Origin of the sequence: Pedobacter sp., from assembly GCF_035317785.1 — a bacterium.
Taxonomy (GTDB): Bacteria; Bacteroidota; Bacteroidia; order Sphingobacteriales; family Sphingobacteriaceae; genus Pedobacter.
Genome location: NZ_DATHGC010000152.1, coordinates 1 through 46,040, shown reverse-complemented (window position 1 = coordinate 46,040; position 46,040 = coordinate 1). Strand labels below are relative to the sequence as shown.

Below are 46,040 nucleotides of genomic sequence, written 5' to 3'. Positions count from 1 at the left end.
GAGACGCTTGATGTCCCACTTGTGGTTCATAAAATCTACCGCCAGCCAGTCGAGCAGCTCAGGATGCGTGGGCAGTTCGCCCTGCATACCAAAATCACCCGAGGTTTTCACGATACCCCGGCCAAAGACTTCCTGCCAGATCTGGTTTACAAAAACACGGGATGTCAGCGGGTTTTGTTTATCAAACAGCCACTGGGTCAGGCCCAGTCTGTTTTTGGGGTATTTATCACTAAAACTTAAAAGAGACTTAGGTGTTCCGGCGCTAACCTCATCACCATGTGCATCATAGCCGCCTCTTTTGAGGATGTAGGTTTTTCTTACGGTATCCTGATCACCCATCACAGAAACGATCAGCCTGTTGGTATCCTGTTTATTGACAAAGGTCAGGATGTTCTTTACATCCTCATTGCTGATCTCCATGAGCGGCTTCTTCGCGTAAGTTTCCGGTCCGCCCACTACACCTTCGATCCCTACTTCCTTAACATTGTTAAAAAAAGCAAATACCTGGTAATACTCCTTCTGAGAAAAAGGATCGTATTTATGGTCGTGGCAATGCGCACATTCCAGGGTCACCCCGATAATGGCCTTACCAAAAGTATTGGTGCGGTCGGTCACGTACTCTACCCGGTATTCTTCATCCACCACCCCACCTTCCTCAGTGATTTTATGATTTCTGTTGAAACCGGTGGCCAGTAATTGTTCCTTGCTGAAATTCGGCATCAAATCGCCGGCCAGCTGCCATGTAATAAACTGATCATAAGACATATTTTTATTAAAGGCATGGATCACCCAATCCCTCCATGGCCATTGCGAACGATAATTATCGTCCTGATATCCGTGAGAATCGGCAAATCTTGCAATATCCAGCCAGTGCAAAGCCATCTTCTCCCCGTAAGCAGGATTTTGAAGCAGCTGGTCCACCATTTTCTCATAGGCATTGCTGCTGTTATCGGCCATAAACTGGTCCATCATGGCTAAAGTTGGCGGCAGGCCGGTCAAATCAAGACTGAGCCGCTTGAGCAACCGTTCCTTATCCGCCTCCTTATTTGGCTCCAGGTGCTTTTGCTCCAATTTTTTCAGGATGAAATGATCAATCTCATTTTTTGGCCAGGTTTTATTGGCTACAGCAGGAACTGCAGGAAGTTTCGGCGGAGTAAAGGCCCAGTGCTTCTCATACTTAGCGCCCTGTTTTATCCATTTCTCCAGGACAGAAATTTCGTATGCGGTCAATTTAAGATTAGAGGATTTTGGCGGCATCATATACGCAGAATCCTTGGAAGAGATCCTCAGGAAAACCTCCGAAGCATTTGGTTTAAAAGCAACGAGTGCGTGCGCAGAAGGGTTGTCCTTTAGTGCTTTAAAGGCTTCTTCAGCGATATCAAGTCTCAGCCCCGCCTCCCTTTTATTCGCATCCGGCCCATGACAGATAAAGCATTTATCTGATAAGATGGGTCTTACATTAAAATTATAGCTGATGCTGTCAGGCAGCTCCTCTTCGGCAACCTGGGTTGTAGTTGAATTGTTGTTACATGCCTGTATGGCATATACAATAGTCAAAAACGTCAGCATTAAATAAACAAGCCTCCGGTTCATACAGTAATTATTGGTTTCATGTGTGGGCCGACCTGCGTCTGCCGTTATAAATTTAGGATAAACTATCCGGAATCGCAACGAATTTTTAAGATAATTGTCAATTTGTATGAACATATGAACATAACACCTTTCAAATCCCTGTCTGGCCATTATGATAGGATCATATTTTTTTAATTATTACTTTGCCTTATCTCAAAAATTACAGTTTAAAAGACAAAAAATATGAATGAGGAATACCTGGACGTGCCCCTGATTAAAAATGCCGATAAAAATCGTTTCGAATTGATCACCGGTACTTACACCACCTTTATTGAATTTAAAGAACGTGGTAAAAAAATCTGGCTGATACATACAGAGGCCCCTGAAGAGTTAAAAGGCAGGGGCTCAGCTACAGCAATAGTCGAAAAAACATTTGTCTATTTAGAAGAAAACGGCTACAAAATGGTTCCGCTTTGTCCCTTTATTGCCGCCTATTTAAAGCGTCATCCTGAATGGTTAAGACTTGTAGACAAAGAATAAGTTATTCTATAGTTACCCAGCCGTAACTTTCAGGCTGGAGCGTACAGGTATAACTGACTGCGTACTCCCTGTCAAGCTGATAAACCCTGGCAGCACCACCTTTTTCACGTAAACTGGCAGTGGTTGTTAAACCTGCGTAATATAAAGGGATCTTTACAGTACGTGTGATCTTTTGCTTCAAAGGATTATACAGCATCAGCAGTCCCTTGGTTTTCAGACGCGGGTTTACATGCAGCAGTCCGTCCCAGTCCCTTCCGTCTGCCCTGCGCAAATGAATGATCTCTGAATTCAGGATGTTTCTGTATTTCTTATACCAGTCAATCACTTTGATGACCGTCCGTTTGGTAGAATCCGTATCATAGAGCCGCGGACCCCGGTAGCAGGCCTGTACCCCTGCCCCATAATATTGCACCATCAGCTGTTCATAATCTTTGAGGTGGTCCTTTAAAGGCTCGAGAACTGCTTCCTTCCCGCCCCCCTGGTACCTGGTCAGCGGGACAAAACCCCAACCCATAGAAGCGTTCTTCTCCCATGTGCCGTCGTAGATATTCTGACGGTTCAGGATCATCTGATTTTCCCTGGGCAGCGAAAAATTTACTTCGCGGTATCCGATTGCAATCTTATGCGTACCGTCCAGAAAATACCAGTCCGGCGCATTGATATAAACACCCTGTTCATTCATAGAACGGTACAGCTCTTTCTGGATCTCCATTTGCCGCCATTGAGAATCATCCAGCCCCAAGTGTCCCGGATGTGTAGTCGATGCACAGACATCACCCGGGTAAGGCCCGTCGTTTTCCCAAATGTCAAACCCTGTCTCTTTGTAAAAGTTTTTGATCCTGTCCCTGTATTCAAGTCCCCATTTACTGCCAAAGCAAGGTGCATTTCCAAAAAAAGCACCACCAGGTTTACCTGTTTTTGGATCAATCACATCATCCTGATCACTGATCTTCCTGGAACTGAACAGGGAATAGCTGCCGATGAAGATCTTTTTACTATGTGCGTAAGCGGCAATCTCTTTCCACTTCTTAATATTTGCCGCAGCCGTATCTTCTACATTGCAGTGACTGCCAAAACTCAGGATCAGGGCTTCATAGCCAGTTATGGCACACTGGTCTATCGCCGTGCGGACCTCTTCCTCGGTTTTGCTCACCAGGTGCATAAATATCGGGTTGGCCGTGGTCCAGGGTGCGATGGTCTGGTACATTTTACGTACCGCCAGTCCCCTTCTTTCCCTGTCGTAACTATCCATCAGCAACTCATATGTCCGTACCGAATTAAATACTTCTCCTTTTTTAAGCATTATACCAGGGGCCTTATCCGGATAGATCTCCAGCAGACATGGCGTCTGGTAATCATAGTTGACCTGCGAGGTATACGCAGAATCAACCTTCCAATGCGTAGTCTGATCACTCATGTCATACCGCATCGCGTTGTTAAAAGCATAATTTGTTTCAAAATAAATGCCTTGTTGTTTGCCCATCTTTTCCGCAGAACCAACGACGGCGCTTTGTTCCTCAACAAGCCCCAGTATTTCGTTGACCACACGGTCAATCTTAAAAGACCGCTCACTTTTGTTTTCAATGGTCAGGGATTTTGAGATCAACGGGATTCCGTCATAAATTTCGTAATTCACAGTGACCATTAATCCTTCAAGTTCAGCAGCACCGGGGCGGAAATGAAAGGAAAGCCGCTGACCGGTAGCCTGCTTGTGGTTGGTAGCCCAAAACTTGCTTTTCCAATTGATGTACGGGATTATAGCCGTGATTTCGAAATTGGTCAATTGAAAATCGGTCTTGCCCGCGGTAAACTGGTTCAGCCATTCCCGTCTCAGATAAGCATTTTCCTTCTGGCCATGCAGCCCGCCTATAGGATAGTTCCTGCCATTTATAGTCAGTCTGGCTTCGGGCTTGAGGGCGCGAAGCAGTTGCTGACCGCTGCCCAAATTGAGATAGTCTATGCAAACCAGGTTAGGACTTAGTTTAAATGTCCTCCTGACCAGGCCGTTTTCCAGCATTACCTCATCCTGATTACCGGATTTCGTTACCCGGGCGTCGTAACCCGCAGGATTGATCAGCCAGTCTGACTTTACAACGTTTTTCTTTTGAGCCTGTATACCAATGGCAGCCAGCAGCAGGAGTCCTGTAAAAAGGCTTTTCATCTGGTACCAAAAACTTTATCCCATATACCCGAAGTAACACCATATTTTTTGGTGGAATCATCATAATGATGCAACATGTGCTGCTGCTTCAGTTTCTTCCAGAATGCGTTCTTAAACTGAGCATGGTGCAGCATATAATGGGTCATATCATAGAAAACGTAGCCCACAATAAATCCGGCAAAAAAGCCATCCAGCAAGGCCGGTGCCAGCGTACATTTAAACAGCAGGTAGAATGCCAGGGCCAGGGGAATGCTCGCAGAAGGCGGCATTACCAAACGTTTTGCATCATTTGGATAATCGTGATGGACTCCATGAAATATAAAATGAATTCTTTTCCCCCATTCAGACTTAGGATAGAAGTGAAACACAAACCGATGCATGATGTATTCCGTCAATGTCCAGACAAACAACCCCAGCAGCAAATAACCCGTAAACAACACCGGTCCGTTCATCGCTGCAGATTCCCAGCAGAAATAACCAATTACCGGGACAAAAACGATCAGCGGAATAAAATAAGGCACCTTAGACAAACCCTCTAAAAGCGGGTTCTTAAACATCCTGATAGATTCGCTGGAATTAGATATAAAATTCTTCTTCATCACTTAAACATTTGGTGCATCTTAAACGGGAATCTAAAGTACGGGTTTTCCCTTTTTTCTTTGTTATTGAGGATTTGTTTTTTGCGCTTATGAAAATTCCATGACCGTATTTAATACCTCAGTTTCATTGCAACATAGGGATACCAGCCTTCATTGGAATATCCCGCTACCGCACGGATCACCACCAGCGATGCAGGCGCAAAATATATGCCAGCGCCGTATCCCTGGTGCCAAACGTCCGAACGCTCTCTTTTTTTCCAGACCCTGCCTACATCATGAAAACCTACAAGACCAAACTCACCGGGTAATATATAGTTGACAAAATTTGCTACTTTAAGCCGCATTTCCAAGTTATTATACAAACTATGCTGTCCGCCAAACCTGAATTCACGATAACCCAGCAGATTGCCCTGCCCGCCCAGAAACTGCGACTGGTAAAAGGCCTGCTTGCCAATAGTGATGCCGCCACCAACTCTGTCACTGATCACCAAATGATCTTTCTTGTCCAGACTTTTATAAAAAGCAACACTCCCGGTAAATTGTGCGATAGAATTCGAAAAAGTATTGAGTCCCTTATAGGTCGAGATTTTCGCGTCAATATAGGTCCCTGATGAAGGCAAAATACTGCTTTTCCTGTTGTCATGGATAAAGTTGAGCACAGCACCAGCATAAACCTTGTCCCTGTTGATCACCGCACTGTCCGGTGAATGGAGCTCTGCGGTATTATTGATGAACCTTCCGTCGTTGTCATCCCGGCTGTACCTGTAATACTGAACAGACGGGCCCGCGCTGAGTGTCGATTTCCCAAAATGCCAGCGCAGCGCGGCGTCTGTCTGATATAAACTAAACCTTGCCCGGTAATACCTGATAAAATCACCGGTTTTATTGAAGGTGGTTTCATTGCCCAGACCATAAAAATTCTGGGAGTTCTCCGGTGCAAAGGCATTTGCCTGCAAAATGAGGTCGGCTTTTCCTAAAACTTTAAAGAGTTCGCCGGTATAACCAAACCGGAATCCTGAAGTAGCAAAAGAATGTAAAAAAGAGAAAGCATGTGTGCTGCCGAAAGGCAGCTTCCTGAACCCCGGCTGAGTGATTTTGTAAGATAAACCAAGGAGTACCCTGTCGTCGATATTATACCCTGCGTTTAGCAGCAGCATCCGGCGTGTGTAAAGATCCGTAGCTACAAAATGGGTATTGGAGGTGTCATTGTCCAGACTTTTGCTGACCAGACTCGTTTTTCCGCTAAATGAGACATTGTCATCCCTCCCAAATATTTTAACCTTACGATATGCATTTTCAATGTGATAAGCTTTTTCCCCCTCCGCGCCCACGATTTTTAACGCAATAGCCGAAGAGTTGTTGTTGAGCACCAGACTGTCATTCCCATCTTTCACATACAACCTGATCTCCTGTGTCACCTTTGGATCGAAGGTCCGGTTAAAGATCACCTCCCTCGTCTCCCCTTCTTTGGTCAGCTTGTTGATGGTGATGCTGAGCCCACCGCCCGGAGCATCTTTTACATTCAGCAGCTCGTTTTTATTGGTGGCCTGCACATCCACTATCCGGTTTACAAAACGATAGTATTGCGCCATCAGATCGGGGAGGTTTTTTCTCCGTTCCCTTAGCTGTTTCAGCAATCGGTCATGGCGCTGGGAATAACCCGGTTCCGGTAATTTTCTGAGCGCCTTTTCAAATACCTCATCAGTCATTGCCGCACAAAATTCATTGACCACCCTTGTCCATTCCTTTTCTTCTATCTGTGCAAACCATCTGGCATAAATAGCCCTGCCCTCCCAAAAAAACCAGTTGATGTCTGGAAGATTTCTTTCGTAGCCCTGTATCATAGGCAGCAGCCATGAAGACTGCGCATATCTCGGTATCACCCCTTCTGACAAATAAAAAACCTGGTCCCTGTCACGCGGTATGGCGAGGTATTTGGTATTTCCATCTGCATTCTTCTCCGGTTTCCAGCGCCACTGGTCCTCATGCCGGTCCCAGTCGCCCAGCAGTGCATCAAGCGCTTTAGCCTTTAGCAATTGCGTTCCGTCATAACCATTGTCGCTGTTGTCGTCCAGCTTTTTCATCATCTTCAATGAATTGTCTGTATCACCAACCGGTTCCCTTTCTTCCAGCAGACAAAGTGTATTGGCAAAAACATCAGAAAATTCCCCGAGTTGAGCATCAGGTAAAACCCAGCCGATCATAGGATCGGTATGCGGAACCCCTGCGGCATCGGCTATTTCAGGAACAACCAATGCTGAAAATGGATTTTGCGCCGACATGTTGTCTTTTATAGCAGTTCCGGCAAATGTTTTTCGGAATACCTCAGGCAAGAGTATCTCCGGAAACTTCTCCACACTCCGCAATACCCACTCTTTACCCTTATTGTCCACCAATCTCAGGGAATGTGACTGATTCCCGCCCCCGCGCTGGGTTGGTGTCAGTCCGCCATTGAATTCGGATATCCTGATCACAGGGACTTTGGTTTCGCTGGCATATTCCTTGCGATAATTCTCTCCGAAAAGGAAGCGGTGAAATTTACCCACACTATCGTACTTCGGATAGATCTTAACGCTAATGGAATCCTGGGCTTTTATCAGGAAATTGAACAGCAGCAGCGCAGAAGTGAGGACATATTTTAGCATAGTTTAAATATCCGAATATATTGCGGATCATTTCTTAATCTATGGTAAGATTTTTTCGGAATCACAGCTGTAATTTTGTGGTGTTAATTTAAAACAGAAAGAAAATGGCACAGACAGTATTACATCAGGCAGCAACAAGAGACAAATCTGACCATGGATGGCTGAAAAGCTTCCATACCTTTAGCTTTGGTATGCATTACAACCCGGAACGCATCAATTTTGGAGCATTAAGGGTATTGAATGATGACTGGGTAAGTGGCGGAAAAGGTTTTGGTGAACACCCCCATGACAACATGGAGATCATCTCTATACCTTTGGAAGGTTCCTTGCAGCATGAAGACAGCATGGAAAATGTTGCCGTCATCGAATCCGGAGAGATCCAGGTCATGAGCGCAGGCACCGGAATCTATCATAAAGAGTTCAACAAAGACAAAGATCAGCCCGTTCAGTTCCTGCAGATCTGGCTGTTCCCCAATCAGCGCAATGTAACACCAAGATATCAGCAGCTAAGGTACGACAGCTCAATGAAAACCAATCAGTTCAGCCAGATCTTATCTCCAAACAAAGATGATGATGGAGTGTGGATCTATCAGGACGCGTGGTTCAACATCGGCAAGTTTGACAAAACAACTCAAACAGACTATCAGTTTAAAAACAAAGGCGATGGCCTGTACGTATTTGTACTCAAAGGAGAGGTTAAAGTTGAAGGGCAGACGCTGACTGAGCGAGATGGTTTTGGAATATGGGAAACTGAAAATGTACGCATAGAAGCCGCAGCAGGCAGCCAGATACTTTTGATGGAAGTTCCTATGAACTTTTAAAATGCTTATATTACCCTATGAAACAAACTGAGATCCTAATTATTTGCACCCATCAGGAAATCCTGAATACCATTGTACGGCTCATTAATGCCAATGAGACCATGAACGGTACGGGTGCAAGTACTTTAGAGCAGGCCATCACAGTATTTAAATCTGCTTCATTTGATCTGGTGCTGATGGGCGCAGGCTTAACCAAAGAAGAAGAAACAGAGTTTGAAAATATAGTCGCCAGATCAAGATCTAAAGTACCGGTAGTACACCATTACGGAGGCGGCAGCGGTTTGCTTTTCGCAGAGATCTATGAGTGTTTGGGGAGGCAATAGCTATTTGTTCCCCATTGATGTTGCCTTGACCAGATCATAATAAAAACGTTGCAACAAACGCATATTTTTCGTAATTATAATAGCATTTGCCTTTAACCCATTTTTATAGGGAATTCGATTATTATTATTTGTGATCAAACCATTATTTAACTTGATATTCGCAAGAAAACCGCTATCTGAAGGCACATTTGAGATATATTGTAACTTACCTTCTATAAAACCGAGTTCCTGATAAGGATACGCGTCAAATCGCAATTGAACACTCAATCCCGTATCAATTTTTCCAAAGTTTTTTTGGGACAAATGCGTTTCCACATAAAAACGATTCTCAACTGGATTTACATAACCCAATATTCTTCCAGACTGCAGGTGCTTATTCTCTTGCATTGAAACAATAAAAGAAATTTTTCCTTCAATTGGGGCCTTTATTACATATTTTCTTAACCACTCACTAACTTCGCTTTTTAAAGACTGTATAGCCTGTTGAAAAATTACTTTCTGTTGAATCATATCATGATTTAGCTGTTCAATTTCCTTGGATTTATCGCGCAGCAGCGTTTCATTACCGAGAATTGAGGCTTCGAGTTGTGGAACGACCATTTCCTTATTTACATACCTGCTTTCAGCATTGCGGAATTCTTCGTTAGAAAGCACTTGTTTTTCGAATAAAGATTTATTCGCGTTAAAAGTTTCTTTAGCCAAAGATAAGTCCTTTTCTGTAAGCGATTTCTGGCTCTCTATTGTTTTTCTCATGCCATTTAAGGTGAGAATGTCCTCTTCAAGCTTTTGTTTTTTTCTTAGATAAAACCCATTAATTAAATAATCATTATAAAGTTGCCAGGATACAATAAACTGTTGATAGCGAGGCTGTATTTCACCAAGATCATTATAACTTTTATTAAATAATTTAAATACCTTTTCCGGCTTGTCGGAATTCAACCACAAGGTACTGCTGTCCAATTGTTTCGAGAGATCAATGATTTCCTCATGACTTGCAGTATTTTCAATCCAGGCTATGATTTGATTTTTTGCAACTTCTTTGTTATTATGGATAAACAGCTTAACCAATCGTCCATCCTGTATTGAAATAATTTCTTTAGGTGCATTTTCAGCAGTCAGTATAGCACGTGTCTCTATAATATCGGGATATTGTATAAACCAGGTCGAAGCCAGCAGCAACAACAATACAACCAAAAAAATAAATAATGACCATTGCTCTAACACTCCCGATTTCCTTGATATAAATTCCTGTGCTAACTCTGAACGCTGACTAACTTTGGAGGAAAGTATTCGACTTGTTAAAAATTCTTTTTCGTCAGCATTTTCTAAATGTTCGTTCATAATATTAGTCAATGTTATGTACCAAGTTCCAATTGATTTCGTACTAATTCATAATAATGACCCTTGATAGAAACTAAATGATTGTGAGAACCTTCTTCCACAATCTTTCCTTCCCTCAAAACCACTATCTTATCTGCGTCTCTGACGGTACTTAATCTGTGCGCAACAACTACAACTGTCCTGCCTTTAAAAAATTCATTTAAATTCTCTACTATTAATCTCTCATTATTGGCATCAAGTGAATTTGTTGCTTCATCAAAAAATAGATATTGGGGATCTTTATATATAGCTCTTGCAATTAACAATCTTTGTTTTTGTCCTTGACTAATCCCAGCACCATCAGCACCAAGTCTCGTATTAAATCCGTTTGGGAGGGTTTCGATAAAAGACAGAATATTAGCTATTTGACAACTTCGAATTAATTTTTCCTGATCTATATATTCATCTCCTACAACAATATTACGGGCAAAAGTATCATTAAAGATATAACCATCCTGCAAAACAGCACCACATTGTCTGCGCCAGAAGGAAGGACTTATATATTTAAAATTGCTCTCTCCCACTTTTATTTCACCTAAATATTGTTCGTAGATCTTTAATAATAATTTTAAAATTGTAGTTTTTCCACTTCCACTGACACCGACAATTGCAGTTACTTTCCCTTCCGGAATATCTAATGAAATTTCCTGAAGGACAGGATCATTGCCTGCTCCCGGATATGTAAATGATAAATTTTTTAAACTTAAGTCTTTCTGTTCGGGTAAACTCATAGAGAAATCCTTCTCATTTGGCTCCTCATCTTCTAACTCATGTATTTCGTTTAACCTTTCCATACTTATTTTGGCATCCTGTATACTTTGAGAAAGCCCTATGAACTGACTAACAGGTCCGCTTAATGATCCTATGATATACTGAACAGCTAACATAGTCCCAAATGTAAGCTGCCCTCGAACCACCATTTGAGCTACCATAAAACTAATCACTATATCTTTACCCTGATTAATAAATAATCCTCCGGCAGATTGCAGCTGACCAAAATTTAAACTCTTAAAATTAAGCTTAAAGACATTAACCTGTATATTTTCCCATTCCCATCGCTTTAGCTGTTCAGCCCCATTCAGTTTTATCTCTTGCATCCCCTGAACCAATTGTAACGTTGAATTGCTTGCTTTAGAGGAAATATCAAAACCATCATAATTAAGCTTACGTCTACCTGCCATAAATAACTGTATCCATCCAAAATATATAATGTTACCTATAGTAAATACTAAGAACAACTGTATGTTAAAAAGTATCAGGACAATAGAATAAACTAAAAAATTAAACACAGAGAATAATGTTGTCATCGTCTGTCCTGTAATAAATGCTTGTATCTGTCTATTGTCGTTAATACGCTGCAGGGTATCTCCAGTATGGTGATTGTCAAAATAAGAAATAGGCAATCTTGTCAGCTTTATTAAAAAATCCGAAAGAATAGATATGTTAATAGTATTCGAAATTGCCAGTTGCAATCGGTTTCTTATAAATCCTATAAACGTACTGCTAAAACTTAACATCAACTGAGCAATAAGAATTATAGTTATGAATTGCAGATTACGGGTGTTTATACCTGTATCTACCATGCTTTTAGTAAGAAAAGGCAGGATTAATTGAAATAGCGAAGTAATCAGCAAGGAGATAAACACAAGGAAGAGCTGACGTTTACTCGTTTTAAGATATTGGAACATTATACCCCAATTCAATTTATGCTCTTTTTCTCCTTTATCTTCATAAAAAGTAGCTGAGGGTTCCATTAATAAAACTGTACCTACACTACCACTATCCTTCAAATCATTTGAAATCCAGTATTTTAGAAATTCCTCTTTAGGATAGGAAATTATTCCGTTTGCCGGGTCAGCTATTTTAACACCTTTTTTATTTATCGAAATTAACACGACAAAATGATTTTGATTCCAATGAAGGATGGACGGAGCTGGCGCTATTAATAATTTTTCGTAACCAATTTGAGCACTTCTTGTCCTAAATCCTACTTTCTCAGCTGTTTCACTTATACCTAATAAAGAAACCCCCAGCTTGCTAAACCCTGATTTCTGCCTTAACGTATCCGCGTTATAGTGCTTTCCATAGTATTTTAAAACCATACGTAAACATGTAGGGCCGCAATCCATAGCATTCAATTGACGATAAAACGAAAAAGACATGGTTAAATATATTAGCTAATAAAAAGAAGAATATGCAATTAAATTTCCGCACAACATATTAAAAATATTTGAATTAAATTTTGTTTTAAGAATTAAATATTATATTTACAGTAATCAGCCAAATATGTTAACGCTCCTCAGTACCAAATACATAAGTTATCTTTTGGCATTTGCTACTCAGGAATATTTAAAATATAAATATTTCTTTGTATGAAACAGTTTTTATCGAGAATCTTTGAACCCAAAGAGCATGCTCCTGAAGCTGCATTCCATCTCATTAATTTACTCAACGCTAAAATTTCCTGGAGTACTATTAAACAAGAAATGCTGCAGCATCCAGATTACCCGAGTTTTCTAAGCATTAGTGATATTCTCAATAATCACAACATTGAAAATGTCGTCGCCAGATTTGATGATGAAAAACTCGTTGACCTCCCAACTCCATTTATTGCGCAAATCAAAGGAACTAAGGATATATTGCAATATACTGTTGTCAAAGAAATAAACCAAAATCAAACGCATTATTTTGACCCGGAAAAACAAAAATGGAGTAAAAACGATACCAAGTATTTTTTGAAAAACACAAATGGAATTGCGTTACTGGCGGAAGCAGATGATAACATTGTCGAAAAAAACTACAAAGAAAAAATACATGAGGAAAAAAGGGTTAAAATATCACAATATTTAATCGCTTTTAGCATACCCTTAATCTTGCTTATTTCTAGTTTGCTTGTGCTCACTGAATTTGGCATGATTAGTCTTCTCCCAATACTTTTCTCTATTGTAACGCTCGGTGGGGTTCTGGTTACGACATTATTGTTGTGGTATGAAATTGATCAAAACAATCTTCTTCTACAGCACATCTGTTCTTCTGGAAAAAAAACAAATTGCGGAGCAATCCTGAAATCGAAAGAGGCAAAGATTTTCGGTATCAGTTGGAGTGTGATTGGATTTGTTTATTTCACGGGAAGTTTAATCGCCTTATTAACATTAGGTATTACCAATACCGGGATCTTAAAAATTCTTTCATATTTAAACTTAGCAGCTGTACCCTATATTATCTACTCCATCTACTATCAATGGAAAATAGCTAAACAATGGTGTATACTTTGCCTCACAGTTCAAGTCATTCTTGCATTACAATGTACTATTGCAGTAATTGCGGGTTGGCATGGCTTTCCAATAGCCAATGATTTTTTATTAAAAATAGGTGTGCAAATTTTAACATCATTCGCAATTCCTTTTATTATTTCCAGTTTACTTCTCCCTGCATTACGAGGCGCTAAGGAGAGTAATCGTGTAACTATGGAATTACAGCGTTTGAAACATAATCCTGAAATATTTAACGCGATACTTGAGAAACAGCGTTTCATTTCAGATTACCCGGATGGACTAGGTATAATCATGGGCAACCCGAATGCAACACATAAAATTATCAAAGTATGTAATCCCTACTGCGGCCCTTGTGCTGATGCTCACAGACCAATGGACGAGCTGCTATCTATCAATCCTGATTTACAATTGCAAATTATCTTTACTGCAACAAACGACCCGACTGATAAAAGATCTCAGCCCGTTAAACACTTGCTGGCAATTGATGATAAGTTTGATAAAGAAATAATACACCAGGCTCTGGGAGACTGGTATTTAGCCGATGTTAAAGATTACGCAACCTTCTCCAATAAGTATCCAATGAATGGCGAACTAAAAAACCAGGAACACAAAATTGAGGCGATGACGGAATGGTGCAAAAAGACAGAAATTAAATTTACACCTACATTTTTTATTAATGGACATGAACTTCCAGCAAATTACAATGTGAACGATCTAAAATATTTCTTATCAATGTAATTATCCTAAGTACATACATTAGGCAACATCCGAGATACAATACGTTTAAAAATTGAAATATGAATTAACCTAAATATTAACCTTTAAACAATTTAAAATGAAAAAACTCAAATTAAAGGCGCTTAAATTTGGCGCGTCAGAAGTGCTCACAAGGTCGCAGCTGAAAAACATTATTGGCGGCGGTTATTGTTCTGAGCTTTTCTTTTGTCATCCTTGGGAGACTTGTGTCGACCACAGTTGTACAAGTGGTTCCGGATCAGGGTCTGGGTCCGGATCTGGATCTGGATCTGGATCTGGAACAGGTGGATCAGGATCCGGCGGGTGCTCAAATGGAGATGTGAGATGCGTATGTACAGCCAATGGGTTCAATGTTGACTACGGATGCCAGACACCGTATTCATGTTCAGAGACATGCACAGGCACTATGATACATGGTTAAAAGGCAATTTAGTTAAGGGCAATGTCCTTAACTAAATTTTATTGTGCACTTGATAAGTACAGAAATGAATTACAATCAAATACCAACTTATATTATAAATTTAAAAAAAAGACCAGACCGTAAGGAAAGCATTTTAAATGAATTTAAAGACAAAGAGGAGTTTGCATTAAATATCGTTGAGGCTTTCGAAGATAAATTCGGAGCGTTGGGATTATGGAATACAATTATACATATTTTGAGGAATCTGATAAATAAAGACGAGGAATTTATCATAATCGGTGAAGACGATTTAGAATTCACCAATTTTTATTCAAAAAAAATTCTCGTTGAAACGATAGATTGCGCTAAGGAAAAAAAAGCAGATATTGTTTTAGGTGGGGTGAGCTGGTTTTCCAACAGCATCAGACTATCTTCAAATTTATACTGGGTGGAAAACTTTTCCGGACTGCAGTTCACCATTATCTTTAGGAAATTCTTTGATGTTATATTAAAAGCCAGTTTGATCAATTATGAGGCTGCCGACTATAAAATAGCATCTATGACTAGTTCTGCAATGTTCGTTTATCCTTTTATAACCATTCAAAAGGAATTTGGATATTCCGATGCTACTTCTAACAATAATGAGAATGGTCGTGTCTCAGCATTATTCAACGCATCCACAAAACTTGTAGAACAGACGACAAAAATTTCTACACTCTACCTTGACAATAAACTTTCATCACTACATGGTTCAAAACCGGACCTTGAAAACATAACGATTCCGACCTATATAATTAATTTATCCCATAATAATACAAAATTCGATCTCAGGGCTGAGTTTTCAGGAAAAAATGAATTTGACTTAAAAGTCATACATAGATATAAACGAAACACAAACCTTTCCTTATGGCTAAACATAAGAAAAATTATTAAATCAGCTATCAAAAATGATGACGATGTAATAGTCATTAGTAGTGACAAGCATAAATTTACAAATGATTATTCAAAAGAATATTTACTTACAAATATAATTGAGGGGCACTATAGCGGTGCAGACTTTCTGTCTGGATATGCAAATGATTTTAACAAGATAATACCCATTGCAAAAAACAGATTCTGGATAGATCAATACCATTCCTTACAATTTCTCATCATTTACAGAAATGCGTTCCATGACATTCTTTCATTACCATACAACAAGGACATAGTCCCCAATAAAGCGATTTCCAATATGTCTCTTAGCAAAATGATATTATATCCTTTTATTTCTGAAGATAGTCCTAAAGATTCTTGTACAGAGAAATCCAACGATGTTAAATTGAGATTCAATAAAATACATCGGGCTTTTCTTAGAATTGATAAAGACAAGCTGGTTATAGCCAACGATCAAAATTCATTTGGGACTGCCGAAGTCCTGGCTGACAATTAAATGACAAAGTAACTATCAGGCAATCGACAATACAATTTTCAAAGTTACCCGTTCCGTATAAAGCTAGTTTTATGAAAATAAAAGATATTATTGGTGGATCTGACATTATGAAAATTTAGATTTAGCAACTCCAAGTAAAGAATCATCTAATGCGAAATCTAAGGGCTTAATATTGTTCCATTTCCACATCTGATTCCACAGATGTACAGCATAAGTTCTTTCATCAAATTTGAAATTGCCGCTTAAGGACAATTGCTTATAATTATCATAGTCGCTTGGACAAAATACTTCTGGAATTACAATGTAATCATCTAACTTTGCTTTAAAAATTTCATCCGCTAAAAACCCAGCTCCAATTTCCGTCCATGGAATATTAGTTACCAAACCATAATTAATTCTTTCTTTTATTCTCAATAAAATCTTCTCCCCCAAAATACTTTTCATAGGCATTTTTAGTACGGCATTGCAAATCCTGAATTGCCTTACCCCATTAAACATATAACTCTCGGTTGCAAACACATATTTGGCCTTAAAAGTAAATTTTTTAACAAAAAGCACATCACAATCGACCCACCACCCTCCCGCTTCATATAAAAGTTTTATTCTGAACCAGTCAGAAAATGTCGCGTACGAATCTCTGTTATCTTTGAATATCAATGACCTGTCTAAGATTTCATTAGCGTCCATTATTTTCACTCCTTCAGGGACATTAGTAATCTCACAGTAAGTATATAAATGAAACTCCAGGCCGTTTGCAATGAAAGAATTAATACACAGAATCTGTAAATCCCCAATGACTGGTTTGATCCACATACTTTTTACAATATTATTTACACTCATTTTATTATAATTAATATTATTATTTGAAATTTCCAGAAGAAATGTTCCGACATATTAAATATAATTTTTTTTGTGAGATTTCAAAAATGTATTGCCAATACCATCGTCGGAATACTGTTAATATATTTAATGATTTTTTATAACTTCATGATGCATTCCTGCAGTTGTCAAAATAACCCGGATTTTCATGAAAAAAAGAAAACTTCAGAACCGAAATCAATCACTATATAACTCAACAATATTTAATACTATTTATAAGAAAAACCATTGGGGTGGCAGTAAAGGAGAATTTTATTCAGGTCCAGGTTCACACAATCAATATGTCGAGGGGTATTCCAAAGCAGTTTCAGGATTCATTCTAAAAAATAATGTTCGGAATATAATAGAGATTGGATGTGGAGACTTCAACGTCAGCCAGACATTGGTAAATTTACTTAGTCAATCAAACTACAGCTATTCATATACCGGATACGATGTTGTAAAGTCTTTAATTGCGAGAAACAAGGAGATTTATAGTTCTTTTAATGTTAGTTTTAGATGTAAAGACTGCTGTACCGGTAATATAAAAGAAGGAGATCTATTGATAATTAGACAAGTTCTTCAACACTTAAACAATAAATCCATTTGGCAAGTTGTAAATAAGTTCAAAAATTACAAATACATCATTGTCACCGAACATCAGGCATCAGAGAGTTACGGAAATCTAATAACTCCAAATAAAGATATAATAACTGGCGCTTCAACAAGACTAGAGTTCAAATCCGGAGTTTATTTGGATAAAGAACCATTTAATTGCGGAATAGATTCGTTACTTTATTCTATACCTGAATACAGTTGTAGATTAGGAGCTTCAATCAATACATATTTGATAAAAGGATCAGGCATTTATTAACCACACCTTAACTTCTCCCAATGTTTAAACTGTGGTTATTATACTTGGTTAAGCCAAGTATAATAATCATTAAATGAAAACTTCTATTTCTTCTTCCAGGTAGACTCCAGCATCTTGATAAAATACCCGCCTACCACGCTCCTGGCCTGAAAACCCACCATCTTGCCCGTAGTCGTCTCATGCCAGTCGCTCAATGGAACCCTGGATGAAGTCTCCGTAGCATACTTATAAACAGGATTGATCAATGCCTGAAAATCGCTGTCATTATTTGCCAGGACCGAAGTCCAGATGATCCAGTCAGACTTCGTATAAGTCTTGCGGCTGTCCAAAGGCAATCCAAACTCATTTTGTTTAGTCAGATAATATTTAACCTCCGTATCGTAAACCTCCTGAGGAAACAAGCCCAAACCTAACAGCTTGTCCCAAACCAGATTATATTTCTGACTCCAGGTACCCTTCTTATCAAAGGTCAACGCATAATGGTCGCCATCTCTGGCCATCTCCATCCACTTCAAAGCCATGGCCTTCGCCATTTCTGTATATTTCTTAGCATCAGCCGTTTCACCCAGCTGAGCCGCCAGCTGGCCGTAACCCCCAAGCGCCACAATAGCCTTAACAGATAAATTGGAGTTTCTCGCCAGGTGACCGGCAAAATCGTCAGTACACAACTGGTTTCCCGGATCAAAGCCTTCCTTGCTCAGGTAATCAGCCCATACGCCCAGCGTTTTCCAGTGCTTTCTGGCATAATCCGCATTACCCTCAGCCCTGGCGATCGCAGCAGTCAGGATCAGCATATTGCCCGATTCCTCCACAGGCATGTCCTCACCGTAAGTTTGCCCATTGGCCAGCGGATAAGTCCCCAAATCATGTGCAGCAAAAGGCTTTTTCCATTTCCCGCTTTCGCTGTAATAAAATATGCCGTTCAGCAAACCTTTTACCAGCTCAGGATTGTAAGCCAGGAACAAGGGAGCAGAAGGATAAGTTACATCCACAGTGTATATAGAGCCATTGCTGAAGTTTTCTTTAGACATGAACAGCAAATCACCCTGCGGACTTTTCACCAGCTTATGTGCCGCTATGGCCTGCCTGTAAGCAAGCACACAAAGTTTGGCGTATTTTTCACCTCCGGCATCCAATGCAGTTTTATACATCGCCGCATCAAAAGTATTCGTGCGGGCCATCAGCTGGGCGTAATCCCCATTTGCTTTGACCAGTTCGCTGTTGAAGGATTTGGTGCCGTCACTATTCCAGTAAGCTTTCAGGTTCTGCCCAAAAAGCTGAACCGATTCCAGGTCATCGTAGCCAAGCATCACATATTGCTGCTTAGGGTTCACACCAATCTTTCCAAATCGCAGAACAGTACTTAAAGACAGTTTTGTTCCTGTCAGTGAGGTGGGCCTTTTTATTTTAGCACTGCTGTTGAAATCTGCAACCGCATTGTGCAAAGGCACCACATATTGAGTAGCGCCATTTACCATTGGCGTAGCCACATACATATAACCCCAGTCAATCCGCAGGTTATCACCTTTCTTTTGTAGTACCGGCTGTTCGGTAGTTCCCGCTTTCAATATCGATAGCGGGCCAAAATTATTGCTCTCCGCCCTCACCTCCTGAACTGGTGTATTTACCGCAACATTCGTTGATGCGTTAAAAAGCACTTCCACATGGTGTACTTTTTTATCATTTGAATTTACCTTGTAAGTGATGTAAGAAACCGGACGTGATATCAGGTTCAGATCATCCAGCAACAGCGGCGACGTGAACGTCAGCGAAAGATCGATCCCGCCCGCTTTAAACTCATACCTGGTTTGGGTCGCCGTTACATTCACACTTTTTTGCTGCGCAGCAAGAATTGGATTTACCAGAGGTGCTTTCGTTACCAATCCCGCATCCAGACCCTGGCCGCCAGCCGTATTTATGATGTGAATCGCCAAAACATTCTTTGTCTTCTTCAAGCTTTTAATCACTTCCTGCTTAACAGGAACATAAATGAATTTATTGTCAGTCCAGCCCCTGTGTTCATAGATCAGCGTGCCATTGAGGTAAACATGGATATTGTCATCATGATTAATTTTCAGGCTCAGATCCTTTAAATTCAGGCTTGCCAGGTCAAAAGAACGCCTCACCCACAGATCCTTGCTTTTCCACTCTGTTTTTGCGTGGTGCTCAGCGTCTCCAAACGGGGCAGCGCCGGATTTCCAGTCGGCATCACTATAATCAGCAGATTGCCATTCTCCCGCAGGAGCCGATTCCGTATACTTAAAATTATACGACTGATCATCCGATGACGCAAGCACATTTTTAAAGACCTGTTCCATGGCACCTAAAAAGCCATAAGACCTGCCGTCTACCTTAATCACGCCCAGCAAAGACTGGTCAGCACCGGTCCAGTGCTTAGTAACCGACTGGTTGACCTCGCCGGTATTGGACCAAATGCTAAAATAAGGATCATGTGTAATCAAGGGATAAGACGGCGCTTTTTTTTCCTGGGCGATGGCTCCGGCTCCGATCACGGAAGCAAAAAATAAAACTAAAAGTTGTTTTCTAATCATTTGTGTGGTTATAGGTTGAAAATTCATGCCCATTAAAAACCCAACTGTTTTTTGGCAGCTGGGTTCTTTTAATGCTATAAAAATACAAAATTTTACTCTTGTTTATATATTTTCATATAAGTAAGTTTCATCGTTTGATCAGGCTGTATCATCGTAGAAACGAAACCAAAAGTTACCGGCTGCGTTACCTCAACTTTGAATGGCATATACAGCAAAGGACCGGTCCCGCCGTCTTGATTGCCGAATATCTTCAGATAACCCAATACATTTGGATCTGTAGTGACTTTGTCGATATCAGGTAAAGCATCCCCTTTAGCAGCTACTAAATACGTATTGTCCTTTATCTGGTAGTCCCAATATTTCAGTTCGTAATAATATTGGCCCGCCTCAACAGGAATCAATGAAGTCTGTTCTATTTTACCGTTGTTGATATCCGGCTCACCACCCCATGATTCCAGTGACATGGAATTTCCCTGCCATTCATCCCAGCTCCCCATCCCGCCTTCTCTTTGTTTAACAGCGGCATTTACTCTCCAGTCGGCTACTATTCCCCAACGGCCGCCAAATCTTTGAGCTGTTCTGAATTTCGGTCCCACATTCAACAGATAGTTATTTATCACCTCGACAAGAGTTCCGTTACTTGATACCAGTTTGCTCACAGTTACAGTGGACCCCTTTCTTGTTTTTACAGACGCTTTAGCCGTATACAGCTTGCCTTCCTGATACTTCTTAATCGGAGACTTGTCAGTAGAGCCGGGACTGCCATCACCAAAATCCCAGGTAACACCAACAATCTCGGCTAACGAAGTGACCGTAAATTGGACCTCGTCATTGCTTTCATCTCCAAATCTTGACGCAGATACCTTCACTGCCCTGTCAGCATCAATATTAATAACTATTAATTTTCTTGCCGTAGCGCCACTTTCCGATGTAGCCTTTAGGTTGACCTCAAATCTGCCGTTAGACAAAAAGACGTGCGACGGAGAATCGTCAACCGATAGGCTGTCATCACCAAAGCGCCATTCCAGGTCTTTAAAATTGGTTGACTTGTTTTTGAAAGAAAATGTGAAAGGATCATCGCCAGGGACTACTTCATAGTCTACCAGAGGCCTCTTTTGATCGAGTACTTGTTCTTCAACGACATCATTATTATTTGAGCACGCTAAAATCCCGCAAGCACAAAACAAAACCAGAAATGGTTTGAATGCTATTTTCATAAGGGTAATTTTATATTTGGTTTAATTAATTTAGAGCAATCGCGCAAATTATTTAAACCATCTCACAACCCTTATCTCGCCGTTTAAACAAACTGTGCTTATGATTAAACGATGGCAATTCCCATGCCATCGTTTAATACTATACAAGATAAGCAATAGTCCTATATTGTTTTGCAACAATTATATTACTTATACAATCTAAATTCCGAAATCTGAAAATCCCCGCTTCCAAAATTAGAACTTACATTATATCTGTAATGAGTAAAAGCCTGCGGATTTGCTACAGCAAAATAAAACATTTTTTTATACCTTCCATCATCATTTGTCGCACCGCGGTCAGACATCTGATCATAAAAGTTTTTAGCCTGAGCGCGGGTATCGACTACTGTCCAGTTAATCCCGTCATTTGAGCCTTCCAGCGTCCAGTTTTTTGGATCCCTGTCAGGAGAATCATTGCCATTGCCTATGCCATAATATTTGATAATCGTTTCTGAAGGGAACTGAAACTGCATCCACCAGGAGCCACCCCAGCCCGGCAGGTAAAGCTTGGTTTCGACATTATTGTCAATGATTTTTAAAGATCCTTCATTTGCATTCGGACCGCCCCCATTATCCTTCGACACCTGAGCAGTAACCAAATTGGTTACGTTGGTAACTATCCCCTCTGTGGTCCCAAATTTCTCCAGTTCTACGACAGATCCTTTTTTAGTGGTCATTTTTAACTTAAATGGATTCAAGGTACCTACGCCATAGGTCATGACCGGCGATGGATCAACAGAAACTTCCTCCGGGCCAAACGTCCATTCAACAGCGTCTATTTCTGCCAGGGATGCCAGGCTAAATTTAACCTCATTTTCTACACCAGTTTTCACTGCGTTAATTTTCAGCACATCGTCAGGTTTAATATCAATGACCAGAAGCTTTCTTGCGGTAGCACCGTTTTCTGAAATAGCCGTAAGATCTACTTCATACCTTCCCGTAGCCAGAAAAATATGCTCAGGTGATACATCCGTACTCAAACTGTCGTCCCCGAATCTCCATTCCAGTTTCTTATAGTTCTCAGAGTTGTTCTCAAACTTGAAAGTAAAGGGATCATCTCCCGGTACGATTTCATATTTTACCAATGGCCTTTTGCCATCCACGATCTGCTCCTCAATTACATCCTTGGAATTGGAACAGGAAACCATTGCGGCTGCAAAAAAAAGATACAGTAGTGGTCTAAATAATTTTTTCATTAATTTGTTGATTTATATTTGCGTTGTAAAAAAAGTTCTCCCTTGAAACAACAAATACTGAAATTTAACCATCGACAGGCTATCCCTATATCCATACCTATTTGCTGAGTCCTTAAAGCCGCTCTGCAAAACGCAGACCAAATCAGTAAAAACCAGTACAAATAACGGGTTTAAACCGTTTTAGCTAAAGTTTGTAGGACGAATGTTACATTATTTTCATTTTGTATCTCTTATGTTACACAAATGATTAGGACCATGGCTTTAAACACACGAAAAGGCTGTTTATTGTCCTAAAACAAAAAAAAGATGGCTCCTTTTCAGGAACCATCGTCTTAATCAAAGATATGTGTTATAACTAACTTATCTGAAAAGTCTAAACTCTGATATCTGGAAACTTGTACTGGTCGTACTAAATACTGTGTTAACTGTCCATTTGTAGATTAAAAAGGGCTTCGGATTGGCCACAGCAAAGTAAAACATTTTCTTATACCGTTCACCATCAGTTTTCGCACCAAGGTCCGTCCTCTGATCATAAAAGTTTTTAGCCTGGGTCCGGCTATCCACAACTTCCCATGTCAGGTCATCATTAGAACCTTCCAGTACCCATGATTTCGGATCTCTGGATGGAGAATCATTACCATTACCAATGCCATAAATTTTAACCGTTTGCGGAGTGGTGTACGTGAATTTGAATATCACAGGAAGCTTAGCGCCTCCGATATAGGTCTTGGTTTCCAGGTTACCATCCACAACTTTTTGAGCTACCTCGTTGACATTTGTCGGGTTCGTCTGATTGGGAAAGAAAGCGGCGCCGGAAGTGATGTTCTCCGCAACTCCTTCAGGTGTTACAAACTTGGAAAAGTTAATCACAGACCCCTTGCTCGAGGTAATTTTAACAGAAAAACTATTAAAAGATCCTGGAGCATACGTTCTGGTTGGTGACAGCTCAGTAGATTTAACAGCCGGGCTAACCTCGGTAAAACTCCACTCAATCGATTGAATGACCAGGCCTTTTTTAGGTTCGGCCACAAATCTGATCTCGTTAGCGGTTCCTGTCTTTACCGCGCTGATCGCCACCACATCATCAGGACGGATATTGATCTTAACCAGCTTTTTAGCAGTAGTACCCGTCTCCCCGACAGCCGTTAGATTCACTTCAAATATACCTGTACTCAAATAAACATGTTTAGGTGAATCCTCGGTTGCAACGCTGTCATCTCCAAACCTCCATTGCAGTGACTTAAAACTTGTTGATTTGTTCTTAAAGTCGAAAGTGAAAGGGTCATCCCCATCAGTAATCTGGTAATCAACAAAAGGTCTCGCCCCCTCTTCATCAATCACCTCTACCCCGCTTTTATTTTTTGAACAGGATGCTATTGTGAGCGCAACAATTAGGAATGATATTGGCTTAATTAATCTGTTCATAGCCTTATTTTTTAGTTGTTTGTATTAGGTTGGTTAGTTTTTTTACTTTCTGGTAAAGATCAGACCTCTGAAGTCGTATTCCGCATTATCAAAATAGACCTTCAGTACCTGAATACCCTTCTTAAGTGTTACATCTGAACGGTTCGGCTGCTGATCTGAGTAACCGTTTCCGCTTGTTTTCTTAACCGTTATTGTTCCCCCCGTTATGTTGTTTATCCAGGAGAATACAGAAAATGACCTGATATCACTTGGAGAGCCAAATATGGCATTCATTTCATAGACACCGTCTTCCTCCACATCAACAGTATAGGTTAGCCACTCATTTGAGCCGACCCAGCCTACAGCAATATTATCAGGGGCAATGTCTACCTGATCAGGCCTTCTCATGTCACCGCCATCTCTTCCTCCATTGTCATGATACGCCACCCCCTCACCGCCAAGATCATAATGTGAAGCCGGTATAAGATCAGAAACTGCACCTACTGTTCCTTTAATAATAAAAGGTGAAGCCTTAAACGTAGCTCTTTTGTAGTAGTTAGGATCAATTGTCACAATCATTGTAGTTTGTGATTTACCCAGCTGAAATTTCGTCGGGTTATTCAATACCAGTCCCATTGCAAATTTCTTATTTGTTGCTCCGAATAATACCGCACTCGTTTTGATCGCAAGGTTAATCACCGATGAATTTTTTCCTGCTTCAAAAACTCCCTTTCCGTCTGTAATCTCGTACTGGTCTAAACGCAATGGAACGACATTGGTCAATGTTCCGGCAAGTATTGCCGCGTTCACAAGTTCGGTGCTTTTGGCGACATCAACAGTAAAAAGATTACCGGCCACTCCCGAAAGGGCCAGATCAAACTTGACGTTCAGATCCTGAGACCCCACTACAAAACCCGGGTTTTCACCTGGAGTCGGTAAATTTAAGACACTGTTTGGCGACTTGAAAGTGATATAGTGTACATCCTCCGGCTTCATAATTGTTCCGGTTTTAACTACCACAATAGTAGTAGTTTTACCTGTAACAACAGTATTTCCTTTTGCTGCACCCGACATTTTCACAACAAAAGCCAGGTTAGACCCATAACTTTTCTCTAAAAATGTACGGTTGACGAATAAATTAAAAGAAACACTTTTAACACCGTAGGCAATATTTATTGTCGGCGGAATAGAAAACGTTCCAGCCTCAAATGGCAGCGTACCAATAGGCAAAGTCTTATTGGCCACCAATGTAGCAACTGTATCGACATTACCTGCCAGCTGTACGGTAAATGCTTTGGTACTTGGACCATCAAAAGCAATCGTCACCGGAATCACCATTTCACTATTGTCAAGTGTATAGTTAGTTCCGCCGCCCTCAACCTCTATCTTGTTCACCAGGGAAAGCGCAATCTTATCGCCATCCTGAAGGGTGATCACATCAGCCAGGTCTTCCCTCTTACATGATGTGGTCAGTATAGTCATAATTGCCAGAAGGCACAACGACGAGTAAGTAAATATTTTTTTCATTTTGCAGTAGTTTTAAATAACTATTTATAAAAATATGCAAGTACCCGTTATCGTTACAGGTACTTACATATTAATTCTAATTTGAGATCCAAACCCTTCCGTCAAGGCCCCAGATTTCCTGGCGCGCAATATTGAACCAGCTAAGCATCTGAGTTGGAATGTCTGAATTCTTAGGAACCAATGTTCCTAAATCGGTATTGCTTGGTGAACAGATCAGGTCGCTGAACTGCTCCCAATTCCGGGTTCCCTGCAGGGTAAAATCAGCAGCTACAACACTTTGATCTTTCATAATGTCACCGGTTCCTTCATTCATAGGCCAGTAACCTACCACCCATTTCCACTCCGGATGACTTGAGTCTATAGACGTTTCACATGCATATTGCTTAATGAGAGCTTCTGGAAGTGCTATCGCCCATATTCTCAGTTCCGCAAGCTGAACGTTAATATAGCCTTTACCTCCGTCGATCTCTCCTGTTTGAAATCCTACCCGCATTGGCGCGTTATTGTCAAAGTTAGGGACACCATCCATCGCAAAATCATCCATATTCGGATTTGAAGTCGAACCACCGTTCTGGTTAGTTACTCCTTTTATTCCGTCAGTATATAATCTTAAATACCTTCTTCCATCTGTTTTCTTTTCAACTGTAAAAGTCAGGTCATGCCAGGTGTCACCGCTGAATTCACGGCCGGCAACTTCATCTCCGTTGATATTATCAGTACCACCTTGTTCCAGAACTCTCCATCCATTGTAGAATAAGCAGATATCCCAACCAGGATTTCCCGGAGCCGTACTGCCACCCCAGCCAACATTATTTCTTTTACCTAATATAGATGGCCACTGGTACCAGTATTTACCGCCGCCGGTATCCTTTGGTGATCCCTTTTTTATTTTCACTGAAACTGTAAAGTCGCCCTGACCGAAATTATAAATGGACGATTGTGCCGGGCTTACCAAACCCTGGGTTTTTTCCGGATCACCTAAAAATCTGACCGCTTTCCCTGTAAAAGTATTCCCTAAAAATGGCTTGCCGACAAATGTTGGTTTAAAGCTCGCGCTGTGAAATATGGTAAAAGTATTTGCATTGGTATTACTGAAAAGTGTCTTGTCATCCTCAGCCGGAGGAAGTGCAAAAGCACCACCCCTGTTGGAAGTCACAATAATTAACCAGTTCTCTTTATTATAAGTCGCTCTTCCTTTTATCGCATCAACCAGCTCACCCACCCTCTTATCAAAATCAACAATCGCAGCCTTGTATTCCGGAAATTTATTGTCAAAACCAACAGCTGTTCCCGCCTTCTGTATTGCGGAAAATTCTCCGACAACAACAGCTGCCGTATCAGTCTTTAGGAACTGCACCATTCTGTTTTTCAGCAACTCATCATCAGCTGCAAGTTCAGACACATCCAATCCATCAGTCAGCTTATCTTTAAAACCAGCTGAAGTTGCAAAAGACGCAACACGAAGCTTAGGATTGATCACCTTCATGCGCTTAAAGATCACAGGGTAATCAGCAAGCTTATTGCCGGCGAAGTCCTCCGTTAACACATTGTGCTTCTCCTTTTTTACACCCGTCATCATATCGGCCCAGTTCGTCGCATTGTTCTGTGTAATGTCACCCAGAGAGTTCCAGGAGTAAATCGCATTACTCAGCAGTCCCTTTATACGATCTGTAGCAGCATCCCTCACAGACGCACCACGGGCACCATCGGCAATAATATAAAGTACCTTTGGTACTCTATAATCCACATCGGCACTATTCTCAGGCGCATCCGGAATCACCTTGTCAAATTCTTTGTTACAGGATGAAGCCAGAACAAGTAAGAAAAGTGCGGCTGCTCCAATGCAGGATTGAACTTTAAAATTTTTCATGTTCCTTAATTTATTTTTCATTTGGTTTTTTCTAAAACTATATATCGTCATCACACACATTTTATTCTAAGGTTACCCTTACCATATTATTGGTGATCTGGTTGTCAAATAAAAAGAAGCGGCCAACCAGTAATAACGCCCGCTTATCATCAGTAGATTTTGTTTCATATACATCATAAAGCTGACCCTGCAAATTACCAATGGTATTGTATCCCACAGCAAGGTCACCTTTCAGGTCTGTGATCAGGAAGCCGTTTCTGGCCGCACCATCATACGTCTTAAACTGACCTGAAATGACACCAAGACCATCATTTAAAAGTTTACAAAAGACAGGAATGTCACCTTCAAATGTTTTGGCGGTAAATGTTTTATCTACCGAACCATCATAATTTAGCAAAACCATATAAGGAGCAGTTTCTCCGTTGAACTTTTTAAACCTGCCTACAGCTAAATATCTATTTAAAACTGCATTATAACTTACAGTAGCGATACCATCATCAGCACCTTGCTTACCAGGATTAAACGACTGATCTATCGAACCGTCAGCATTCAACCTGACAATGTTTCCAAAAGTGGCATCATCAAATTTGGTAAATAATCCATAAACCAGGATCTTCCCGTCGCTGTGCATTATTGTTTTTATAGGGCCATTGGCAGCAGGCAAGCTTCTGCCAAGTTCACCCGGTCTATAACCTGGTGCATTTGCATCAAATCTCCAGGTCCTGTCCAGCGATCCGTCAACGTTCAATTTAGCCAGCTGCCTTACATCAACAGTATCTATCACCACACTATCCTTGTATTGATAAGTAGGCTGATCATATCTGCGGGACAGGTAATAGCTAAAATCACCGCTAATGATCAGTTGCCCGTTTGAAGGATACACATTGGTAATAGTTCCGTTGGTACCCCCGTTAAACCTTGACACATACTTTGTCTTGTGTTCATAGGTATCAACAGCTACCGTATCTATCTGTCCCTGAGAGCTCAGCTTTGTAATGTTACTGAGCCCGTCACGCTGCGCATACCCGCCGAAGCTACCGACAATATACCAGTTGCTGTTTACGATAGCCATGTCGAACAATGGTCCGTTAGCACCGGTTCCCGAACCCAATGAACGGTCATAGGTCCCATCAGGAAATGTTCTTGCTATCTTGTTGATGCGTTTCACCAGGCCTTTGTTGTCAAAATTTGTGAAATCACCCAAAAACAGCACGTTTCCGCTTGCTACGCCTATAGCCCTGTATATAGCACCGTCGGTACCATTCACTACTTTATAGGTAAAGTCCTTTTTAACTTTTCCCAATACGGTAAAATCAGGACCAAATACCACCTGCCCGCCGACAACAAACGAAGTCACGCCCGAACTTGCCCTGTTAGGCACTACCGCTGTGATTCCTTCAGCGTCGACTGTCTTAATTACAGCGTTTTCACCGTTAAACAAAAACTTCAGCGTGGCTTTATGCTGTTCAAGTCCCGAAGCTTTAATCCTTACTTCGACGCCCGCCTCTCCCTCGGCCGGTGCAGGCACTTGCTGCTGGTTCACTATAATTCCCAATCCCGCTTTGCCACCTTCATAAGGATCGTTAAAAACCTCATCTTCTGTACCCTTACAACCGCCGATCAGCGCTGCAAGCAGAATGACTAATAATCCGGTATATCTAAATTTCATAATCTTTTATTAAATTATTTCCAAAAACATTTATCCTTATCTGTTAAAAGCTACATCTATCCAAAAATCATCGCCGAAACCATACATATCTCCCAGCGGGCTGACGAACACTTCACCAATAGTTGTCAGGTTGCCGGCAATTGCCAGTACATGCACCACACCGTTGGTAGGCTGAACATCTGACGTTGCCACGGCTGCTGTATAGAAAAGACTTTGGTCAGGATTTGATACATCCCGTACATATGAAATGCAGAGCTGACGATATCCGGTGTATTTAACACCATTAACAGGATTAAATACCACACCGATATTACAAAGGTCACTATTCCATGTAGTATAAAATCCACCAGGGTGCAATTGTTTCAATGTGAAGTCAATCTGAGGGTAATCCTTTAGCACATTCTTTCCTTTAAACACATACCGCAGCATGTATTTTCTCCAGATCGTTCCCGGAACATCGGTAAACGTCTTTATTGTATCCTTGCCCTGATTAAACAAAAACTGGTTCAATCCATTTATATAAGGATCATTGGGGAAATTTGGCCTTCCGCCTACACGGCCTATCGTACGTCTGATCACTTCATCTGTCGGACAAAAGAAAGTGATTTCCTCATTTGAAAACATATCCTCTAGTCCCGCCAGTTTTACGATCTGTGCGATGGTATCAAATTTTGGATTGGACTGCAGGTATTGCAATACTGTCCCATTAAATTTTGGATCAGCCTTTCCACCGTCCTGATAGTAATCGTCTTGCTTGCAGGATGCCACCATCATCGTCAGCAGGACTGAACAAATTGCGACCGGCTTAATATATCTTTTTATTGTACTTTTCATGTTCGTTATATCAAATTAATTAAAGACCAGTTCCAATCCAATAGTTGTTCAATGTCATATACGGATTATTTGTCAGGGCAGATTCATTAATCGGCCAGGTCCAGCCCCCCCTGTTGAATTTATCTGAAGTTAGCGGATTGTCAGTAAACTGTTTGCTCAATACCCGTCTGGTACGTACCAGGTCAAAATAACGGCTTCCTTCGCCCATCAGTTCTTTAGCGCGTTCCCAGAAGATCGCTTCTTTAAGCCCGCTATATGGATTAGCCGGATATGCCGCTGCCCCCCTCATTACCCTCAGTTCATTCAAAACAGTTGTCGCATCTGCGTCATTACTCAAATTGGCAAGTGCTTCCGCACGCAGCAGGATGGCATCAGAATAGCGCATGATGAGGTAAGTGTTATCCGGGTTCAAATCCAGGTCAGGACGGTTGGCATCAATAAATGTATTCAAAGCGAACTTTCTAAGCTGAAAAGTCTCTGGATTTTGATCAAAAGGAGCAACAAACCATACGACCAAACGCTGATCGCCGGAATCACCGCCATAAAGCTTCATCATATAGTCTTCAGTGAAAACATTAAAGCTGTACCTGTGCGTATACTCCGGTTGTTTATAAGGAAAGTGAATAAACGCATCACCAAAAGGAGAATATGCGTACGACTGCTCAAAAGGATTGTTCAAATCATTATTGTAGTTCAGCGTTCTGAACAATTCAAACAAACTCTCTTCCGAACGGCCCTTAGCAACAGTAGCCCATTCTGTCAGCGGCAGCAAACGGAAAGCACCGCTCTTCATGATCTCCTCACCCAAAATTGCCGTCTCTGTCCAGTATGCATTTCTGTTTGGCAGATCAAAACCTGCGTTCCACATGTTCATGTTCATTAAAAGGCCAATAGCAGCACCCTGAGTTGCCCTGACACCCCGCAAAGAAGGATCAGTCATAGTAAGCGGCAGGTCCTTATAATTTGGTTTTAAATCAGCAATGCATTTAGTAATTACTGAAACCATGTTTTCTCTAGGAAGCGGATCTTTTTGGAAAGCCTTGGTATAATAGATCACATCACCGTAAAGACGAACCATAGTTAAGTAACAGAAGCAGCGTATAAACTTAGCCTCAGCGATATAACGTTTAGTCTGCTGTTCGTTCAGCGCAGGAATTCCTTCCTCTAACTTGCTAACTAAAATGTTAGCCGACTGAATCACTCTATAGTACTCGTTCCAAATGGTAAGGTCCCAGAATCTGTAGCCAGCCCATGGTGTTTGGTTTGGCGGAGGAGTATTTCTAACCGCCTCCAGCAACGTACGGTCGTTGACTGTAGTAATCGGTATACTCTGTTTTTCAGTATTGCCGTTTGGATTTGGTGCTATCCTGGTATGTCCGCCAAGCCTTGCCGTTCCATAACGGCCCTCTCCTCCCTGCACCGCAGGAACCACTTCTCCTGAACGAAATTCGCCGGTAGCCCCTGCAAAAGCAGTTCTTGTGTACTTGTCGAACAGCATCCCGTACATATCCGTGATATTGGCTTCAATGTCCTCCGTGCTCTGGTAAAAATTGTTACCTGTCAGCTTATCAATCGGCGTGATGTCCAGGAACTTTTTACAGCTGTATTGTGAAGCGCTTACAACGATTAATAAGCAAATAATTACTTTTTTCATGTCTTATCTTTTTTTGACTTCAATTAAAATTCTACGTTCAAACCAAATGTGTAAGAACGCGGTACCGGATAACCACCTGATCCGTCACGTCCGATCGCTGTTACGTTCTCTGCATTCGGACCTGAGTATTTTGAAAAAGTTACCAGATTCGATCCTGACAGGTATGGACGTATAGAATTTACCCCAAGACGTTTGGCCAGTTTTTTATCAAATGTGTAGGCTAAAGTGATCTGATTAATTTTAAAATAGCTTCCTTCCTCCTGCCATAAGGTCTGCTCATACCTGAACGGCTGCGCATAAGCGTTATGCACATAATTGTAAGCATTACCAAATTTCGCAATATCTCCCGGCTGCGCCCATACGTTCAGGTCATTAATTGGAACCACTGCCTTTGTGCCATTTCCAATGATACCATCTTTAATCCCATAAGGATCATTAAGCAATCTCAGCCTGTCTGCCAGCGCATTGTTCAGGATAGAACGCTTAGCTGTAAAAGTAGAATAGATATTCAGCGTCCATGCAGCACCTGAAGCTTGTGTATAGCTCAGGGTATTGGATAAACCACCAGTTAAAACCGGCTGTGTATTTCCAGTCACCTGTAAATCCCTGCGATCCAGCACATAATCACCATTTGCATCATAGAATATAGCATCCCCGGCCTCAAACGCATTCCTATAATCATTCGGAGTGTCGTTGCGGTACCTCAGACCAGTAATCGGGTCAATCGGTACATCCGATGTGTTTGAGTAAACGCCCTGATTGATATACAGGTAGTTGGCCAGTGAATTTCTGCCTACCCTTTTAGCCAGATGCTGGAAGTAACCGCTATTCTCGTCAAACTCAATGTACTGACCATTGTATTCATCAGGCAGCTTAGTCAGGATATCTGTGTTCCAGGCACCATTCACAGAGACTGTCCAAAGAATCTTGCTGGTTTTAGGTAACGGACGGCTGCTTACCGAAAGCTCATAACCATAGTTGACAAGACCAGCATCATTACTGGTGAATTCATTGAAACCTAAAGTATTAGACAATTTATTGGTAAACAACTCATTATCAACTTGTTTATAATAAGTATCAAAAATAACATCAAACTTACCATCAAACAGACCTACGTCAAATCCAAAGTTATATTGGGTCACACTTTTAGGTCTCAAAATTGGATTAGGGATCTTGTCGTAATTGATACCAACCCTAGGTGAATTGTTGTAAAATCCGTTTGGCGTATACCTGCCGTAAATATCTACCAATGAACCAACAGGATATATATTTTGTCCGGCAGTTAACCTCAAGTCACCATACGATAGCCATTTCATATCCTTCAGCCAGTCTTCTTTGAAGAAGTGCCATTTCAAACCAATAGAAGGATTTTTAGAATACGGATCATCACTACCACTTACCGACGTACCATCTATACGATAAGTGATGTCCATTACATATTTCTTTTTGTAGTCATACGTAAAAGCCGCAGCAAACGAAGCCAGTTTCTGATCCAGGAAACTTCCGCCCAAAATACCGCCGCCTCTGGAAAAGTAACCGTCATATCCCAGCGGTCCTTCAAACTGATCATTTGGTATCCGCTCCAGACGGGTCATCGCCGATTTACCATTTCTGATGTAGAACTCGTTGAACAGGTTGATAAAGAAGTTATGTTCCTCATTGATATCTTTCACATAAGAAAGACTGTTCCTGTTGTACAACTCTGATGTAAATGAATTGAAACGTTCCAGTTTAGCGAACTGAGAGTTCGCAGCAGCCGGAGTGAACTGATCCTTATGATCCTGATTGTATGAATAACTACCATTGGTAGTTGCGGTCAATCCGGGAAACAGCTCGTATCTGGCCTCCATATTGGCTTTCAAAAATTTTGGTCCTGCATCATTTCTAACCTCTAATGCAGACAGCACATCGCTGGTCGCCACAAAAAATGACGGACCGGGAAGTAATGACGAATTCTGTCCGTTATTCGCAACACCCTGCTGCAGCAGACCCAGACCATTACCGGTTTCTATACTCGATACCGATGCCAGGATCGCGCCATTAAAGCTCAGCCTCTCTGAAGGTTTGAACTCCATGTTCATGTTTAAACTATAACGGTCGAAACCAGTATTTTTGATGATACCTTTATTTCCATAATAACCGACGTTGGCTTTATAGTTGAATTTCTGATCACCACCATCCAAAGTCACGTTATGCGTCTGGTTGTAAGTATCCTGATAAAAGATCGCCTGCCAGTTTGTGGAGTTGTTGTAGAAAGCGTTCAAACTGTCCGACAAAAACGGAGTCCTGTACAGCAGATAGTAATCAGCCAACGTTCTGTAATCAGCAATCTGTTTCACTTTTACAGCACGTTCCGCGGCACCACCCAAAGTCTCACGAAGTTTAGGCGTTTTACTCAGGTAAAAGTTTCCGGTATAACGTACTCTTGGTGTTTCCGACTGACCACGGATGGTCTGGATCAGAATTACACCATAAGCACCCCTTGAACCATACAGTGCAGTAGCTGTCGCATCTTTCAATACCTCAATACTCGCGATATCTTCCTGAGGGATCAGTGACAGCGGGCTCACACCGGAACCTTGCTGCTGGAAACCAAACTCTGAAGCCTTATCTGCATCCATCGGCACACCATCTATTACATATAAAGGTGAAGTCGGCTGCAAGAAAGTCTCGTTACCAGATCCTGTAGTACTGATGGTAGAAAGACCACGAATATTCACAGATCCACGCAGACCCGGAGCACCCGTATTGTTCTGAATGTTCAAACCAGCAACCTTACCCTGAAGCAGCTGCTCCACGTTGGCCACCGGTACATCCTGTACCTCTTTACCCGTTACTATGAATGACGAACCGGTAGTTTGATCACGGCTCCTTTTTTGGTAACCACGAATTACCACCTCGTTCATCGTGGTTTTAGCTTCAGCAAGGGGCACGGCAACTCTGGTTTGTCCGGCTGCCAGCTTTACTGTTTTAGTTGTATATCCCTGATAAGTGATGGTCAAAGTTGCTCCGTCATCCACAGAAACAGTCAAAACGCCATTTCCATTAGTCTGACCAAGCCCCTTCAGCGGCTGCCCTACAAAGACACCTGCACCAGGCAAAGTCTCCTTGGTCGCTGCGTCTGTTACGGTTATCGTAACAGTCCTTTTAGTTTGCGCTATCAAATCTTTGCATATAAATACGCAGCTGAAAAAAATTGATAGCAAAATAATATGTTTTCTCATTGTATTAATTTTTATCATTAAGATTCTAGTCGTTTGTGAACTTAGGGTTTACAGTCTTGAAGTGGAATACAATCTCCCAGTCTCCCTTTTCAAATATTCTGAAGTTCTGCGCGATAACAGCTGTCCTGCGGATGTTACCAAAACCTATACGTGAATAACTAAATTCAACGTGGGCTTCAAGACCCTGACCCGTTGGTCCGCCATTCGTATACTTGGTCGGAATTCCGGGCGCTACAGGAATCGGATAAGCCACATCATATTGCACGTATTCTGGCATCATTTTCTTGTTAAAGCCATGAACCAGCTCGTCCCATCTGGTTTCGTTAAATTTCGCAGGATTAATGGCCGCCGAATCTTTATTTAAAAACTTAAATCTCAATGTATTTCCAGTACCTCCCGGAACCTTACGTATGTATAAATAGATCAGCCCTTTTGCTGCATTGGTGGGGTCATCCATTGGCTGATTGGTAGACTCACCAGTCATGCCGGATACTGACTGAACAAACTGGCGTTTCAAAGCTTTTCCAGAGGGCGTGGTCGTATTTGGCAGGCCGGTGAACTGGTTGATGTCGTCACTCGGCTCGTAGGGTACATCTACCCTAAAAATCAGAGATAAATCTTTGACCACCATTGAACCGCCTGAATTGCTCACCCTTACATCAAAATACCTGATGTCCTGAGGAAACACAACAGTATCAGCAGGCTTAAAAAGATCCCTTGTAGAACTCGGCCACACGATGAGCTCACCAGATTCTCTGATTTCCACAACAGAACGGCTTTCCACATGCCTTTTGGCTTCAATTTCAGCCAGGTTGGTTTCCTTGCCGTTATATTCAGCATTCCATACCAGTACATCTCTTTTAGTAAGGATGTCATTCGCATCTCTACCGTCACCAAAGTGCGGGTTGATCAGTTCAAACTTCATTGGAAAAGACGAGTTGTCCGCGTTAAGTATGCCCCTATAATTGTACAATCTGCCCAGTTTAGGTTCAAAGATCTTTGTGGTATAACTCAACTTAGTACTCAAATAGTCCTTTTCGTCCGGCACATCAAATATCTTCCTGCATCCGGAGAAAGTAACCACGGCAGTCAATAAGATCAGTGCATTATATTTTATTGCGTTTTGCATATCATTCTTTAATTTAAATACCCCTTAACTTAATCAAAAACTTCTCTGTAATTCAGCGACCATTCAGATATCTGGAACAAATTATCTCCAAGATTACTTACTACTGTCAGCCTGTAATATTTATAGGCAACAGTATTAGGAAAATCGTAGATCTTAGTTTCAAAACGTGAATTGAAATCCTGGTCCTGACGGGTATCCAGCTGAACCCAGTTGGTTCCGTCCAGTGATCCCTCAAGAACCCATGCTTTAGGATCTCGGTTTTTAACATCATTTGCAGACGATACCGTGTATACATTGGCTACCTGCGGCCCGCTATAGAAACTATAAGTTATCTTGATCGGGTTGTTGTTGCCTTCAAGAAATCTTGCGATAAACTTCGTCAATATATTATTGTCAAACAGCTTATCAATCCGCTCACCGCCTGATACCTGGCCATCTTCATAAGTTCCGTTAAATTTAACACTAAAAGGTTTTGGAAGACCCGGATTTTCAACCAGCGCTTTTTTATATGCAGCCATATCATCCAAAATAAGATTCTTCGGCGGCGGGATCAATGTCAGCCTTCTGGAAAACTCGTCAAATCCGAATACATGGTCAGGTTCCAGCAAATGCACCACACCATTCTTCGCCTGAATATTAACAGAACTTGTGCTGGTTGTAGCCCAGTTAGGTACAAACACACTTCGTTTGGTGTTGGCAAATTCTATGACTTCAGACCCACCATTTTGCCATCCCTGCGCATCTGCATATAAACGTCTTCCATGCATAGGAAAAGCACTGCGTGCAGCAATCAGCGCCCGTCCGTCACCAACGGAGAAATCAGCCGATTTAAACAGACCCCTTATGATATAACGGGACACCATAGTATCCAGGTTCATACTGTCTGCTTTCTTTTTTGCAAGGTCCCTTTTAACAGATGTGGTACCGACAACGATGTCCTTTAAGAACACCGCATTCTTATTTTGTGCCCTGCGGATATTATTTAAGTTCAGTAAAGCCGTTTGAAAACTGCTGTTAGAAGGCGCAAACAAAGTGACGCTGCTATCTGTAAGATAACTTTTCATCTTAAATGCGTCGATAAGGAACAATAAGGAATCATAAACCCCCGCTTTACTTTTTAAATAGTCATACATATTTAAATCAGTACCGGTATTGATATTTTCCTGTTTGTAATAGCCGGACTCTCTCTTACATCCAACTTGAAATATCAGTGCACCTAACAACAATGCGACTAAATATTTACTGTAAAAATTTGATCTTTTCATGTCTATAAATGCTTGGTTATTTCCAGTATGGATTTTGAGTTAATTTAGGATTCTGGGCCAGGATACTTTTAGCTATCGGCCAGTAGATCCCTCCATTATTGATCAGTGCTACAAACTTCGGATCAGATTGTTTAATCCTCTGATACCTTACCTGATCATACCAGCGCTGTCCCTCGCCCATGAGTTCCTTTTGACGCTCTTTGAAAATAGCATCAACCAGGGCTCCGCTTTTCACCTCATTATAAGCCTGGTACGTATTACCCTCAGTAGCTGCGCCCACATTATTCACATTGTATCTCAACTGTCTGATGATGTTTAAAGCGGCAATCGCCCCTTGCCTCTCACCAAGCACAGCCAAAGCCTCAGCTCTCAGCAAAGTGACGTCTTCAAGCCTGGTGACGACGATCGTACTGGAAAATATCCTGAAAGTCGGGTCTGTAGATCCATCCTGCATGACTTTGATCTTACTGAAGATCGGATACTTGCCCTGATAATTGGTAATGTAACGATCAGAATGAGGTACACCTGTTGTATCAATATTGAACCTGGCATCATTGGTTTCTTTAAAGATGCCCAGGATCGAATCTTTTGTCAGATAAATATCAGGTAAAGCTTTGTTAACAACCGGTTCTGCCAGTGTCAGTGATTCAATGTTTCCGGTAAACGTAGCATCCTGGTGTCCCCATATGAAACCAAATCCAAGGATCTGACTGTTCTTTTTATCATAGAACAAACCATTACGCAGAGTTAAAAACTGTGTATCTGAATACCCAATACCACCTCTGCTGTAATTATCTGTTACAAATTTGGTATAAACAGACACGTCCGCATACTTACCCTGCCATGCGGCTACGTGAGCCAGCATGCTATATGCAGATATCTTTCTTACCAGCGCTCCGTTCCACCTTGAAGCAGACTCGTTGTAATATTGTCCCGGCTGTTGCTCATCATTGTTGCTATAGTTATAAGGCAGTACCTGAGCAGCCTCAAACATTTCCGCCTGAACAAACTCAAGAATCGCACGTCCATCCGATTTTGGCAGGTTTTCAAAAGAACCGTCACGGGAAGATGTAATGAACGGAACATCACCCCAGATCCTGACCATGTAGAAATAAGCGAAAGCTCTCAGGAACCTGACCTGGGCTACATCTACATCCATATTGTTCTGAATGTAGCGGGCGTCATTGTCGCGCACTTCATGTATACGTTCCAAAAAGATGTTGGCCGCATTTACAATGGCAAAAAACCTTCTCCAGTTTGAAAGCGCATCCACTACAGGATACTGGGCAGTCAGGTCATTGTTGATGATTGCTTTTAAATCCTGACGGATCGGACTTGCAAAACTACCCTTACGCACATCTCCGTAAATCCAATGGCCGTTATTGTCAGCCAATGCCGCTCTGGTCAACCCATAAACACCCATGATCCCGGCTCTGGCGTCCTCAATCGTATTCCAGTAATTCTCCTCATTTACCACACGGGTCGAGTTTACATCCAATGCTTTTTTACAGCTTCCTGCTAGCAGGGCAAAAAAGATAAGACTCAGCAAAATTATTTTTTTCATTTCCTCAATTTTAATTGGTACTTAAATATTATTCAGTTTAAGGCTAAGAATTAAAAATCCATTTTTACACCCAGTAAATAAGTTCTTGGTATCTGGATACCATAACCAGTATCGTAACCGGTATAATCTACCAGTTCCGGATCCTGACCTGTATACTTAGTCAATGTAAATACATTGTTTACGCTCGCATATACATAAATCCTCTTCACATTCGGAGAATTTTTCTTTACCATATCTGTTAAATCATAACCGAGGGAAAGCGTACGCAATTTCACAAAAGCAGCATCTTCAACAAAAATATCCTGATTTACCTGGTAAGGCGCTACTGAGCTCCATGGGTTATACAAGTTATATTTTGAATAATCCCCTCTTTTCTCCCAGAATGTGATCTCTCTTACAGAGTTGATGTTATTCAGACCCTCACGGTTTACGAAATCAAACTTATTTGACATTTCCTGGTTCACCAGCTGACGACCCAGGTTATAATAGAAATTCAAACCTAAAGTCCATTTCTTATAACTAAAATCATTGTTGAAACCACCCGATACAACTGGAAGCGCATGGCCCTGCAATACCCTGTCCTGGTTATCAATAATGTTGTCGTTGTTATGATCGGTCCATATCGGATCACCTGCTTTCAGGACAATACCATTATAGGTCAGTTTCTTACCGCCTACAGCAGGTACTTCATCATCAGTATTATAGATACCGGTGTTGTTCAATACCCAGTAACGATCCACAGCCTCACCAACTCTCAATAACCTGTCGCCAATAGCCAGCTCCGATAAGCCGTCCGGCAAAGCAGTAAGCTCATTGCGGTTGTAATTGATATTCAGTGATGAAGTCCATGAAAGAGTTTTTCCTGCCGGAAGAATTACTCCGCTTAAAGTCAGGTCAACACCTGAATTCTGGATAGCCATACCATTTTTTATAATAGCAGCATAACCATATTCAGCAGCCGACGGCACGCCCAAAAGCATGTTTTTATCTTCTTTCATATAAAGGTCAAGCGATCCGTTCACGCGGTTATCAAATAATGATGCGTCCAGGCCAATATTTGCCTGATCCGTGTATGCCCAATCGAGGTCATAACCAACACCCCCTGTGGTATAAGGACGGGTCATGGTTGAAATACCATTATATCCCGGACTGATTAAGTTTCCTGTAAACCCTGCAAAAGCAGTATATTGAGGGCCCTGCGCATAATTGTCAAAACTCTCATGTCTGCCCATACGGCCGGCACTTCCGCGCAAACTGAAGGTTGAGATCGTCGCGTCATCTTCAAAGAACTCCTTCTTCATATCCCATGCAGCCGAAAATATCGGAGAATAGAACCAGCGGCTGGTAGGCTGCTGAGTAGACGACCCGTCAGCACGAAGCATCAGGGAGACGGTGTATTTATCTTTAAACGAGTAAGTAGCTCTTGCATTTGCCGAGAGCAGGTTATTTTTAGTTTTATCTAAATACTTAAATACAAGTTGGCTTCTAAATACACTTGGAGTCAAATACTCTTCCGGATCACCAGCTTTTTTATTAGGATCAGAATACAGTAAGTTCAGCTTAATAAAGTCATTCGCTCCTTTATAGGCATATGCATATTGATACTTATAAGAATCAAATTGTGCCGACAAACCTGCCTGGAAATTAAATTTGCTGTCCTCATTTACTTCCCAGTCGTAAGATGCCACGTTATCAACAAACGTCCTTTGGCTGGTGCTAAAATAGTTGGATGCATAGTTGGTGGTCTGCAATAAAGTTCTCGGGAAGAAAATATCACGGTAACCTTCATTGTAGTCCGCTCCGGCTGTTGTGATCAGGCTGAAATTTTCAAAGTCCAGACCAACTTTCAGGTAACCCTGAATAGAATTCGTTTTGTTGTTGTCAAATCCTTTTTCAAATTCTGAAAGATATTGTCCGTATTTTTCCTTGTTCGGAGCCACCGGTGAACTCAGATCCGGTATATAATTTACCTGGGTAAGCCTGTCCCTTACATTTCTGTTGCGGTCACGGTCCACTATGCTGCCATTTACCATCGCACTAAAATTCAGCCAGCTGATTGGTTTCATATTGATCACGAAACGTGTGTTGTACCTTTCAACACCAGTTTCATCAGCTATACCTTCATTTTTAAGTGATCCCACACCAAAGCGGAAGTTTGCCCTGTCAGTTCCGCCGGCTATACTTGCGTTAACACCGTAAACCATACCATTTTTATAGTACATGTCATTCCAGTTTGCGGGCCCGTAATAAGCATTGTTCAATGAATCACTTAAATACAATGGATAAACATCATTACCTGTATAACTTCCGTTTCCGGTATACTTGTCATAAAACTGCCTCCTGAAATTATTCTCAAACTGACCGTTGACGGTAGTCACACCACCTTTAGTAGCCATCCCGACATAAGAATCAAAAGTGATCATCCTTTTACTGGACGCTGCCTTTGTAGTCAGCAAAATTACACCGTTAGCACCTTTAGGACCGTAAGCAGCAATGGCTGAAAGATCTTTCAATACCTCTACCGACTGAAGATTATCCATATTGATAATAGACAAAGGATTTATTCCCGGGCCTATTCTTTCAAATTTGTATTGCTGAATATCCAATGCATATGGATGCTCACTTGTCAGGGGCACACCATCTAAAATGATCAGCGGCTGTGACTGGAACAACTCACGCTGTGACAGCAGCGGCTGTGAAGTTCCGTGGATAAAGATGTTTTGAGCAGTACCAGGTTCGCCGGTTGGCTCCTGAACATAAACACCAGCAGACTCTCCCTTTATAGCCTGCTGCAAGGTAACAGCAGGAAATATAGAAAGTTTCTTAGGATCGAGACTATTGCCTTTCGACTCAAGTCTGTGCGTGATGGTCTTCTTAAGAGGTTTAATCCCAACAGCCGAAGTGTCTGTTGAAGCAGTATCCTTTTTAGAAGTATCCGTCTGTTGCTGAAAGCTTCCCTTCAGAGAGAAGTTATTCGAAACACAGGCTGACCTAGCCGTATTGCCGAAAGAGCATGTTGTTGTACACAACACACCCAGAAAAGTCATAGTTGCAATAATGCGCATAACAGATAATTAAGTATTAACTGATTGAAAACTGATATTTATTGATTGTATTGGATTCTATTTTAAATTATTAGATAAAAGAAATATCCTGTCCGCTATTTACTTGCAGCATGAACAACACTTTTAATTAATTTGAAATATTTTAAAACGTTTTAGCTAAGGTTTTTTACAAGTATTTACGCAAAAAAGCATAGCAACACCCCCAGGTATTACAAGACAGTGTTCAAGAAAATAATCGTGAGTTGGAGCGGAACGCTTACTCCATAGATTTTTAGTAAAATTTTGGTTCATAGTTTGGCTTAATTAGGTAAGTATTTGGTTTCCCGATAATCCCTCATGGTGCTAAATCGATTATCTGTAACAATAATACGAAAGAAATATTACAATCCAAATCTTTTAATGTTTTTTTTCTAAAAATATTGACAATACAACACCTTGTATTATAGCGTGTTATTTCCATGCCATCTTGAGCTACAACGATATCGTAATTTCTGTTCCAGAATAATCTTCCCGTCCGTATTTTTATCGCTGCAACACTTTATCAGCCATCCGTAATTATTACCATATAAATACCATAATATAACCCGATTAGTGAATGAAAATTTGTTATTTTGAAGAACAGAATAAAAGACAGGCCTTTTTACTAAAAAACAGACATGCCAGTTAAACCAAAAAAAGAAAGCAGCAATATCTTATCCATAGACATTGGCGGCACAAGTATAAAGGCTTGTATCCTTAGTCCTAAGGGCGATTTGTTATCAGAATTCAAAAAGATCCCTACCCCCGAAAATTCTAAACCCGAAGCGATCATCAAAGTGATCAGCGAACTGGTTGCCTTGCTGGACCAGGAATTCGGTAAGATCTCTGTAGGTTTTCCCGGCTATGTCAAATGCGGGATAGTACATACCGCCCCCAACCTGGCCAAAGACAAATGGATACAAATTGACCTTGCCCGGCAAGTCAGCGATCTGCTCGGATACCCTGTCAGGCTCATCAACGATGCAGACCAGCAAGCCCTCGGTATTGTCAGCGGAAAAGGATTTGAGATCGTACTCACTGCCGGCACCGGGTTCGGCACGGCGCTCGTATTCGACGGCGAACTCCTTCCCCATTTTGAACTTGCCCACTTCCCGGTATCCAAAACCAAAGACTACGACGATTACATCGGCACCAAAGCCCTGGAGAAGATCGGAAAGAAGGATTGGAATGACCGCCTGGAGCAGGTCATACAAACCTATAAAACAGTATTTAATTATGATACCTTATATATAGGTGGCGGAAACTCCAAACACATCGCCTTTGAACTGGACCATAACATTAAGCTCGTAACTAATAAAGACGGCATCAAAGGCGGTGCCAAACTTTGGGAAGTGGCTGAGAAATACCACGTTTACACCACACATCCCAGCAAAAAACCTGAAAATGAATAATAAATATACTTTAGGAATGATCGGTCTGGGCACCATGGGCCGCAATTTATTGCTTAACATGGCCGACAATGGATTTCAAGTAACAGGGTACGACAAAGATACCCGTATGCTGAAAAAACTCGAAGAAGACGGCAAAGCCCACAATTTAGTGGGGTATGAATCACTGGAAAACTTCATCCAAAGCCTGGAACTGCCAAGAAGAATTATGCTTCTGGTACCGGCAGGTAAAATTGTAGACAGCGTTATTGAAGAACTGCAGCCTTTGCTCGACAAAGGCGACATGATCATCGACAGCGGAAACTCCCACTTTACCGATACCAGCCGCAGAGCCACGGAGCTTGGCGACAAGGGAATCCATTTCTTTGGAATGGGCATCTCCGGAGGTGAAGAAGGCGCCCGTTTCGGGCCCAGCATGATGCCCGGAGGAGACAAAACAGCTTACAATGCAGTAAAACCGATCCTCGAAGCAGTATCTGCGAAAGTAAACGGCGATCCTTGTGTAGCCTATATAGGACCCGGCGCTTCAGGCCACTTCGTCAAAATGGTACACAACGGCATCGAATATTCCATGATGCAGATCCTCGCGGAGACCTACGATCTGTTAAAGAATGTACTGGGCTACGACAATGACCAGATCTTCAAAGTATTTGAAAAATGGAACAACGGCCGGCTAAAATCCTTTCTGCTGGAAGTGACCCGGGATATCTTTAAAGTAAAGGACGACAAAACCGGAGGCTTCCTCCTGGACCTCATCAAAGATGAGGCTAAATCCAAAGGTACCGGCAAATGGACCTCACAGGTTTCCATGGACCTGCAGCTGCCGATCCCGACCATCAATGAATCCGTAAGCGCAAGGGATCTTTCCAAATTCAAATCCCTGCGTGTGGCGCTGTCAAAGGCATTACCGCATCCCGCAGCTAAAATTGAAAACACGGCAGCATTTGAAGTTCAGTTAGAACAGGCACTTTATTTTGCCATGATTACCTCATACGCACAGGGCCTGCACCTGCTGGAAGCCGCTTCAAAAGAATTCAAATACGAACTGAACCTGAAAGAGATCTCGCAGATCTGGCGCGGCGGATGTATCATACGTGCAGTATTGCTCGAAGACATCTACCAGGCCTACAAAAAACAGCCGGACCTTCCGCACCTTTACGCAGACGAAAGCATCCAGAACCAGCTGCAGGAAATCATCCCGGGAACAAGGACAGTAGTGACAACGGCAATAAACAATGGAATAGCCATTCCCTGCTTTGCCTCTGCCCTCACCTATTACGATTCCCTCAGAACAGATAAATCACCATTGAACCTTACCCAGGCACAGCGGGACTTCTTCGGCGCACATACCTTTGAACGTATCGACGAAGAAGGCATATTTCATGCCGACTGGAACACAAACAATTAACAGACAACAACCTGCACATCACTGCAAACATAATAACATTCTGATGAAAACAAGCCTCAACGTTAATCCAACCATAATCGTAATCTTTGGTGGAACCGGTGACTTAAATTTGCGCAAACTTGCGCCCGCGCTTTATAACCTTTACGCTGAGGGTTACATGCCCGAAAAATTTGCCATCATAGGTACCGCCAGGAGGCCCCTGACGGATATTAAATTCAGGGAGACCCTTATGGACGGGGTGAACAACTTTTCACGTACCGGTAAAGTACACAAAGACAAATGGGAAAGTTTTTCCCAGAACATTCATTACAACCCGATCGATGTTAAAGATTCCGCCTCCTTTGATGAACTTAAAGTAACCATAGATAAATTTAAGGACGATTTTGGACCCGACACACAGATTGTGTATTACCTGGCGGTATCACCGGAACTTTTCCCGTCGATCGCCAAACGCCTGGCCAAATTCAAGCTGGCAGAAAATGAAGACAACTGCCGGATTGTAATAGAAAAACCATTTGGCAGGGACCTGGAAACCGCCCGTGAACTCAATGAATTGCTGAAAGAACGGTTCACAGAGAAACAGATCTACAGGATAGACCATTACCTGGGCAAAGAGACCGTTCAGAACATCATGGCCTTCCGCTTCGCCAACTCATTTCTGGAACCGCTCTGGAACAGAAACTACATCGATCATGTACAGATTTCAGTGACTGAACAGTTGGGCGTAGGCGACAGGGGCGGCTATTACGACGGATCCGGCGCATTAAGGGACATGATCCAGAACCACCTGCTGCAGCTGCTCTGCATCATCGGTATGGAAACCCCTATCAACTTCGATGCCGACGAGATCAGGGATAAAAAAGTAGACGTACTGAAAGCCATGCGTCCTTTCTCCGCCGAAGACATCCGTTTCAATACCGTCCGCGGGCAATATACCAAAGGCTGGATCAAAGGAGATGAAGTACCCGGCTACCGCACTGAAAAAGATGTGGATACGCAATCCAACACAGAAACATTTGCCGCCATCAAATTCTTTGTCGACAACTGGCGCTGGAAAGGCATACCATTTTATGTGCGTACCGGCAAACGCCTTGCACAAACCTCTTCATTGATCACCATCCAGTTTAAAGATGTACCGCACCAGGTCTTCCCTGCATCGGTAACCGAACACTGGCAGCAAAACAGGCTCATCATCAGCATACAGCCGGAAATGAGTATCCGTTTGCAGGTACAGGGCAAAAGGCCGGGCCTCGACATGACGCTAAACCCCGTCGATATGATCTTCGACTATAAAGGCACGTACACCAACGAGTCTCCGGAAGCCTACGAAACACTGCTGCTGGATGTCATGACCGGAGACCAG

General features: G+C 41.7%; 30 protein-coding genes. 9 read left to right on the top strand and 21 right to left on the bottom strand.

Translation table 11 applies throughout. The features are described from left to right. The coding region (locus VK541_RS09660) for a PSD1 and planctomycete cytochrome C domain-containing protein (protein ID WP_324369386.1) at positions 1-1,593 on the bottom strand (1,593 nt) is incomplete at its 3' end. Between the two features lie 222 nt (positions 1,594-1,815). Here VK541_RS09660 and VK541_RS09655 point away from each other — a divergent pair. After that, a complete protein-coding gene (locus VK541_RS09655) occupies positions 1,816-2,112 on the top strand; it encodes a GNAT family N-acetyltransferase (RefSeq protein WP_324369384.1) in 297 nt (98 codons plus the stop codon). A 1-nt stretch (position 2,113) separates the two neighbouring features. Here VK541_RS09655 and VK541_RS09650 read toward each other — a convergent pair whose 3' ends face one another. The 3 genes from VK541_RS09650 to VK541_RS09640 form a co-directional block, all read right to left on the bottom strand. Next, positions 2,114-4,273, bottom strand: a complete 2,160-nt coding sequence (locus VK541_RS09650) for an alpha-galactosidase (protein ID WP_324369382.1) — start codon at positions 4,271-4,273, stop codon at positions 2,114-2,116. After that, positions 4,270-4,872 (bottom strand): sterol desaturase family protein, encoded by a 603-nt coding sequence (locus tag VK541_RS09645; RefSeq protein WP_324369380.1) that lies wholly within the window; start codon positions 4,870-4,872, stop codon positions 4,270-4,272. The genes VK541_RS09650 and VK541_RS09645 overlap by 4 nt, the downstream gene beginning before the upstream one ends. Positions 4,873-4,982: 110 nt before the next feature. Continuing rightward, positions 4,983-7,517 (bottom strand): BamA/TamA family outer membrane protein, encoded by a 2,535-nt coding sequence (locus tag VK541_RS09640; protein WP_324369378.1) that lies wholly within the window; start codon positions 7,515-7,517, stop codon positions 4,983-4,985. A 104-nt stretch (positions 7,518-7,621) separates the two neighbouring features. Between VK541_RS09640 and VK541_RS09635 the strand changes: the two genes are divergently transcribed. Together VK541_RS09635 and VK541_RS09630 are read left to right on the top strand one after the other, a co-directional pair. Then, on the top strand, positions 7,622-8,338 hold the full coding sequence (locus VK541_RS09635; protein WP_324369376.1) for a pirin family protein: 717 nt from the start codon (positions 7,622-7,624) through the stop codon (positions 8,336-8,338). 17 nt (positions 8,339-8,355) lie between these two features. Beyond that, positions 8,356-8,661 (top strand): hypothetical protein, encoded by a 306-nt coding sequence (locus VK541_RS09630; RefSeq protein WP_324369373.1) that lies wholly within the window; start codon positions 8,356-8,358, stop codon positions 8,659-8,661. Here the strand turns inward: VK541_RS09630 and VK541_RS09625 are convergent, their stop codons facing one another. Next, the gene (locus VK541_RS09625; RefSeq protein WP_324369371.1) at positions 8,662-10,002 is read right to left on the bottom strand and encodes an HlyD family efflux transporter periplasmic adaptor subunit; all 1,341 of its coding nucleotides are present in this window, start codon (positions 10,000-10,002) and stop codon (positions 8,662-8,664) included. It lies immediately after the preceding gene. Positions 10,003-10,016: 14 nt separating this feature from the next. Next, positions 10,017-12,203 (bottom strand): peptidase domain-containing ABC transporter, encoded by a 2,187-nt coding sequence (locus tag VK541_RS09620; protein ID WP_324369369.1) that lies wholly within the window; start codon positions 12,201-12,203, stop codon positions 10,017-10,019. A 210-nt stretch (positions 12,204-12,413) separates the two neighbouring features. On the opposite strand from VK541_RS09620, the gene VK541_RS09615 reads away from it, so the two are divergent. After that, on the top strand, positions 12,414-14,054 hold the full coding sequence (locus VK541_RS09615) for a vitamin K epoxide reductase family protein (RefSeq protein ID WP_324369367.1): 1,641 nt from the start codon (positions 12,414-12,416) through the stop codon (positions 14,052-14,054). Between the two features lie 503 nt (positions 14,055-14,557). Continuing rightward, positions 14,558-15,901, top strand: coding sequence for a hypothetical protein (locus VK541_RS09610; RefSeq protein ID WP_324369366.1), 1,344 nt, complete (start codon positions 14,558-14,560; stop codon positions 15,899-15,901). Between the two features lie 105 nt (positions 15,902-16,006). On the opposite strand, the gene VK541_RS09605 is transcribed toward VK541_RS09610, so the two are convergent. Beyond that, complete coding sequence (locus VK541_RS09605; protein WP_324369364.1) at positions 16,007-16,741, bottom strand: capsular polysaccharide synthesis protein; 735 nt, start codon at positions 16,739-16,741, stop codon at positions 16,007-16,009. A 187-nt stretch (positions 16,742-16,928) separates the two neighbouring features. Here VK541_RS09605 and VK541_RS09600 point away from each other — a divergent pair, with 187 nt between their 5' ends. Beyond that, positions 16,929-17,633 (top strand): class I SAM-dependent methyltransferase, encoded by a 705-nt coding sequence (locus tag VK541_RS09600; protein ID WP_324369362.1) that lies wholly within the window; start codon positions 16,929-16,931, stop codon positions 17,631-17,633. A gap of 83 nt (positions 17,634-17,716) precedes the next feature. On the opposite strand, the gene VK541_RS09595 is transcribed toward VK541_RS09600, so the two are convergent. The 14 genes from VK541_RS09595 to VK541_RS09530 form a co-directional block, all read right to left on the bottom strand. After that, on the bottom strand, positions 17,717-20,185 hold the full coding sequence (locus VK541_RS09595) for a glutaminase family protein (protein ID WP_324369360.1): 2,469 nt from the start codon (positions 20,183-20,185) through the stop codon (positions 17,717-17,719). Between the two features lie 92 nt (positions 20,186-20,277). Continuing rightward, a complete protein-coding gene (locus tag VK541_RS09590) occupies positions 20,278-21,402 on the bottom strand; it encodes a DUF5013 domain-containing protein (RefSeq protein WP_324369358.1) in 1,125 nt (374 codons plus the stop codon). Between the two features lie 185 nt (positions 21,403-21,587). Further along, entirely contained in the window at positions 21,588-22,637 is a 1,050-nt protein-coding gene (locus VK541_RS09585) for a PKD domain-containing protein (protein WP_324369356.1), read from the bottom strand. A 360-nt stretch (positions 22,638-22,997) separates the two neighbouring features. Beyond that, positions 22,998-24,062 (bottom strand): PKD domain-containing protein, encoded by a 1,065-nt coding sequence (locus tag VK541_RS09580; RefSeq protein ID WP_324369354.1) that lies wholly within the window; start codon positions 24,060-24,062, stop codon positions 22,998-23,000. A 42-nt stretch (positions 24,063-24,104) separates the two neighbouring features. Further along, the gene (locus VK541_RS09575) at positions 24,105-25,568 is read right to left on the bottom strand and encodes a hypothetical protein (RefSeq protein WP_324369352.1); all 1,464 of its coding nucleotides are present in this window, start codon (positions 25,566-25,568) and stop codon (positions 24,105-24,107) included. Between the two features lie 76 nt (positions 25,569-25,644). Further along, positions 25,645-27,438, bottom strand: coding sequence for a DUF4983 domain-containing protein (locus VK541_RS09570; RefSeq protein ID WP_324369350.1), 1,794 nt, complete (start codon positions 27,436-27,438; stop codon positions 25,645-25,647). A gap of 61 nt (positions 27,439-27,499) precedes the next feature. Beyond that, positions 27,500-29,107, bottom strand: coding sequence for a DUF5008 domain-containing protein (locus VK541_RS09565; protein ID WP_324369348.1), 1,608 nt, complete (start codon positions 29,105-29,107; stop codon positions 27,500-27,502). Positions 29,108-29,143: 36 nt separating this feature from the next. Next, complete coding sequence (locus VK541_RS09560) at positions 29,144-29,941, bottom strand: hypothetical protein (RefSeq protein ID WP_324369346.1); 798 nt, start codon at positions 29,939-29,941, stop codon at positions 29,144-29,146. Between the two features lie 19 nt (positions 29,942-29,960). Continuing rightward, the gene (locus tag VK541_RS09555; RefSeq protein ID WP_324369344.1) at positions 29,961-31,595 is read right to left on the bottom strand and encodes a RagB/SusD family nutrient uptake outer membrane protein; all 1,635 of its coding nucleotides are present in this window, start codon (positions 31,593-31,595) and stop codon (positions 29,961-29,963) included. Between the two features lie 23 nt (positions 31,596-31,618). After that, entirely contained in the window at positions 31,619-34,759 is a 3,141-nt protein-coding gene (locus VK541_RS09550) for a SusC/RagA family TonB-linked outer membrane protein (protein WP_324369342.1), read from the bottom strand. A gap of 85 nt (positions 34,760-34,844) precedes the next feature. Continuing rightward, positions 34,845-35,948, bottom strand: coding sequence for a DUF5007 domain-containing protein (locus VK541_RS09545; protein WP_324369340.1), 1,104 nt, complete (start codon positions 35,946-35,948; stop codon positions 34,845-34,847). A 29-nt stretch (positions 35,949-35,977) separates the two neighbouring features. Then, positions 35,978-37,213 carry a discoidin domain-containing protein gene (locus VK541_RS09540; protein WP_324369338.1) on the bottom strand — a complete coding sequence of 412 codons (1,236 nt, stop codon included), beginning with the start codon at positions 37,211-37,213 and terminating at the stop codon, positions 35,978-35,980. Positions 37,214-37,229: 16 nt separating this feature from the next. Further along, positions 37,230-38,777, bottom strand: a complete 1,548-nt coding sequence (locus tag VK541_RS09535; RefSeq protein ID WP_324369336.1) for a RagB/SusD family nutrient uptake outer membrane protein — start codon at positions 38,775-38,777, stop codon at positions 37,230-37,232. Positions 38,778-38,827: 50 nt separating this feature from the next. Then, positions 38,828-41,842, bottom strand: coding sequence for a SusC/RagA family TonB-linked outer membrane protein (locus VK541_RS09530; RefSeq protein WP_324369334.1), 3,015 nt, complete (start codon positions 41,840-41,842; stop codon positions 38,828-38,830). A 656-nt stretch (positions 41,843-42,498) separates the two neighbouring features. Between VK541_RS09530 and VK541_RS09525 the strand changes: the two genes are divergently transcribed. The 3 genes from VK541_RS09525 to zwf form a co-directional block, all read left to right on the top strand. Then, entirely contained in the window at positions 42,499-43,272 is a 774-nt protein-coding gene (locus VK541_RS09525; RefSeq protein WP_324369332.1) for an ROK family protein, read from the top strand. Further along, on the top strand, positions 43,265-44,677 hold the full coding sequence (gene gndA, locus VK541_RS09520) for an NADP-dependent phosphogluconate dehydrogenase (protein WP_324369330.1): 1,413 nt from the start codon (positions 43,265-43,267) through the stop codon (positions 44,675-44,677). Before VK541_RS09525 ends, gndA begins: the two co-directional genes overlap by 8 nt. Before the next feature lie 43 nt (positions 44,678-44,720). Continuing rightward, positions 44,721-46,040, top strand: a 1,320-nt coding sequence (gene zwf, locus VK541_RS09515) for a glucose-6-phosphate dehydrogenase (RefSeq protein ID WP_324369328.1), incomplete at its 3' end; no start/stop codon positions are given.

What these genes read in the sequence shown, in the direction of transcription:
- VK541_RS09575 (WP_324369352.1), bottom strand. Translation starts at nt 25,568, where the DNA reads ATGAAAAAAATATTTACTTACTCGTCGTTGTGCCTTCTGGCAATTATG.
- VK541_RS09535 (WP_324369336.1), bottom strand. Translation starts at nt 38,777, where the DNA reads ATGAAAAAAATAATTTTGCTGAGTCTTATCTTTTTTGCCCTGCTAGCA.
- VK541_RS09570 (WP_324369350.1), bottom strand. Translation starts at nt 27,438, where the DNA reads ATGAAAAATTTTAAAGTTCAATCCTGCATTGGAGCAGCCGCACTTTTC.
- gndA (WP_324369330.1), top strand. Translation starts at nt 43,265, where the DNA reads ATGAATAATAAATATACTTTAGGAATGATCGGTCTGGGCACCATGGGC.
- VK541_RS09650 (WP_324369382.1), bottom strand. Translation starts at nt 4,273, where the DNA reads ATGAAAAGCCTTTTTACAGGACTCCTGCTGCTGGCTGCCATTGGTATA.
- VK541_RS09530 (WP_324369334.1), bottom strand. Translation starts at nt 41,842, where the DNA reads ATGCGCATTATTGCAACTATGACTTTTCTGGGTGTGTTGTGTACAACA.
- VK541_RS09565 (WP_324369348.1), bottom strand. Translation starts at nt 29,107, where the DNA reads ATGAAATTTAGATATACCGGATTATTAGTCATTCTGCTTGCAGCGCTG.
- VK541_RS09615 (WP_324369367.1), top strand. Translation starts at nt 12,414, where the DNA reads ATGAAACAGTTTTTATCGAGAATCTTTGAACCCAAAGAGCATGCTCCT.
- VK541_RS09620 (WP_324369369.1), bottom strand. Translation starts at nt 12,203, where the DNA reads ATGTCTTTTTCGTTTTATCGTCAATTGAATGCTATGGATTGCGGCCCT.
- VK541_RS09655 (WP_324369384.1), top strand. Translation starts at nt 1,816, where the DNA reads ATGAATGAGGAATACCTGGACGTGCCCCTGATTAAAAATGCCGATAAA.
- VK541_RS09585 (WP_324369356.1), bottom strand. Translation starts at nt 22,637, where the DNA reads ATGAAAAAATTATTTAGACCACTACTGTATCTTTTTTTTGCAGCCGCA.
- VK541_RS09645 (WP_324369380.1), bottom strand. Translation starts at nt 4,872, where the DNA reads ATGAAGAAGAATTTTATATCTAATTCCAGCGAATCTATCAGGATGTTT.
- VK541_RS09625 (WP_324369371.1), bottom strand. Translation starts at nt 10,002, where the DNA reads ATGAACGAACATTTAGAAAATGCTGACGAAAAAGAATTTTTAACAAGT.
- VK541_RS09540 (WP_324369338.1), bottom strand. Translation starts at nt 37,213, where the DNA reads ATGAAAAGATCAAATTTTTACAGTAAATATTTAGTCGCATTGTTGTTA.
- VK541_RS09630 (WP_324369373.1), top strand. Translation starts at nt 8,356, where the DNA reads ATGAAACAAACTGAGATCCTAATTATTTGCACCCATCAGGAAATCCTG.
- VK541_RS09580 (WP_324369354.1), bottom strand. Translation starts at nt 24,062, where the DNA reads ATGAACAGATTAATTAAGCCAATATCATTCCTAATTGTTGCGCTCACA.
- VK541_RS09545 (WP_324369340.1), bottom strand. Translation starts at nt 35,948, where the DNA reads ATGCAAAACGCAATAAAATATAATGCACTGATCTTATTGACTGCCGTG.
- VK541_RS09610 (WP_324369366.1), top strand. Translation starts at nt 14,558, where the DNA reads ATGAATTACAATCAAATACCAACTTATATTATAAATTTAAAAAAAAGA.
- VK541_RS09590 (WP_324369358.1), bottom strand. Translation starts at nt 21,402, where the DNA reads ATGAAAATAGCATTCAAACCATTTCTGGTTTTGTTTTGTGCTTGCGGG.
- VK541_RS09525 (WP_324369332.1), top strand. Translation starts at nt 42,499, where the DNA reads ATGCCAGTTAAACCAAAAAAAGAAAGCAGCAATATCTTATCCATAGAC.
- VK541_RS09555 (WP_324369344.1), bottom strand. Translation starts at nt 31,595, where the DNA reads ATGAAAAAAGTAATTATTTGCTTATTAATCGTTGTAAGCGCTTCACAA.
- VK541_RS09600 (WP_324369362.1), top strand. Translation starts at nt 16,929, where the DNA reads ATGAAAAAAAGAAAACTTCAGAACCGAAATCAATCACTATATAACTCA.
- VK541_RS09605 (WP_324369364.1), bottom strand. Translation starts at nt 16,741, where the DNA reads ATGAGTGTAAATAATATTGTAAAAAGTATGTGGATCAAACCAGTCATT.
- VK541_RS09635 (WP_324369376.1), top strand. Translation starts at nt 7,622, where the DNA reads ATGGCACAGACAGTATTACATCAGGCAGCAACAAGAGACAAATCTGAC.
- VK541_RS09640 (WP_324369378.1), bottom strand. Translation starts at nt 7,517, where the DNA reads ATGCTAAAATATGTCCTCACTTCTGCGCTGCTGCTGTTCAATTTCCTG.
- VK541_RS09595 (WP_324369360.1), bottom strand. Translation starts at nt 20,185, where the DNA reads ATGATTAGAAAACAACTTTTAGTTTTATTTTTTGCTTCCGTGATCGGA.
- VK541_RS09560 (WP_324369346.1), bottom strand. Translation starts at nt 29,941, where the DNA reads ATGAAAAGTACAATAAAAAGATATATTAAGCCGGTCGCAATTTGTTCA.